The sequence below is a fragment of the Curtobacterium sp. MCPF17_018 genome (assembly GCF_003234135.1).
Lineage (GTDB): Bacteria > Actinomycetota > Actinomycetes > Actinomycetales > Microbacteriaceae > Curtobacterium > Curtobacterium flaccumfaciens.
Window position 1 is genome coordinate 1 of the sequence record NZ_QKSJ01000015.1, and the last position, 54,342, is coordinate 54,342.

The window sequence follows — 54,342 nt, forward strand, 5'->3', positions numbered from 1 at the left end:
AGACCGGCGACGCTCGGCCGACCCCCCTCCGGCCGAGCGTCGCCCCCCCCCGCAACACCACCCACCCCAGCAAGTCCAGCAAGACCAGCACGACCAGCCCCACCACCAGCCCCACCACCAGCCCCACCACGACCTCCCGGAGCAGAGCCCATGAGCCAGACCGCAGCGATCCCGCTCAGCGGGATGCTCGACCGCCCGGTCCTCCGCGGCCGTCAGGTCACCCGCTCTGAGACGGTCCTCGCCTGGTCGGTCGCCGCGGTCGCCGCACTGCTCCTCACCGCCGCCGTCCTGTTCCTCTCCGCGGGCGGCCGCTGGTTCGTCGTCGAGACCCCCTCGATGGGCGAAGCCGCCCCCGTCGGCACCCTCGTGCTCGACCTGCCGGTGGACGTCGCCACGCTCAGCGTCGGCGACATCGTCTCGTTCGAGACCTCCGCCAACCCGGACGTCGTCTACACGCACCGCATCGTCTCGATCGACGCGGACGGCGGGCTCCACACCCGCGGTGACGTCAACGGCGCGACCGACCCGTGGACGCTCACCCAGGCCGACGTCATCGGCACCCCCGCGCTCCTGGTCCCCCGCATCGGCTGGCTGCTCCGCGCCGCGCCGATCCTGCTCATCGGCACGCTGATCATCCTGACCCTGACCAGCGCGTTCACCGACCGGGTGACCCGTTCCTGTCTCCGGATCGCGGGCAGCGCCCTCACCGTCTCGTACGCGGCGTTCGTGTTCAAGCCGTTCGTCAACGTGACGACGATCACGAACACCTCGAGCCCGACGGGGGTCGAGGCCACCGTGATCTCGTCGGGGATCTTCCCGGTCCGCGTCGACGCCCACGGCGGGAACAGCGTCCACCTGGTCGACGGCGAGATGGGCCGGGTCGTCATCCACGAGCTGACGAAGAACGGGCACTACCAGCTCATGTCGAACATCGACCTCGATCCCCTGGGCTGGGTCGCGTTGATCGCCGTGTGCCTCGTGCCGCTCGTGGCGTGCCTGGCGGTCGGCCGCGTCGAGACGGTGCGTCCCTCGTGATCCTCCGCCGCCTGCGCGACGGCCGCGTCGTCGCCGTCCTCCTCGTGGTCGCCCTGGCCGTCGTCGTCCTGCTGAACCAGTTCGCCCCGACCCGCTCGGCGTACAGCGCACGCGTGACCAACAGCGCGAACACCGCGGCGACCGCGCCCTACTTCACGTGCACGGGCGCCGTCGGCGCCGACACCGCGAACGCCCTGTTCGCGTACCGCCTGACCGAGGCCTCGGGTTCGCGGACGGCCACCGACTGGTCCGGTCGTGCTGCGAACGGCACCTACCAGGGCACCATGACCGCGACCACGCCGAGCCCGAACGCCTGCCCGCGTGACAGCGGCAGCGCCTACGCGCTCAACGGGTCCACGAGCTACGTCTCCACCCCGCGCTCGTACGCCAACCCCACGACCTTCAGCGAGGAGGTCTGGTTCCGCACCACGGTCGCCGGTGGCATGCTCATCGGCTTCGGCAGCAGCCAGACCGGTGCGTCGGGCCAGCACGATCGGAAGCTCTACCTGACCACCAGCGGCCAGCTCGCGTTCGGCACGTACAGCGGCACCACGCAGGTACTCACCTCGCCGAAGGCCTACACCGACGGCGTCTGGCACCACACGGTGGCGACGATGTCGCCCACCAACGGCATGCGCCTGTACGTCGACGGCACGCTCGTGGCGTCGAACGCGGCCTTCAAGAGCCCCGAGAACTTCACCGGGTACTTCCGCGTCGGCTACGACGTCGTCAGCGGGTGGCCGGGTTCCACGAGCAACCCGTACTTCACCGGGTCGATGCGGTACGCCGCCGTCTACGGCACCGAACTGACGGCCAGCCAGGTGGCCGCGCACGCGGCCGCCGGTTCCTGACAGGGCTGCCTGCCGGACGGGAGGCCCGTGGCCGTGCCCGCCCCGGGCCTCCAGGCCGTCTCTGGTGGCGTCGACGACGTGGGCCGGGTTGGCGGACCGGGCCCACCAACCCGCGGATTCGGGGCGACGAATCCCGCTGATCAGGCCTTTTCGTCCCGTGGACCATGCCAGGATCGTCAGGTCCTGAGACGTCGGCGTCTCCGTCCGACCGTCTCGAAAGGCGCCGCCCCCATGTCGTTCTGGGCCCTCTTCCTCATCGCGCTCGGCGTCTCCGCAGACGCCTTCGCCGTCGCCCTCGGCAAGGGCCTGCACATGAAGCGCTTCGACGTGCGGCACGCGATCGTGATCGCGCTCACGTTCGGGGTGTTCCAGGCGGTGATGCCGTTGCTCGGCTGGCTGCTCGGGTCCGCGTTCGCGCAGGACATCGCGGCCTTCGACCACTGGATCGCGTTCGGGCTGCTCGCCCTGGTCGGCGGGAAGATGCTGTGGGAAGCGTTCTCGACGCACGAGGACACCGAGCAGGACACCGACCGGCTGCCCATCCGCCAGTTGCTCGTGCTGGCGGTCGCGACCAGCGTCGATGCCCTGGCGGTCGGGGTCACCCTGGCGTTCCTGCCCGTGTCGATCGGCGGCGCGGTGCTGCTCATCGGGATCACGACCGCGGTGCTGTCGTTCGTCGGGGTGGTCGTCGGTCGCCGGGTCGGCGCCCGGTTCGGCAAGCCGGCGGAGATCGCGGGTGGCGTCGTCCTGATCCTGATCGGCCTGAACATCGTGCTGGAGCACACCGGCGTCATCGGCTGAGGCCAGGACTCAGGAACCAGCCTCGAACACACCGGAGGCCCGTGGCGAGCTGCCACGGGCCTCCGGTGTGGTGCTGGTGGGCGTCAGTACCCGCCCGTGGTGCTGGTGGGGGCGTTCGCGAGGACCGCGACCACGAAGATGATCCAGATGATGCCGAACACGAGCGACAGGGCGCTGATGATGACGCCGGCGAGGGCGAGGCCGCGGCCACGCTCCCCGGTCTTCTTGATCTGCGAGAGCGCGATGATCGAGACCACGAGGCCGGCGATGTTCACCACGAACGCCAGGACGAACCCGACGATCGCCATGACGTTGAAGCGGTCGGACGACGGCTGCATCGGAGCGCCGTAGGGCTGCCCGCCGGCGGCGTAGGGGTTCGGGTTCTGCTGGTTGTACTGGGGCGTGCCGTCACTCATGGCGCCGCGTCCTCTCTGGTCAGGGGATGTCTACGCAGGAAACGTACAGGACCAGCGGGCCGCAATGTGCAGAGGTGTGACGGGGAGCCGTGAACAGCCGGGAGGCCCGTGGCGGGCCCGCACCGCGCCTCCCGTCCGCCCGTTGCCGGTCCACCTGCCGGACCCGCCGCAGCCGTCGGGCGCATGATGGGCGGATGGCACGCATCCTCGTCACCGGATCCACCGACGGCCTCGGGCGGGGAACCGCCGACTCGCTGCTCCGCAGCGGACACGACGTCGTCGTCCACGCTCGCAACCGGGCCCGCGCCGAGGCGGTCGCCGACCTGGTGGAGCGCGGCGCCGGACTCGTCGTCGCCGACCTGGCGGACCGCGACGCCGTGATCGCCACCGCTCGGGAACTCGACGCCGGCACCCCGCTCGACGCCGTCGTGCACAACGCCGGCGTGATCTCGGGCCGTTCCCTGGTGCCCGTCAACGTCGTGGCGCCCTACCTGTTCACCGCGTTGCTGCAGGCCCCGAAGCGGCACGTGTACCTGAGCAGCGGGATGCACCGGGGCGGCCGCCCGCGCCTGGACACCGTCGACTGGACCGGCGCTTCGGAGACGAACTCGTACTCCGACACGAAGCTGTTCGTGACGGCGCTCGCCGCCGAGGTGCCGCTCCGACGCCCGGGCGTGCTGAGCAACGCCGTCGACCCGGGCTGGGTGGCGACCAAGATGGGCGGGGCCGGCGCTCCGGACGACTTCGAGCTGGGACACCGCACGCAGGAGACGCTCGCGACCGACCCCGATCAAACCGTGACGGGCGGTTACTGGTTCCACGGGGAGCAGCAGGAACCGCACCCGGCGGTCGCCGACCAGCGGTTCCGCACCGAACTGCTCGACGCGCTCGCGACTGCCACCGGCGTCACGCTCTGAGTCGCGCGCACCGCCGTCAGGAGCGTCGGAGCGTCTCGCTCGGGTACTCGCCGTGCCGGTCGGCGTACGCGGCGGAGAACCGGCCGGCGTGGGCGAAGCCCCAGTAGCGGGCGACGTCGGCGACGTTCGTGGTGGCCGGGTCGGACGCCAGCAGTTCGGTCCGGATGCGGTCGAGCCGCACCGAGCGGATGTAGGCGTTCGGCGACATGCCGAGCAGCCGCTGGAAGGCGGCCTGCAGGGCGCGGAGGCTGAGGTGCGCCATCTCGGCCAGGTCGGTGCTGGTGATCGGCAGGTGCGCGTGCTCGTGGACGTACTCGACGACCTGCCGGATCCGACGGTGCTGCGGGAGCAGGAGTTCGTGCGGCAGGCCGGCGGTGGCGCGGGGGTACAGCTCGAGCAGGGACACCGCGGCCAGCCGGCCCATCTCGGCCTGCAGCAGCGGGGACGCCTGTCGGTCCAGGGTCGTCGCGGAGATGAGCTGGACCGTCTGCCGCCACTGCCGGATCGCCGCGTCGTCGATCTGGGCGGTGTGGTCGAAGCGGCGGAGCGACAGGCCACGCTCGGCTGCGACTCCCTCGACGGCGCTGCGGTTCACCTGGACGAGCCGCTGGTCGTAGTCCTCGAAGCGGAACGGGAACGCCTCGTTCGGCCACATCTGCGGGCGCCCCGGCACGAGGTGGATGGCGGAGCCGCCGTCGCCCAGGACGCCGAGCCCGCGGGTGATCCACTGGACGACGAAGTCGTCACCGGCGGGCATCTCACCCGTCAGGCGTCCACCGAAGCGCACGGCGCGGAGTGTCATCGTGCCGTCGCCGGCCGCCGTGTACCGGTAGTCGAACCCGTCGCCCGTGGTGTCGGCGTGCCACTCGATGCCGTCGTACGCGGTCGCGAGGGTCTGCTTCGCAGCTGCGAGGTCCGTGCCCTGCTCGTCGACCCGGATACGCGCGGGCTGCTCGGTGTCGTCGTTCATGTCGCTCGAGCAGTAGTTTCACACCCCGGTTCGGGCCCATCGCGCGATTGTCCAGATGCGGTCAGAACAGGGCGTCACCCTCGTGCACCGCGAGCAACATCGCCGCGGCGGTCCGGGCCGTGCGGACCGGTTGCACCGAGCGGTGGACGGTCGCCTCGACGTGCGCTCCGTGGAGCAGCAGGGTGAGCGCCTGGCCGAGGTGCACCGGCAACGCGGCCGCAGCGCAGCGTTCGGCGACGTGTGCCTCGACCTGCCGCAGCTGGTCGTGCAGCAGGTCGCTGAGGTCGGTTCCGTCGGCGGCGGCTCCAGCTCCGCCGTGGGCCGCGCCGGACCACGCGCGGTGCCCGTCGGCCACGAGACGGTGCTCCAGGTGGGTGAACACGGCGAGCAGCCGGTCCCGGGGGTCGTCGAGGGCGGCCTCGTGCGCCAGCAGTCCGCGCATCCACTCGTCGTGCCGGTGGCGGACGGTGTCGAGCGCTCCGAACCCGACCGGCGCTCCGGACGAGACGGTCGGTTAGGCCACGAGGGTGACGGCGCTCACGCTGCGACGAAGAAGTCCGCGTACGTCGGATCAGCCGGGACGCCCCGCACCACGCCGGACAGCCGCCGGGCGATGAGCGCCTCGAGTTCGATGGGGGGCATCAGGCCGCGGCGGCGCCACTCGAAGGGCTGTGCCCGGAGTTCGTCCATCGCGTCGTCGTCGGAGGGGTGGGCCACGGGGATCATGCGCCGAGGCCGATCACGACGACGGCCGCGGATGTCGTGGCGGTGACCGAGACGATCCCGGTCGCGGTCGCGGCGACCATGAGCGTCCGGAGCCGCGCCTGTTCGCGGATCTCGGTGAAGGGGCTGCGCTCGGAGACGCAGCGTGCACGGCGGGCCACGGCGGTGTGGGCGTGCTTCGGGGCGAGTGCGGTGTCGGTGGTGAAGGTGGTCGTGGTGGTCATCGCTCGGGTCCGTTCCTCTCTGCGTCCTCGCCGGCGGTCCTGTCGATCGGGGTGGGATCGACGGTAGGTCGTGCTCCCCGGTGGCCGTGGACGAACCGGGGCCGGACGGCGAAAGTCGGACAGCCGGGCTGCGAAAGGTGTCCGGAACGGGGTGGCGCACCAGCGCGATCCGGCCAGGACGGCCCTGCGAAGGCGTTCGTCGTGTCCGGACCAGGATGGCCTCGACACGACGAACGGAGGACCCGGTGACCCTCGGCCTGCTCAACGGATCGGGCGGGTGGCAGCGCGTGCGACGGCACGGCCTGCTCCTCGCGAACGTCGCCGTCTTCGTCGTGTGCTTCATCGGCATGGTGTTCGCCGGGTGGCGGGTGTCCGTGGCGGACGCGCTCCAGCACGGCGAGGTGGCCGAGTCGCTCTGGGGCTTCCTGACGAGCGGCGACTTCGCCGAGGCCACGTTCGAGAACTGGGAGAGCGAGTTCCTGCAGATGGGCGCGTACATCGTGTTCACGGTGTTCCTGTTCCAGAAGGGGTCGAGCGAGTCCGAGCCGCTGGACGAGGAGAGCCCGCAGGACGAGGACCCACGGGAGCACGCCGACGACCCGAAGGCTCCGTGGCCGGTGCGCCGGGGCGGGATCGTGCTCGTGCTGTACGAGAACTCCCTGCTCATCCTGTTCGCGGTGCTGTTCCTCGGCAGTGTGGTGGGGCACCTGATCGGTGGTGCGGCGGCCTACAACGAGGAGCAGCTCGAGCACGGCGGCGGTGTCGTCTCGGCGTGGGGCTACCTGGGCACGAGCCAGTTCTGGTTCGAGTCGATGCAGAACTGGCAGTCGGAGTTCCTGGTCATCTCGGTGATGGTGATCGCCACCGTGTCCCTGCGGCAACGAGGGTCGAGCCAGTCGAAGGCCGTGGCCGCACCGACGGAGCAGACCGGCGCCTGACCGGACCCGGCTGACGACGATCGCGGGGTTTCCCCACCGACCACGGGGGGGCAGCACCGGTGTGCGGGCGGACCTCCACGGCGAGGCTGGTGCCGGGCAATAAGCTCGTCACCGACACGAAGAGGTCCGCATGTACACCGCCGTCGCCACCCCGGGCGAACCCACCACCGTCCCCCGGTTCCGACCGTTCCGCGCCGTCGCCGACGGCAGTACGTGGCGGGCCTTCGCGTTCCACGCCGCGCACCTGCCGATCGCGATCGCCGCCCTGGCCTGGTTCGTCGTGGTGCTGGCCGTCGGCATCCCGGTGTCGCTGACCTGGGTCGGCCTGGTCGTCGCCGCGTTCCTGCTCGGTGGGTCGCACTGGTTCGCCGCGGTCACCCGCCGGATGTCCGCCGCGCTGCTCGGGCAGGCCGTCGTCGCCCCGGCACCGCCCCGAGCGGGCTCGACGCCGCTCGGCACCGCGTTCGCCCGGCTGTCGGACGGCCCCACGTGGCGGGCGTTCGCGTACCTGCTCGCGGGGTTCGTGCTGACCACCACCACGTTCGCCGTCTCGACCGCGGTGCTCGTCAGCGGCCTGGGCGCGATGACCCACGCGGCGTGGGGGCACTTCCTGCCGGCGCAGCGGGGCGCGGACGGCGAGCTCCACAGCGGTGCGCAGTTCCTCGGCGTGTACGTCGACACCCCGCCGATGCAGGCCGCGTTCGCGGTGTTCGGCCTGCTCATCGTGCTGTTCCTCTGGCCCGCGGTGAACCACGGGCTCGCGGCGCTGCAGCGTGTGGTCATCCGCGCCTTGCTCGGTGCCACCGCACGTGACCTGCGGCTCCGCCAGGTCACGGCCTCGCGCGACGCCGCCGTGCTCGACGCCGACACCACCCTGCGCCGCATCGAGCGGGAGCTGCACGACGGCACCCAGGCCCGGCTCGTCGGCCTGGCGATGACCCTCGGCGACGCCCGCGACCGCCTGCAGACCGGCGCCGACCCGGACGCGGTCACCGCGCTGGTCGACCGGGCGCACGCGTCGACGAAGGAGGCCCTGGTCGAGCTCCGCGCCCTGGCCCGCGGCATCCACCCGCCCGTCCTCGACGAGGGGCTCGAGGCCGCGCTGACCTCGGCGTGCTCCCGCACCCCGTTCCCCGTCGCGCTGTCGGTCGACCTGCCCGTCCGGCCGTCCCGCGTCGTCGAGGGCATCGCGTACTTCGGGGTGCTCGAGCTGCTGACGAACGTGTCGAAGCACGCCGGCGCCTCGACCACCGCCGTCCGGGTCGGCATGCTCGGCACCGACCTGCTCGTCGAGGTCGAGGACGACGGCCACGGTGGGGCACACGTCGCCCTCGGCACCCCCGACGGTCACGGCACCGGCCTGGCCGGCGTGCTGGAACGGCTGCGCGCCGTGGACGGTGACCTGCAGGTGGACAGCCCCGCCGGTGGCCCGACCCGTATCCGGCTGCACATGCCGAGCGGAGCCGAACGGTGAGGATCGTCGTCGCCGACGACAACACGATCGTGCGCGAGGGGCTGACGTCCCTGCTGCGCGGTCGCGGGCACGAGGTCGTGCCGGTGTCGGACGGCGACGCTGCGGTGGCCGCCGTCGCGCACGGTGCGGTCGACGTCGTGGTGATGGACATCCGGATGCCGCCGACCCACACCGACGAGGGCGTCCGTGCGGCCGTGCGGGTGAAGGACGTCCGGCCCGACGTCGGGGTGCTCCTGTTCTCGCAGTACGCCGAGGCGCAGTGGGCGCGGGCGCTGCTCGACGTCGCAACGGTCGGCGTCGGGTATCTGCTCAAGGACCAGGTCGCCGAGGTCGGTACCTTCATCGACTCACTGCACCAGGTCGCCGCGGGCAACGTCGTGCTCGACCCCGAGGTGGCGGCCGCACTGGTCCAGGCGCCGCGTACCACGAGCGGTCCGCTCGACTCGCTGACCGCCCGCGAGACCGACGTGCTGCGCCTGATGGCCGAGGGCCGGTCGAACGCCGCGATCGCGGACACGCTGTTCCTGTCCGGCGGGACCGTCGAGAAGCACGTCACCGCGGTCTTCACCAAGCTCGGGCTCGAGGCGACGCCGAACGAGAACCGGCGGGTGCTCGCGGTCCTGCGGTTCCTGGCGGACTGAGCGGGGCCCTGGACGGGCCGACCGAGCCTGAGCGGGAGGCCCGTGGCGGGCCCGCCACGGGCCTCCCGTCCGGTCCGCACCACGCTGGTGCGGTAGGTTCCTGCCGAACACAGTCCGCACGTGAGAGGGGGCGCCCGATGGCGCAGGGGCACCGCTCTCCGCCCACGATGAGCGACGTCGCCGCCGTGGCAGGTGTCTCGAAGAAGACCGTCTCGAACGTGCTGTCCGGCTACGAACACGTCTCCGTCCGCACGCGCGACCGTGTGATGGCCGCCGTCGACGAGCTCGGCTACGAACTCAACGTCTCGGCCCGGAACTTCCGCGCCGGACGCTCCAAGGTGCTGGGGCTCGCGGTGCCGGAACTGCGGCAGGCGTACTTCGCCGAACTCGCCGACGCCGTCATCCGCGCTGCCGGAGCCGTGGGCTACACGGTGCTCATCGAGCAGACCGCGAGCGGCGTGCGCGAGGCGGACGCGATCACCCGGATGCGCGAGCACTCGATCGACGGCATCATCTACAGCCCGCTGACCGTCCGGCCGAGCGACGCCGGCGCGCTCGAGGTGAAGTTCCCCCTGGTCGTGCTCGGTGAGCCGATCCCGGACGCCCCCGTTCCGTTCATCGCCATGTCGAACGCGGACGCGCTGCGGGACGCGACCGCGCACCTGCTCGACGCCGGTCGCCGGTCGATCGCGTTCATCGGGTCCGATCCGTCGGGCCCCGTGCGCACGGCGCAGGAGCGACTGCGGGGATACCGCGAGGCGCTCGACGGCCACGGCGTGCCGTTCGCGCCCGAGCGGGTGGTGCCGACCGCGCTGTGGCACCGGGCCGAGGGGGCGGCGGCTGCACGCCAACTCCTCGACGCCGGCGTGCCGGTCGACGGGATCGTCTGCTGCAACGACGCGCTGGCGCTCGGGGCGATGAGTGCCCTGCAGCTCGCGGGCCGGACCGTGCCGGACGACGTCGCGGTCGTCGGGTTCGACGACATCGAGGAGTCGGCGTACTCGACCCCGGCGCTGACCACGGTGTCGGCCGACCTGGACCGCGTCGCGGCGACGGCGGTCGGGGTGCTCGTCGCCCAGCTCGAGGAGGGTGCCCCGGCGACACCGGGGGTGCTGCGCTCGCCGCACGCGCTCGTCGTCCGGGCGTCGTCCGGACCGTTGCGCTCGGTCTCTGCCTGACCCGGTGACCACGGGTGCTCCCCGACCCCTTGACCGGGCGGTCGAGCACCGGCTACTGTCCACATTTACACCGGTGTAAATCCGGGATGGACGAGGTCCGCACACCGACGTGCCGGACGGATGGCAGGTTTTCGATGAAGAAGCACATCGCGGTCGTCGCGCTCGCAGCAGCGGCGTCGCTCTCCCTCGCCGGGTGCGCCGGCTCCCCCGGGTCGTCGGGTGACGGCGGTCACGTCGACCTGACGTTCTGGCACGGCTACACCGAGGCCGACGGCAAGGTCCTGGACGGCATCGTCAAGGACTTCAACGCCTCGCAGGACAAGGTCACCATCACGACCCAGACGAAGACCTGGGCCGTGATCGACGACACGATGCTCCCCGCCCTGTCCGCGAAGAAGGGCCCGGACCTCGTCGCGATGACCTCCGACCGGCTGCCGGTCTACGCCCAGAAGAAGGCGCTGGTCGACCTCAGCGACTTCTACGCCGACGACGCCAACAACACCGGGGACCTGAAGGAACAGGCCGTCGCGATGGAGCGGGTTAACGGCAAGGAGTACGGGGTGCCGAGCGGGTTCGTCCCGCTCTCCGTGATCTACAACAAGAAGCTGTTCGCAGCGGCCGGCATCGACTCCTTCCCGACCACCTGGGACGAGTGGGTCGCCGACGCGAAGAAGCTCACGAAGGACGAGAACGGCGACGGCACCCCCGAGCAGTACGGGCTCGTGCTGCCGGACCACCAGACCGTCGGCAACGGTATCTGGCCGAGCCTGTTCGCCGGCAACGGCGGATCGATCACGAACGAGGCGGGTACGAAGTCCACCATCGACTCCGCCGCGAACGCCGAGACGCTCGAGTACTGGGCGAAGGCGGTGCGCGACGACAAGATCTCGCCGACCGGTGTCGACGGCATCGCTGCGGACAAGCTCTTCACGGCCGGCAAGACCGCCATGGAGATCGGCGGTCCCTGGATGGCCGGCGTCGCCGAGGCCTCGGACATCGACTACGGCATCGCCGCGATCCCTGCGGGCCCCGAAGCACAGGTGGCCTCGGCCATCGGCATCTCGCTCGGTGTGACGGCCCAGACCGACGACGCGAAGCAGGCCGCAGCCGAGCGGTTCCTGCGCTACTTCAACGAGCAGTCCGTCGCGACGAAGTGGGCCCTCGGCTCGGGCTGGCCGCCGCTCCGCACCGACGTCACCGCCGCCGACGTCGACGAGAACCCGACGGTCGCGACGCTCACCGGGCTGCCGGGCACCACGATCCCGCTCCTGCCCGGTGTGGTCGACAGCGCTGACGTGCTCACCGCCGTGGACACCGCGACCCAGAAGGCGATGGCCGGCGGGAACCCCGAATCGCTCCTCGCCACCGCCGACGCCGACGTGCAGTCGGCCCTGAAGTAGCAGCAGCGGCCCTCGGAGGACCCTCGTGACCACGCAGCAACTCGGCCGACGCCGTCGGTACCGACCACCGGGCCAACTCGGCGGACGATCGCCCCTGAACGGCACGTTCCGCCGCCGCGCCACCATCGTCGGGTTCCTCGCACCCGCGATCGTCATCCTCGGGGCGTTCGTGCTCTGGCCGATGCTCTCGGCGCTCCAGCTGTCGTTCACCGACGCCAGCGGGTTCGGCGACCCGTCGTTCATCGGGTTCGCGAACTACGTCCGGGTCTTCACCGACCCCGACGTCCTGCGGTCCATCGGCAACACCGCGCTCTACTCGGTGCTCTTCACCCCCGTCGCGATCGTCGTCGCCCTGGTGCTCGCCCTCGTGCTGAACCACCCGGCCCTGCCGTTCCGCGGGTTCTTCCGGTCGGCGTTGTTCCTGCCGTTCATCGTGTCCTTGGCCGTCGCCGCGTTCGCGTGGTCGTACCTGCTCGACCCGCAGATCGGCCTGCTGAACCACTGGCTGCAGCTCGTCGGCATCCGGCTCGGCAACGTGCTGCAGGACCCGACGCTCGCGATGCCCACCGTGGTGCTCGTGGCCGTGTGGAAGAACTTCGGCTTCTACATGGTGATCTTCCTGGCCGGGCTGCAGGAGATCCCCACGAGCCTGTACGAGGCCGCGCAGCTGGACGGGGCGAACAGCCGCCAGCGGTTCGCGAACGTCACCTTCCCGATGCTGAGCAACACGATGGCGTTCGTCGTGATCGTCGCCCTCATCGCCGCGCTGCAGGCGTTCGACCAGATCTACGTCCTGACCGGCGGTGGCCCGTACCGGTCGACCGAGACGATCGTCATGCAGATCTACCAGTCCGGCTTCAAGGACCTCGACCTCGGGTTCGCGAGCGCCCTGGCGTACGTGCTCCTCATCGCGACCCTGCTGCTCAGCCTCGTGCAGTTCCTGTTCTTCGGGAAGCGCGGAGAGGACACCGCATCATGACCGCGCTCCCCCGTCCCGCGACCGTCGTCCGACGCAGCACGGTGGCTCGTCGACAGCCGTCGATGCGGTGGCTCGGCTTCGCCGCCGTGGTCGTCGTGACCCTGGCGGTGCTGCTCCCCGTCCTCGTGATCGTGTTCACCGCGTTCAAGCCGGCGAGCGAGGTCAACGCCTACCCGCCGACGCTGTTCCCGCACACCTGGACGCTCGACAACTTCCGGGCGATCTTCACGCAGCTGCCGTTCGGGCGGCTCATCCTGAACAGCTTCGCCTTCGCCGGCGGTGTGACGGTGTTCGCGCTGGCGTTCGACTCGCTCGCCGCCTACGCCCTGGCGCGGCTCGACTTCCGGGGCAGCAAGGTGCTGCTCATCGTGATCGTCGCCAGCCTGATGATCCCCTTCCAGGCGACGCTCATCCCGATCTACCAACTGGTGTCCGACCTCGGGTGGGTGAACACGTTCGCGGGGCTGATCGCGCCGCGGGCGGCCGACGCCTTCGGGATCTTCTTCCTGCGTCAGTTCTTCGTGTCGCTCCCCCGCGACCTGGACAACGCGGCGCGGATCGACGGGGCCTCGGAGTGGCGGATCTTCCGGAGCGTCGTCCTGCCGAACGCGGTCCCCGCCCTGCTCACCCTCGGCATCTTCACCTTCGTCAACAACTGGAACGACCTGCTCTGGCCGCTGGTGTTCACCACCGACCAGGACATGGGGACCATCACGTCCGGCCTCACCCTGCTGACCGGGCCCGGCGGGATCATCCCGCAGGGCGTGATGATGGCCGGCGCCCTGATCGCCGTGCTGCCCCTCGCCGTCATGTTCCTGCTCGTGCAACGCCGCTTCATCGAGAGCGTCGCCAGCACCGGGCTCAAGTGACGACGACACCGCACGAGCCCGGAGCGGCCGTGCCCACCACGAAACGAGACACCATGCACTGGTCCGACGACGGCAGGCTGCACTTCGCCCTGGGCATCGAGGACACCTTCGTCCCGCAGGCCCGACCGGGCGAACGGCCCATCGACGAGTACGAGCTGACCGACCACTACCGGCAGTACGCCGCCGACCTCGGGCTGGCGGTCGACGTCGGCGCCGAGCTCCTGCGCTGGGGTGTCCCCTGGTACCGGGTCGCCCCCGAGCCCGGCGTCTGGGACTGGTCGTGGGTGGACGGCGTCATGGCGCGGTTCCGCGAGACCGGCCTGCGGCCCGTGGTCGACCTGCTGCACTACGGCACACCGCTCTGGCTCGACGGGCAGTTCGCCCACCCCGACTACCCGGCGCACGTCACCGAGTACGCCGCCCGGTTCGCGGCGCGGTACGGCGACGTCGCCACCGACTACACGCCCGTCAACGAGCCGGTCATCCACGCCCTGTTCTCGGGTGAGTACGGGTACTGGCCCCCGTACCTGACCGGCGCCGAGGGGTCGGCCCGGATCGCGTCCGCCCTGGCGAAGGGGTTCGTCTCGACGCAGCACGCGATCACCCGCGAACTCGGAGACGCCGCCACCTTCGTGCACGTGGACGCCGGCATCCGGTACGTGGGCGACGTCGACGCCCCGGAACACCGCGACACGGTCGCCCGCCTGCGCGCCCAGACGTTCTTGGTCGAGGACCTGGTCACCGGGGGCGTCGACGACGCGCACCCCCTGGTCGGTCGGCTGCGTTCGGGGGGCGTCACCGACGCCGACCTCGACTGGTTCCGGCAGCACGCGGTCCGGCCCGACGTGATGGGCGTCAACTACTACCCGCTGCACTCCACCGAGGTGTTCGAGGCGGGGGTGCACCACGGCGGCGGGTTCGCCGACCCGCGGCCCTACGAGGACACCGGCGTCGAGGGGCTCCGCGACGTGCTCACCACCTACGCCGAGCGCTACGGTGCCCCGGTCATGCTCACGGAGACGTGCGTCACCGGTTCGGTCGAGGAGCGCATCGGCTGGCTGGACGCCTCGGTCACGGCCGTGCGGGAGCTCCGCGACGAGGGGGTGCCGGTCGTCGGCTACACCTGGTGGCCGCTGTTCGACATGTACGAGTGGACCTGGCGGCACACGGACGCCCCACGCCAGGAGCACCTGCTCACGATGGGCCTCTTCGACCTCGTCGAGGACGGCGCCGGCGGTCTCGACCGTCGCCGCAACCCGGTCGCCGACGCGTTCGCTGCGCACTCGCGACAGGAACAGGCCGTGGCAGCGGCCCTGTCCGCGACCACCTGAGTGACTGGAGGCGCGGGTCGGGTCGGTCCCGCGCCTCCAGTCCGTCCCGGTGCCGCGTCTCAGGCCGCGACCGGCTCAGCAGGCCGGTCACGCAGCGCCGGGCAGTGTTCGGCGGTGGGGTGCTCGGTGATCGCGATGACCTGGTCGAGCCGCCCCCGGACGGCCTCGAGCTCGGCCAGCTGCGCGGTGATCCGATTCCGCTCTCCGATGAGCAGCGCGAACGACTCCGGCGTCGACTCCCCACGGTCGACGCAGGGCAGCAGCTGCACGATCGTGCGGCTCGCGAGCCCGGCGGCGAACAGCTGCTGCACGAGCTGGACCCGCTCGACGGCTGCGTCCGTGTAGATCCGCTGCCCGCTCGCGGTACGCGACGCAGTGAGCAGTCCCTGCTCCTCGTAGTACCGCAGCGAGCGGACGCTGACGCTGGTCGCGGCGGCGAGGTCTCCGATGCGCATGTGTGCTCCGATCCGGGCTTGCCCCTGACATGGATGTGAGGTCTTAGCGTAGCCGAGCCGCTGCAGGAGACACCCGCGCGGCAGGAGGAGACACCATGGACATCGCTGGATCGGTCGCACTCGTCACCGGCTCGAACCGCGGCATCGGACGCCGCTTCGCCCTGGAGCTGCTGGAGCGCGGCGCGTCGAAGGTCTACGCGACCGCACGCCGCCCCGAACTCGTCGACGTCGAGGGCGTCGTCGCGCTGCCCCTCGACATCACCGACCAGGCCTCGGTCGACGCGGTGGCCGCCGCCGCGGGCGACGTGACGCTGCTCGTGAACAACGCCGGCATCTCCACGCAGGGATCCCTGGTGACCGACGACCTGACCATCGTCCGGAAGGCCATGGACACGCACTTCTGGGGCAGCCTGTCGATGATCCGCGCCTTCGCGCCGGTGATCGAGCACAACGGCGGCGGCGCGATCGTCAACGTGCTGTCGGCACTGTCGTGGTTCGCGGCACCCGGCGCCGGTGGCTACGCCGCGGCGAAGGCGGCCGAGTGGAACATGACGAACGCCGTCCGCCTGGAGCTGGCCGACCGGGGCATCAGCGTGCAGGGACTCCACCTCGGTGCGGCCGACACCGACATGATGGGCGATTACGACGGCCCGAAGACGGACCCGACGGACGTGGCCCGTGCGGCACTCGACGGTGTGGAGCGCGGCGTGGCAGAGGTGCTGGTCGACGACTGGAGCCGGATGGTGAAGGCGTCACTCGCCGATGCACCGGAGCGCTTCTACGCGCAGATGGCCTGAGTGCCGCGGCGACACGACGGGCAGCTCGGCTCACTCCTGACAGAGGGACGGGGCGCGGCGGGAGGACCGCCGCGACCCCGTTCGTCCGTGGGTCTTTCGGTCCTGGTCAGACCGCGTCGGCGCGCAGGAACTCCGCCACCGGGGTCGACCCCGTGTTGAACCGGAAGGTGTTGCCTGCCGTGCCGGGGTTCTCGACGACGTCGGCGACCACGTGCGCCACGTCACCGCGCGGCACCTGGGTCGGCGAACCGTCCCAGTCGACGGAGCCGGTCGGCTCGTCGTCGGTGAGGGTGCTCGGGGCGACGATCGTCCACTGCAGCCCCGAGTCGCGGAGCACGGCGTCGGCGATCATCTTCGACTGCGCGTACGCGAAGAAGTCCTGGTCCTGCGGGATCCCGTGGTCGAGCTGTGAGCCGGACCACGACACCATCACGTAGCGGTCGACGCCGGCCTGCTTCGCCCCCTGGATCGACAGCACCGCAGCGTCGCGGTCGATGGCCCAGGTCCGGTCGACGGAACCGCCACCGGCGCCGGCCGACCACACCACGGCGTCGTGCCCGCGGACCAGTTCGGCGAAGTCGTTCAGGGACTGCTGCTGGATGTCCGCGACGTGCGGTTCGCCGCCGTGCGCCCGGATCTCGTCGGACTGGTCGGCGTTCCGGATGACGGAGGTGACCGTGTGTCCGCGCTCGGACAGGATGCGGGTGGCGAGGAGTGCGACCTTGCCGTGGCCGCCGAGGACGATGACGTTGCTCATGCGCCGGACGCTACTCGGGGCGGCTCCGTGCCCGGGGAACGCCGGACGTCCGCCCGGCGATCGCTCGCGATGCTCGCGATGCTCGGAACACCCGAGGTCACCGTGCGTACCGTCGGGGGCAACACGACAGGAGTCACGATGAGCAAGCAGCACGAGCAGCACACCCTGGTCCGCACCCTGGTCCTCGGCATCATGAGCGGCGGCCGGAGCGCCACCCCGCTCGCCGTCCTCGCACTGAACCACGACCGGTCCTCGCTGAAGGGTTCGTGGCAGCAGTGGAAGGTCTTCAGCACCCCGGTCGGCCGCGGCCTGCTCGTCGCCTCCGCCGTCGGTGAGCTCATCGGCGACAAGCTGCCGAAGACCCCGAACCGCATCGCCCCCTCCGCGCTGCTCGGACGTGTCGCGTCCGGTGCCCTGGCCGGCGCCGCCCTCGGCACCACCGGCAAGCGTGACCTGCGCATCGAGGGCGCGATCCTCGGTGGCGTCGGTGCCCTGGTCGGCAGCTTCGTCGGCTGGGGTGCGCGCAAGGCCCTCGGGGGTGCGGGCCTGCCCGACCCCGTCGTCGCGCTCGCCGAGGACGCCGCGGCCATCGCCGGCTCCGTGAAGGTCATCACCGCCGACTGAGCGTGACCCGGCGTGCCGCGCTTGCTCGCCGCGGGCGTCGCGCTCGCCGCGCTCGCAGCGTGCGCGCTTCGTGAGCAGGAACGGTCGGGTCGCACCGCCGCACCCGACCGTTCCTGCTCACGATCCGCACGCCTCGGCCTACGGTGGCCCTCATGCACATCGTCGTCATCGGAGCCACCGGCCACATCGGGTCGTTCCTCGTCCCCCGCCTCGTCCGCTCGGGTCACCGCGTCGTCGCCGTCACGCGCGGCACGAGCACCCCGTACGCCGACGCCCCGGAGTGGCAGCAGGTCGAGCGGATCACCGCCGACCGCGAGCAGGAGGACCGCGACGGCACCTTCGGCAGCCGCATCGCCGTGCTCGGTGCCGACGCCGTCGTCGACCTCGTCTGCTTCACCGAGTCCTCGGCCGCAGCGCTGGTCGACGCGCTCCGTGGCACCGGCACGCACCTGGTGCACTGCGGCTCGATCTGGCGCGCCGGTGTCTCGCACGTGCTGCCGATCACCGAGCAGAACGCCACCCCACCGTTCGGCGACTACGGCGTCCAGAAGGACGCGATCGCCCGGATGCTCAAGGAAGAAACTGCCTCAGGCGGTTTGGTCACGACGTCGCTGCACCCCGGTCACATCAGCGGTCCGGGCTGGACCCCGATCGGTCCGCTCGGCAACCTCGACCCCTCGGTGCTGACGAAGCTGTCCGCCGGCGAACCGCTCGAGGTCCCCGGTCTCGGCGCCGAGACGATGGCCCACGTGCACGCCGACGACGTCGCGCAGGCGTTCCAGCTCGCGGTCGAGCACCGCGATGCGGCGGCGGGCGAGGACTTCTTCGTCACGGCTCCGACGGCGCTCACCGTGCGCGGGTACGCCCACCTGGCAGCGTCGTGGTTCGGCCAGGAGGCCCGGCTCGACTCCGTCACCTGGGACCGGTTCCGCGAGACCACGGCTCCGGAACACGCTGACGCCAGCTGGGAGCACCTGTCCCGCAGCCAGCTGTTCAGTACCGAGAAGGCGAGTCGTCTGCTCGGCTACGCACCGGCGTTCACCGCCGAGGAGACCGTGCTGGACGCCGTGCGCTGGCTCGTCGACCACGGCGAGCTCGAGGTCACGAACCCCCTGGTCCGCTGAGCCCCGCGGTCAGGTCCGGTCCGGCTCGACCACGAGGCCGCGGTTCCGGTGCACGACCCAGACCGTCGCGGCGAACCCCGCCGACACCGCGGCGCCGATCGTGACCGCCGTCCAGCCCCCGGCGTTCCACAGCACCGACGCCAGCGCCGAACCGAGCGCACCGCCGATGAAGTTCGAGGTGACGAACGCCGTGTTGAGCCGGCTCCGCGCGGCCGGGTCGACCGAGAAGAGCCGGGTCTGGTTGAGCACGTTCGCCGCCTGCACCGCGACGTCGAGCAGCAGCACGGCGAGCAGCACCACGACGATCGAGTGCGCACCGACCCCGGCGACGACCAGGGAGACGAGCAGGAGCACGATCGCTCCCCCGGTGACGGGTACCGACAGCCCCCGGTCGTGCAGTCGCCCGACCCGCTGCGCCGCCACGGCACCCGCGAGCCCCACCAGCCCGACCAACCCGATGCTGCTGGTGGAGAAGTCGTAGGGGTCGCTGCTCAGCAGGAACGTCAGCGCGGTCCAGAACATCGTGAACACGGCGAACACCGACGAGCTGATCACCAGCGTGACCTGCACGGTCCGGTGGGTCCGGACGGCACGGAACACCGACAGGATGAGCTGCGGGTACGGCACCTTGCCGCGGGCTTCGAGCTGCGGGATGGCTCGGCGCAGCAGCACCGCGAGGACGAGGGCGACGACGGCGGCGAACACGTAGATCGCGCGCCACCCGAACGCGTCCGCGACCAGGCCGCTGATCGTCCGCGACACCAGGATGCCGGTGAGCACACCGGACGCGATCGTGCCGACCACGCGTCCGCGCTGCGCGGGGTCGGCGAGGTCCCCGGCCAGCGGGATGAGGAGCTGCCCGGCGACCGTGGTGAGCCCGACCAGCGCGAGGGCGACCAGGAGCGTCGCGAAGCTCGGCGCGATCGCGGCGAGCAGCAGCGCGACGGCCGAGGCGACGAGCACCCAGGGGATGAGGCGTCGGCGGTCGAGGACGTCCCCGAGCGGCACCACGAGCAGGATGCCGAGGGCGTAGCCGACCTGGGTCAGCGTGACGAGCAGCCCGGCGAGCGACGCCGAGGTGCCGAGCGACGATGCGATGTCGTCGAGCAGCGGCTGCGACCAGTACAGGTTGCCCACCGCCGCTCCCCCGGCGACGGCGAACAGCAGGGTCCGGCCCGTCGACATCGAGTGGTCCGTGGTCATGCTGCGGGTGCTCCCTCGTTCAGGGCGGCCAGGGCGTTCAACGTGCGCGGGTAGCCGATGAGCGGGACGAGCACGGTCAGGACGTCCAGCATCTGCTGGCGGGTGTTCCCGACGTTCAGGTTGCCGGCCACGTGCCCCTGCACCTGTGCGTCGGCCCCGCCGAGCGCCGCGAGCAGCGCGAGGGTCAGGAGTTCACGGGTGGGCAGCGACGGCGCCCTGCACCTCGTCCGGTGACAGGTGCTGTCCTCCCCCCTCTCCGCTCATCGACGCCGGAACAACTCCCCCAGGTGCCAGGGGCCGGGCGCGAGCCGCACTGCCGCCTCGGCACGGACCCGTTCCTCGAGCTCGCGATCGCGGGTGAGCTCGTGGATCTCCTGCTCGGCGCGCAGCCGGAACCGCAGTCGGCCGAGGCCCCCGGCCGACGGCGCGGGGAGGACCGTCCGGACGGAGTCGGTGTCGTTCATGCTGGATGCGCCCTTCCTCGTCGTGGCTGTGGACACTTGGTGCGCTCGTGCGACGCGACCACGTCACGGCCGGGAGGCGCGGTGCCGGCTGGCACCGCGCCTCCCGGCTGTCAGTGGCCGCGACCACCGCATCAGGCGAGCTGACGGGCCCGCTCCGCGATGCCCTCGGTCGCCGCCCACGAGGCCAGCACCCGCAGGGCGTCGGCCGTCGGACTGCCCGGCGTCGCCGGGTAGATCGTCAACGCGAGCCCCGGGTCCTCGGCGAGTTCGAGGGTCTGGAAGTGCAGCTCGAGCGGTCCGACGACGCCGTGCCGGAACGACTTCACGCCGGCGTAGTGGCGTCGGACGTCGTGCGCTGCCCAGAGTTCGCGGAAGTCGTCGCTCCGCATCGACAGCTCGCCGATCAGCGCGGCGAGGTCCTTGTCGTTCGGCGTCCGGCCCGCTTCGCGCCGCAGGATCGCGACGTTCGTGTGCGCCGCCCGCTGCCAGTCCTGGTAGAAGTTCCGCGCCTGCGGGTCGAGGAAGATGAAGCGCGAGAAGTTCATCGGCCGCGCCGGTGCCGCGACCAGGTCCGAGTGCATCGCGAAGCCGAGCGCGTTGGCGGCGACGATGTCCTGGCGGTTGTTGACGATCATCGCCGGGGCGTCCGTGACGACGTCGAGCAGGTACTGCAGCTCGGGTCGGACGGCGGCGACGGGCACGACACGACCGGCGCGACGCGGGGTCTCGTTCTGGTGCTGCGCGAGGTCGCGCAGGTGCTCCTGCTCGGCGGGGTCGAGCTGCAGGGCGCGGCCGATGGCGTCGAGCACGCTCTCGGAGACGCCCTGCAGTTTCCCCCGCTCGAGTCGCGTGTAGTAGTCGATGCTGACGCCGGCGAGGCGGGCGACCTCTTCTCGGCGCAGCCCGGTCACGCGGCGCCGGGTGCCGAAGGTCTCGACGCCGGCTTGCTCGGGGGTGATGCGGGCGCGACGGCTGGAGAGGAAGTCGCGCGCTTCGTCGCGGTGGTTCATGCCGTCACGGTACTTCGCCCCGTCCGGCGCGAGCGAGGGGCTGCGGGAACCCCTTTCACGTGCGCGTGAACGGGACGGAGACGATCCGGTCGTCACCGCTCGACGGTGTCCCGCGGCCGTCGGTGTTGTTCGTGACGAACCAGAGGGTGTCCGACGGGCCCTCGACCACCGTTCGGATCCGGCCGAAGTCACCCGCGAAGTACTCGGTCGCGGTTCCGGGGTCGTCGGCCGGGATCGCGCGCAGCACCTCGCCCCGCAGGTTGCCGACGAAGACGGTGTCGTCGACGACGGCGAGGCCGCTCGGGGACGCCTCGTCCGTCGACCACTGCTGCACGGGATCGACGAAGCCCCGGTCCTCGCCGCCGGTGCCCTCGACCTCGGGCCAGCCGTAGTCCGCGCCGGGCTCGATGACGTTGAGCTCGTCGTGGGTGTTCTCGCCGAACTCCGACGCGAACATCGTGCCGTCCGACGACCAGCCCATGCCCTGCACGTTGCGGTGCCCGAGGCTCCACACCGGCGACCCGTCGATCGGGTTGTCGGCGGGGACGTCGCCGTCCGGGGTGAGCCGCAGGATCTTGCCCGCGAGCGAGTCCTCGTCCTGCGCGTCCGTGCTCGCACCGGCGTCCCCGACGCTCGCGTACAGCATGTCGTCCGGGCCGAACGCGATCCGCCCGCCGTCGTGGAACGTGTTCTTCGGCAGGCCGTCGATGACCGTCGTGGCGTCCCCGAGCCCCCACGACCCCGCGCTGCCGGTCAGCTCGTACCGCTGGATCCGGTTGCCGTCGTCGGTCGTGGAGTACACGAACAGGTCGTCGTCGTGCAGTGCGAGCCCGAGCAGGCCGCCCTCGCCGCCGTGGCTGACCCCGTCGACGGTGCCGACCTCGCGGGTGGTGCCGTCGGACCGCAGCTCGAGCACCCGGGCCGAGTCGCGCTCGCTGACCAGCGCGTCGCCGTCGTCACCCGTCAGGACCACCGACCAGGGGGCCTCCAGGCCGGTGACCACGTCGGTGGTGTCACCGTCGAGCGCCACCTGACCGGCGGACAGGCCAGCGGGTGCGGTGGCGCCCGCCGTCGGCGATCCGCCCCGGTCGGATCCGTCCTGGTCCGCTCCGTCGCCGCTCGTGCAGGCGGTCAGGGCCAGTGCGGCGACGGCGGCGATGCCGGCCGCCGACCAGAGGCGGCGGCTGCGGGGCGTTCCGGCGGGTGTGTCCACGATGATCCTCCCGGGGTCGTGGGTCGATCACACACGCTGCGTTCGGGAAACCCCTGAGGGGTTCCGGCGGCACCTCCCGCGCGCAGACGCACCGGCCTACCGTCGTCGGCATGCAGATCGAACCGAAGCAGCCGACCGTCAAGAACCCGCCCGAGCAGTTCACCGGCGACGTCTGGCTCGACGCCGTCGCCTCGCCGAAGGAGCCCGGTCAGACCATGACCGTCGCCAAGGTCCGGTTCCTGCCCGGCGCCCGTACCGCCTGGCACTCGCACGCCAAGGGACAGACCCTGCACGTCACCGAGGGCGTCGCACGGATGGGTACCCGGGACGGCCGCGTGATCGAGGTGCAGGCTGGACAGACCGTCTACACGCCGGCCGGCGAGGAACACTGGCACGGCGCGACCCCCACCGACTACATGGAACACCTCGCGATGCTCGAGGGCGCCGACGACCCGGCGACCACCACCACCTGGCTTGAGCACGTGAGCGACGAGGAGTACACCGCATGACCACCATCGCCATCGTCGGGGCCGGCAAGGGCCTCGGCCTCGCCGTCGCCGAGCGCTTCGCCCGTGAGGGCTTCGCCGTCGCCCTGATCTCCCGCAACCAGGACCGCCTGGACGGGCTCGCCGCGGAACTGCGCGAGCGCGGGCACACCGCCGCCGGGTTCGCCGCGAACGTCCGTGACGGGGACTCCCTGCGCACCGCCCTCGAGCGCGCCACCGAGCAGCTCGGCCCCATCGAGGTGCTGCAGTACAGCCCGCTCCCCGCCAAGGAGTACATGCGCCCGGTGCTCGAGACCACGGCGGACGACCTGGTCGGCCCGATCGAGTTCTCGGTCTACGGCTCGGTCAACGCCGTCCGCCAGGTGCTGCCCGGCATGCGCGCGATCGGCCACGGCACGATCCTGTTCGTCAACGGCGGCAGCGCGGTCCGCCCGGGAGCCCGTGTCACGGGCACCTCGGTCGCCTTCGCCGCCGAGAGCGCCTACGCGCAGCTGCTGCACGACGCCGTCCGCGACGAGGACGTCCACGTCGGCCAGCTCATCATCCCGTTCGGCATCGACGACGGGCAGCCCGAGCACTCCGGGGAGTCCATCGCCGACCGCCTGTGGGCGATCCACACGGAGCGCGGCGACTTCCGCACCTTCGCGGAGGCACTGCCCGAGCTCGCGTGAGCGCGGCGCTCACCACGTGACGGACGGGAGGCCCGTGGCGACGCCGCCACGGGCCTCCAGTCCGTCTGTTGCTCGCGGAGCGCGCGCGTCAGTGCGCCCGTCGCACCGTCACCCGCCGCCGACCCCGCGAGGTCAGCCAGGCCCCGGCCGTCACCACGAGGGGCAGGCCGACCGCGAGCAGGGCCAGCACCGGCCAGTCCGGCACGAACGGCATGTGGTTCACCCCGACCGGACTCTCGGTGAACCGCAGGGTCAGGGCGCGGATCGGCAGGAGTCCGAGGAGCGTCCCGATCACCGAGCCGACCGTGGCCAGGATCGCCGCCTGCCAGGTCGACACCCCTCGGCGCAGGCGTGGTGCGGCACCGATGGCGTCGAGCACCTCGTCGTCCCGCCGGCCGTCGGACCGTGCGAGTCCGATCGCCACCGCCGTCGCACCGATGGTGACCGCCGCCGCCAGTGCGAGCACGATCGCCCGGATGATCGCCTCGTTGTCGACCGGACCGGCTTCGTAGGTGAACGACGGGCCGCTCCACCGTGCACGGTCGTCGCCGCCGAAGCTCTGCCACGCCGAGCTCAGCTCGTCCCACTGGGCCGGCTGGATGTCGTGGGGCAGCGTCGTGACGAGCATGCCGTCGACCACCGGCACGCCGTACCGTTCGGCGGTGGCCTTCGTCATGAAGACGCCGACCTGGATCCGCGGGGTCTGCACGTCGAGCACGGCGGGGATCGAGACGCTGGCCGCCGGTCGGCTCCGCTCGGTGACGGGCTCGCTGTCCCAGGTGCGGTCGTGGAACGTGTCGATCCGGACCGCACCGTCGTGGGCGTACTCCGGCCAGAGCGACACCGCGCGACCGCCCTCGAGCGCGCTCCGGACGGCGGCGGACGGCCGGTGCCCGGTCAGCACGGCGTAGTCGTCGACGGTCCCCGTCCAGATGTGCGGGGTCGACGCGCTCGCCGTGTCCAGGTAGTACGAGCAGCTCGTCGTGTCGTTCGCGGGGCAGTCGTACGCGCTCCAGCGGTGCGGGATCGTGACGGTCGAGGGGGTGTCGCCCGGCTGCTCCTGCGCGACGCCGAGCACCCGGATGCGGTCCTGGTCGAAGACCCCGGACACGACCTTCGCCGCGTGCGCGGTCAGCGCTGCGTCGTGGCGACCGGTGCCCCCGCCGTCCTTCGTCTCGGTCTGCACCTCGGCCGTCGCGACCCCGACCGCGGTGGAGTACTCGTAGCCACGGACGTACTGGGCCTGGCTCGACGCACTCCACGTGATCACGACCGACGCCACGAACACGACGCTCATCACGCTGGCCAGCACCGGCACCGTGCGGACCGGGTTGCGACGAGCGTCGCGGGCGGCGAGCCGTGCGGACAGCCCCGCGCGGGCGGTGAGCCGGGTGACCAGGGCGAGCAGCCACGGTGAGCAGATGGCGATGCCGAGCTGCATCAGGCACGGCCCGATCGCGACGCCGGCACCGACGACGTAGGCCCACCGGTCCTGCTGCACCGGACGGTCGTTGAGCATGAGCACCCCGACACCGCAGGCCAACGTCATCACGGCGCCGAGGACCACGAGCAGCGGCCCCCAGAGGCGCCGACGACGGCGGGCCGGACGGCTGACCGGCACCGGACGGAGCGAGCCCCGCAGTGCCGCGAGCACGTTGATCCGGGTGGCCGACCGTGCGGCGACGAGCGCTGAGACGAGTCCCGCGAGCACCCCGGCTGCGGCGATCGACAGCAGCAGGAGCGGCGGCACGTGCAACCCGGGGAAGGACACCACGTTCCCGTTGTCGATCAGCCGGAACGCGAGCACGCCGATCCCGGTGCCGGCGGCGACCCCGAGGACCGCGCCGACGAGCCCGAGCACCAGGCCCGACCCGGCGACGATCGTGCGGACGAACCGCTTGTCGCCGCCGACGCTCGTGACGATGGCGTACGAGCGGGTGTCCGCACGGGTGCCGACCAGGAACGCGGCCCCGGCGAGCAGGGCGACCTCGAACATCGCGAAGACGCCGAGCAACCCCATCGCCCCGAGGTACCAGCCGAGTGTCGAGCTCATCTGCCCACCGGGGAGCCGGGCGTCCGGCGGGTCGAGCACGACCGGACGCGACTGCACGATGATGCCGTGCGCGTTGAGCTGCCGGATCTCCGACCACGTCGGGGCGTCCGACGGCAGGTACACGGTGACGTCGGTGAGCCCGACGTCGTCGGTGGTGTCGGTCGTCGAGAGCGTCGTGCCCCAGGGCAGGAACACCCCCTGCGACCCCGGGTCCGTCCCCAGGTCGGTCATGGTCCCGGTGATCGTGAAGCGCTTGGTGACCGGGTCGGTCAGGTCCACCGTGTCGCCGATCCGCGCCCCGAGGCGCTCGAGCGTGGCCGGCGTGACCATGAGGCCACTGCGCGTGGTCGGCGCGGAACCGTCGAGCACGTGCCAGTGGCCCTCGAGCGACGGGTCCCAGACACTGCCCTCCACGGCGGTCAGTCCGACGGGGCCGTGCGCACCCTGCACCACGACGGGCGTGCTGCCGACCGGGATCGACAGGGCGCCGTCGGGTACGTGGGCCAGGACGTTCGTGAACGGTGAGTCGTCGTCCGACTCCGTGACGGGGCTGTTCCGCTTCGAGTCGGTGAACTCCCACTGCACCGGGTCCTGCACCATGCCGGGCAGGTCCGGGCCGGAGACCCGCATCTGCGCCGATGCGTGGCCGAGGTCGTAGTCGAGCCGCTCGGCGGTAGTGGCCTGCGTCGACTGCACCACGACGGCGACGGCGGCGAACCCGGCGGTGGGGATCCCGATGAGCGCGATGATCAGTGCCGCGCGGCCCGCTTTCGCGAACGCCAGCCGACGCCCCAGACGGAGCGCCGGTCGGAGGGCGAACGGCGTCCGGCCGGTCCCGGCACGCCGACCCCCGCTCACGAGGCGGTCCGGTCCGACAGCGCCGCCTCGCCGCCCGAGTACACGGTCTCGTCGACCACCCGACCGTCGCGCAGGAACACGATCCGGTCCGCCCAGGCCGCGTGCCGGGCGTCGTGGGTCACCAGGAGGGCGCCGGCTCCGGCGTCGACGTGCCGACGGAGCATGCGGAGCACGACCTCGCCGGTCTGCGAGTCGAGGGCTCCGGTCGGCTCGTCGGCGAGCACGAGTCGACGCTCCCCGACCACGCCGCGGGCGATCGCGACGCGCTGCTGCTGGCCGCCGGACAGGTCGTCCGGGTAGGCGTCGGCGCGGTGCGACAGCTCGACGTTGTCCAGCGCGAGCTCCGCGGCGCGGCGGGCCTGCGAGGCCTTCCACCCGTCGAGCTCGAGCGGCAGTGCCACGTTCTCGACCGCGGTCAGCGAGGGGATCAGGTTGAAGTCCTGGAACACGAACCCGATGAGTCGGCGGCGCAGCGCTGCGAGCTCCTTGGCGGGACGGTCGGACACGAAGGAGCCGTCGATCAGGACCTCACCGCTCGTCGGCGGCAGCAGGGTGCCGGCGCAGGCGAGCAGCGTCGACTTGCCCGACCCCGAGGTGCCCATCACCGCCACCATCTCGCCGCGCTCGACCCGCAGGTCGATGCCGGCCAGGGCCGTGACGGCCTTCGCGCCGGAGCCGTAGTGCACGCTCACGGCGTCGAGCTGCAGGAGCGGTGCGGCGGTCACCGTGCGCTCCGCGCAGCAGCGGCGTCAGCGTCAGCAGCACCGTCGGCACTGGCAGGCGTCGCCGGGTGCTCGTCCGGCCGGTACCGGGCGACGCTCGACTCCACGTGGTCGAGCCACCGCACCTCGGCCTCGGCCTGGAACACCATCGACTCGAGCACGAGCGACCACGCCAGCTCCGCCGCCGGATCGGTCGTGCGCTTGAGCCGCGTCAGGTCCTGCAGGTTGCGGATCGCGGCACCGCGCTGCACCTGCACCAGGCGGGCGACGTCGACCCCGGGCACGGTCACCGCGAGGGCGAACTTGATCGCCAGCTCGTCGCGACCGCGCTTGGCCGGCACGGGCTCGCTGAACCAGCGCGCCACCTCTGCGCGACCCGCGTCGGTCGCCGTGTAGACGACGTGTCCGTCGCCGTCGGCGTCACCGCGGGCGACCAGGCCGTCGCGCTCCAGGCGGTCCAGGGTCGTGTAGACCTGGCCGATGTTCAGGGGCCAGCTGCCGCCGGTGCGGTGCTCGAACTCCCCCCGCAGCTGGTAGCCGTACCCGGGTCCCCCCACCAGCAGCGCGAGTACGCCCATCCGAACGCTCATGACACTTCCCCTGCCTCGGGCCACCGTGGCCATACTGAGTATGCACGTACGCGGTATGCCTGCGCAAGCGCGGATCTGGGCAGGGCGGAGAAACGGACGGGAGGCGCGGTGCCGGCTGGCACCGCGCCTCCCGTCCGCCCGGTCGTCGCGTTCGCGACCCGCGGTCGCTTCCCGGGGTCAGTGACCCAGCTTCGCCAGCTCCTCGAACTCGTCGTCGGTCAGATCGACGGTCGCACCCGCGAGGTTGTCCTCCAGGTGCGCGACGCTCGACGTGCCGGGGATCGGCAGCATCACCGGGGAGCGCTTGAGCAGCCAGGCGAGCGCGAGCTGCGCCGGGGTGGCACCCTTGCGCTCCGCGATCTCCGTGAGCGGCGAGTCCTCGCCGGTCAGGCCACCCGTCGCCAGGGGGAACCACGGGATGAAGCCGATGCCCTGCTGCTCGGACCAGTCGAGCAGCTCCTCGGCGTCGCGCTTCTGCAGGTTGTAGAGGTTCTGCACGGAGACGATCGTGGCGATCTCCTGCGCGGCCTTGACCTCGTCGACGGAGACCTCGGACAGGCCGATGTGGCGGATCTTGCCCTCGTCCTGCAGCTTCTTCAGCTCGCCGACCTGGTCCTCGAGCGGGACCTTCGGGTCGATGCGGTGCAGCTGGAACAGGTCGATGCGCTCGAGGCCCAGGCGGCGGAGGCTCATCTCGGCCTCCTGGCGCAGGTACTCCGGGCGGCCGACGGGCGGCCAGACGTTCGGGCCGGTGCGGGTGAGACCGGCCTTCGTGGCGATGACGACGTCTTCGCCGTAGGGGTGCAGGGCCTCCTTGAGGAGCTCCTCGGCGACGTAGGGGCCGTACGAGTCGGCGGTGTCGAAGAAGTTCACGCCGAGTTCGACGGCACGCTTGAGGACGCGGATCGCCTCGTCGTGGTCCTTCGGCGGTCCCCAGACGCCGGGGCCGGTGAGCTGCATGGTGCCGTAGCCGAGCCGGTTGACCTCGAGGTCGCCGCCGATGCGGAAGGTGCCGGAGGACGCAGCCGGACGGTTCGTGGTGTCAGTGCCTGTGGTCATGTCCCCGGTCTACGCCCGGTGCGTTGCCGGTCCCTGAGTCGGTGTCCCCCGACCGCTCTCCGCGTTCGCAGGGCTACGGACGAGTGGGCCGCGGGTACGGGGTCTCGCCGCGTTCGAGTCCGCCGACGAGCTTGGTGAGCCGGTTCGTCCGCACCGTGGCGTTCGGGGCGGTGGTGATGCGGTGCAGTACGGCGTACCGGTTCGTGGCGTCGAGCTCGGCGAACAGCGCGGCGGCTGCGGGGGCGGCATCGAGGGCGGCCTGCAGGTCCTCGGGCACCGTGGCCGTGGCCGATCCGGCGTAGGCGCGGTCCCACCGGCCGTCACCCTTCGCGCGCTCGATCTCGGCGTGCCCGCGCTCCCGCATCCGCCCGTCGGCGATGAGTGCGGCGACCAGGCCGAGGTTCCGCTGCGACCACAGCGAGGCCTTCCGGCGCGGGGTGAACCGCTGGCGGTACGTGGTGTCGTCGCGCCCGCGTCGCTGCCCGTCGATCCAACCGGAGCAGAGCGCCTCGTCGAGGGCCGTGTCGTAGGTCAGCGTCGTCGGCTCGGTGACGCCCTTCTTGGCGAGGACGAGCCACACCCCGTCGGGTTCGTGCTCGTGGTCGTCGAGCCAGGCGCGCCACGCGGCGACGTCCGGCAGCACCAGGTCGACGATGTCCATGCGGTCATCGTAGGGCGCTGCCGGCCGTGGGCCCGGTCGGGTTCCGCGCTGAGCGACAGTTCACGGGGTGCAGGACGCGTGCAGTGTCGCTGGGGCCGAAACCCGGACCGCGCGCACCGTCCCCGGGCCGTCGTCAGACCCAGTGCGGCTGTGCGAGCACGCCTGCGGGGTCGGCCTGCTCGGCGATGCGGTGCAGACGGGTGGTGTTGTCGCCGAAGTACGCGGACGGGTCGGTGATCGATGCATCGCAGTAGTTCGCGTACGCGGCGTCGCCCCACGCCGGTCGCATCGCCTTCCGGAACCCCCGCACGTACGCATCGAACGGCGCGGGATCCGCCCCGTCCGCGAACACCGCCGTGTACTGCACGGTCATCAGCGCCGACCGCCAGGGGAAGGCCGAGTCCCCCGCGCCGACGTCCGCCACGGCGCCGCCGAGCGCGTCGAGCGCCACCCCACCCTCGAGGTTGCCCGTCACATCACCCGCCGCGGCCGCCTGCCGGACGAGCACGTCGATCTGAGCGTCGCTGAGCTTCGCCGAGCCGATCGACGACGTCGCCGCCTCGGACACCCGCTGTGGTCTGCCGGCCAGGGCCGACATCGCTGCCCCGTACGCCAACTCGTCCGCCGTGTGGGCGAGTGGCTTCGCACCGGTCGACCGGACGAACCCGTCGACGGAGGCGTCCGCCCCGGTCTTCGACCCCGTCCACACACCGGTCACGGTGACGGTCGGCGCGGTGTGCCGACTGCCGTTCAGCAGCTTCAGGGACGACCACAGCTCCCGGTCGGCGGTCGGCGCCCAGTCCTGCCAGGCACGCACCACGGCAGCGGCGGCCGACCACGCGAACGTGATCGTGAAGAGCAGGACGGGAGGCGCGGCGTGCGTCCGGAACGTCAGTGCGGTCACGACGCCGACGGTTCCACCGCCCCCACCGCGGCAGGCCCAGAAGAGGTCGGGTTCGCGGGACGTCGACACCCGGTGCACGGCCCCGTCCGGGGTGACGAGGGTGGCCGCCGTGAGCTGGTCGCAGGTCAGACCGAAGGACCGGACGAGGACGCCGACTCCACCACCCAGGGTCAGTCCGCCGATGCCGACCGTCGGGCACGAACCGGCGCCGATCGCCCGTCCGGCCTTCGCGAGCTCGGCGTACACGTCGCCGAGCCGGGCACCCGGGCCGATCGTGACGGTCCCGTCGTCGTGCAGGTCGATGCCGTCCAGGTCCTGCGTGCTGATGACCAGCGATCGCGGCACGTCGGTGCCGGGCGCCCCGCCGGCCGACCACCCCGTGTACGAGTGCCCGCCGGCCCGGAGCGCCACCGGCGTCGAGGTGGTCCGGGCGAAGGCGAGGCCGGCCTGCACGTCCGCGGTGTCCGCCGCCCGCAGGATCCCTCGCGGGTCGGCGTCGTCGAAGCGCGGGTTCTCGAGCACACGGGCGTCGTCCCACCCCGCCGCACCGGACCGGAGCACGGTGCCGGACACCGCGGCGGTCAGCGCATCCCACGAGTCCGGGCCGCGGTCCGGGGAGTCACTCGGTGCAGGGCCCGGGGTCTGCGAGCGCGTCGCGGCGGCGCTCGGTGACCGGCTGGGCTCGGGTCCCGGCCTGCTGCAGGCGGCGAGGATGCCGGCGACACCGAGACCGACTCCGCCGGCGATGAGCGCGCGGCGTGAGGTGGAGGTCGTCCGGTGGGAGCCTGCTGGTTCGGTCACCGGACCTGTCTACGCCGCGCCGCTGCTGATCCGGGTCGCACTCGCCCAGTCGTGCACCCAGCCGGGCACGGTCAGGTCGCGGTCCGCGCCACCCGCCGCCTCGAGCAGGTCCGCGGTCGGCACCGTCCCGCCGGAACGCCGCAGGAACCGGGCCTGCACCACGGCGCGGGCCATCACGGCACCCTGTCGCACGAACGTCTGCTCCAGGTACACGGCACGGTCGTCGACCCCGAGCACGTGGGTCCGGAGCTCGAACCGCTGCCCGAGCGTCAGCGAACGCTTGTACGTGATCGTCTGCGCCGAGACGACGGGGTACCAGCCGTGCTCGGCCAGCGCGGCCCAGTAGCCGGAACGGAGCATCAGGTCGAGCCGACCGAGGTCGAGCATCGACAGGTACTTGCCGTTGTTGACGTGGCGCAGCGGGTCCAGGTCGGTCGGGACCACCCGGAACGGCGTCCGCACCTCGTCCCAGAGCGGCGCCCGGCGGCGTCCACCGACCCGAGCGCGCAGACGGGTGCGCAGCTGCAGCAGGAGCAGTCGGAAGTACAGGTTCACGGGACGATCACACCAGTGTGCGGAGCGCTCGTGCGAGCACCTTGGAGGAACCTCACGAAGCCCGAGGGCGTTCGTCGGACCAGAACGGCTGGTCCCGACAACGAGTCGAGACGGTTCGTCAGCCCGGGAACATGCCGCCCACACCGCTGCCGCCGGGGTGCGCTGCCTTCGACACGCCTTCGGCCGTCGAGCGCGCGGCGTCGGCGTCGGCCACGGCACGTGATCCCGCCGTAGGGTCGGAGAAGTCCTCGAGGTCCGAGAGCGCCCGCCGCCGACGGCGGTTCTGCACCTCGAGCACGACGAGCAGGGCGCCGAGCACGACGACCACGGCGACGACGATCCAGATGACGACCACGACACTCCCCCGAGCCCGGGGCGCCTGCCCCGTCCCTCGCAGCGTAGTGGTGCGGAGGCGGGTACCGACAGTGCCTCCCGCCGCCCCGGGGGACCGGGAGTAGACCTGCAGCATGCAGACACGCAAGCTCGCAGACCTCGAGGTCGGACCGATCGGCCTCGGAACCATGGGCATGAGCGCCTTCTACACGGGCGCCGGCACCGACGACGACGAGTCGATCCGCACCATCCACCGCGCGATCGACCTCGGCGTCACCCTGTTCGACACCGCCGAGGCGTACGGCCCCTACACGAACGAGGAACTCCTGCGCCGTGCGCTCGAGGGCCGTCGCGACGACGTCGTCATCGCGACCAAGTTCGGCCTGTACCACCACGAGGCCGGTGAGGAGACGCCGACGCAGCAGCGCGGGATCTCCAGCAAGCCCGAGTCGGTGCGCGAGGCCCTCGAAGGCTCCCTCCGTCGCCTCGGCACCGACCACATCGACCTCTACTACCAGCACCGCGTCGACCCGGCCGTCCCGATCGAGGACGTCATCGGCCAGCTCGCCGGCTTCGTGCAGGAGGGCAAGATCCGGCACATCGGCCTCTCCGAGGCGAGCGCCGCGACGATCCGGAAGGCCCACGCCGTCCACCCGATCACCGCGCTGCAGAGCGAGTACTCGCTGTGGACGCGGGACCCCGAGGGCGACGTGCTCGACACCCTGCGCGAGCTCGGCATCGGCCTGGTGCCGTACTCGCCGCTCGGCCGCGGGTTCCTGACGGGTGCCATCACGAAGCCGTCCGACCTGGACTCCGACGACTTCCGCCTGGCGAACCCGCGCTTCCAGCAGGAGGCGTTCGAGCAGAACATGCGCATCGTCGACGCGGTCAAGGAGATCGCGACCGAGGCCGGGGCCACCCCGGCGCAGGTGTCGCTCGCCTGGCTGCTGGCCCAGGGCGACGACATCGTCCCGATCCCCGGCACGAAGCGGGTCTCCCGCCTCGAGGAGAACGTCGGCGCAGCCGATCTGACCCTCACGGCGGACCAGCTGTCGCGCCTGTCGGCGCTGCCGGTCCCGACCGGTGACCGCTACCCCGACATGTCGACCATCGGTCGGTAGACGCGACCACCTGACGACCTGGAGGCCCGTGGCGGATCCGTCACGGGCCTCCAGTCCGTCGTCAGTCGCGTTTGCGGACGCGAGACGCCGGCGTCAGCGCGAGACGCCCCCGAATCCGGCGGCGTCTCGCTGACTCGGCGGCGTCTCCCGAGGACGCCGGCGTCTCAGACCTCGGCGGCGAAGGACGCGGCCCGGACCTGCAGGTCCTCGATGCGCCGGAGGCGCGCTGCCTCGACGTCGTAGCCCTCGTAGGCGGGCGGCGGCAGCTTCCGGACGTTCCGCGAGCACTGGAAGTCCTGGCACACCAGGGTGCCGACGGTGTTGCCGTTTCGTCCGGCCGGCCCGGACCGTTTCGCGCTGTAGAACACGACGTCGTTCGGCAGCTTGACGTCCTGGCACCACGAGCACTGGGCACGGGAGCGGGGCGAGGCCTCGGCCTGCCGGAACAGGATGCCGATCAGTTCACCGTCCAGGGTCGGCACGACGGCGTAGGCACGCCGCCCGATCTTCGGGTCGCGCCAGCCGAGGTAGTCGAGCGCGTCCCAGTCGAGCGTCTCGAAGTCGGCGGGCAGCGTGAGGTCGGACACCTCTTTCCGTGAGGCGTTGACGAAGGACGTGCGGAGGGTCTTCTCCACGATGGGGAGCATGGGTGTTCGCTTTCGTGCGGGCCCGGGGCGTGCGGACGCACACCGCACCGGGCGGAGGAGGTCAGGGTTCGACGAGGGCGGCCGCACCCGAGGGCACGACCGAGGGCCTCACGCCCTGATGCCGGCGAAACGGGCGCCGACCACCTCCTGGAAGCTCACCCCCACAGCCTACGACCGGGTGTCAAGCCCGGCCCGGCTCGGCCGGGACGGTTCGGTTCGGCGTCGCCGTGACCAGGACGACCGAGCCCTCGTAGGTCGGGCGGATCCGCAACGACCCGTGCCGCCGGTCCCACTCCCCCGACTCCAACGCGGTCCGGAGCGCCGCCACGGACCGCCGGACGGTGAACTCGTCGACCAGGCCCCACGCCGGGTCCGCCTGGCGCACGCCGGGGTCGAGCAGTCGCTCGGGGCGGGCGTAGTACGCCTCGGCGAACCCGTCGACGCACGTGAACGGGATCGGCAACGCGGTGCTCGTCACGGTGTCGTCCCGCAGTGCGTCGGCCATCCGCGGCAGTGCTGGATGGCGACGGGCCTCGGCCACCAGCACCTCGGGCGCGTACTCGGCGAGCCAGGAGCGCTCGATGCGGTCGGGGTCGAACGTCAGGACCACGATCGTGCCCCGGGTCACCCGACGCACCTCGGCGAGCCAGCGCTCGAGGTCGTCCCACTCGTGCAGCGAGAAGGTCGTCATCGCGGCGTCGAAGGTGTCGTCGGCGAAGGGCAGGTCCGCGGCGGGCTCCGCGGTGGTCACGTCGCGGTCGGTCGGCGCGTACGAACCGGCACCGGCACCGGCACCGATGTCGAGCACGGTCCGGGCGTCTCCGAGGGCCTTCGCGACCGCGCGGGCGAACGCGGGTTCGGGCCGGCGGTGCTGCCGGTGGTCCGCGTCCCCTGCTGAGCCGTCCGTCGTCCTCGTCACGTCCCCACCCTACGAACCCGCGGGCGCCGGGTCAGTCGACCGACTCGGACTCGGATTCCGACTCGCGCAGGGCCGCGTACTGCTCGGCCCGCTCCGTCGCGGCCCAGCTGCCGAGCAGCGCGAGCGACCGTTCGGACTCGCTGCCCGGTTCGGCCGAGTACGAGAACAGCGTCAGGCCGGGGTCGGCGACCAGGTCGAGCGCCTCGTAGGACAGCCGCAGCTCCCCCACGATCGGGTGGTCGATGCGCTTCTTGCCGGTGCGCTGCATCCGGACGTCGTGGGCGGCCCACCAGCCGCGGAACTCCTCGCTCCGGGTGGAGAGCTCGCCGACGAGCGTGATGAGCCCCGGCTCGCAGGGGTTCGACACCGCGGCGGTCCGGAGCACGGCCACGGCGTCCTTCGCGGTCTGCGCCCAGTCCGGGAAGAAGTCGCGGGCGGCCGGGTCGAGGAACGTGAAGCGTGCGGTGTTCACCGGGCGTCCGGGGCCGGCGAAGAGCGGTGCGTAGAGCGCACGGCCGAGCTCGTTCGTCGCGACGACGTCCCCGCGCTCGTTCCGCACCCAGGCCGGTGCGCCGGTGATGGCGTCGAGCAGCCGCTGCACGCCGGGGCGCACGCGGGTCGGCACGTTCCGGTGCATGACCTTCGCGCCGGAGTTCGCCAGGCGCGTGAGGTCCCACAGGTGCGCACGCTCGTCCTCGTCGAGCTGCAGGGCGCTCGCCAGGCCCTCGAGCACGCTGTCCGAGACGCCCTTGAGCGAGCCGCGCTCGAGTCGCGTGTAGTAGTCGACGCTGACGCCGGCGAGCATGGCGACCTCGTGCCGACGCAGCCCGGGAACCCGTCGGACCCCGCCGCCGAACGACGGCATGCCGACCTGCTCGGGGGTGAGCCGCGCCCGCCTGGAGGACAGGAAGTCGCGGATCTCGTTGCGCACGTCGATACCCATGCGACGAGCGTACGTGCCCGGGCCGTGCGTCCGGCAGGCACGGGCGGTACCCGTCAGTCGGTCAGGGCGCGGCGTCGGCTCCGATGCGCACCCGTGCGACGCGGTGACCGTCCATGGCAGTCACCTCGAGGCGGTGGCCGCCGGCCGTGACGACGTCACCGACCTCGGGCACGCGGTCCAGCTGCACCTGCACGAGCCCACCCACGGTCTCGTAGTCGCCGTCGGGCAGGACGGGGCCGCCGTCCGCCGCCAGGTCCTCGAGCACGGTTGCTCCGTCGACGCCGTCGTGCGCCAGCACGGACTCGTCGTACTCGGTGGAGTCCCACTCGTCGCGGATGCGGCCGACGAGGTCCTCGAGCAGCGCCTCGAGCGTGACCATTCCGGCGCTGCCGCCGTACTCGTCGACGACCAGGGCGATCTGGTGGCCGTCGGTGCGCATGTCCGCGATCGCACTCGACAGCGACTTCGTCTCGGGCAGGGCGAGCACCGGCCGGACGAGCGTGGCGACCGGGGCCGCGGGGTCGACCGGACGCAGCAGGTCACGGAGGTGCACGAAGCCCTGGACCTCGTCGCGCCCGCCGGAGCTCACGAGGTACCGGGTGTGCCCGGCTGCGATGGCCTGGTCGGTGGCCTCGGCGACGGAGAGGCCGGCGTCCAGCGTCGACACGTCGTACCAGGGGCGCATCGACTCGCGCAGGATGCGGTCACCGGCGTCCAGCGCGCTGCGGGCGATCCGGCGTCCCTGCTCGTCGACGCCGGTGTGCTCGTCGACCAGGCCGCGGAGCTCCTCGGTGCTCATCGACTCGCTGCGGGCGTTCGGGTCGCCGCCGAGCAGTCGCACGACGGTGTCGGTGGACTTCGAGAGCAGCCAGATCACCGGCCGCATCAGCACCGCGAAGCGCTCCAGGGTCGGGGCGACGGCCATCGAGAAGCCCTCGGCACGCTGCAGGGCGAGGCGCTTCGGCACGAGCTCGCCGAACACGAGCGACAGGTACGCGATGACGAGGGTCATGAGCACCAGCGCGACGGCTTCGGCCGTGCCCTGCTCGAGGCCGAGCCCCTGGAACAGCGGCGCGACGTCGGGTGCGATCGAGGACGCACCGTACGCGGCGGAGAAGAACCCGGCGACGGTCACGCCGATCTGCACGGCGGACAGGAACCGGTTCGGGTCACGGCCGAGCTCGGCGACGCGCATCCCGCGGGGGCCGCGGCGTTCGAGCTGCTGGAGCTGGGATTCGCGGAGGGAGACGAGTGCGATCTCGGCGGCCGCGAAGACCCCGCCGACGAGCACGAAGAGGATGACGAGCCCGAAGGCGATCCAGGTGTCGGCGCCCATCAGCGGGCAGCCGCCTCGGATCGACGACGGGCGGGCGGTCTGTGGGGATCGTCCATGCCTGTGAGTCTGCACAGGCAGACTGGGACATCACCGTACTGCCGCTCGACAGCAACTGTGGGTTCTGCGTCGATCCGGGACGGGGCCCTGCAGGAGTCGGTCGCTACAGGGTGAGCGAGCGACCGATGCGGGCTTCGAGCCACGCCTCCGGGTCGATCGGCGTGACGCCGTCCATCAGGACCTCGAGGTGCAGGTGCGCGCCGGTCGAGACGCCGGAGGACCCGACGAGCCCGATGAACTGCCCGGCAGCGACGGTGTCGCCGACGTTGAGCGGCGAGGAGCCGGGGATCATGTGGCCGTACAGCGTGGAGACCTGACGGCCGTCGACCACGTGGTCGATGATGACCGCGTTGCCGTACGAGAAGTAGGTGCCCGAGACCCGGACCTTGCCCGCGGCGACGGCACCGATCGGTGTGCCCATGCCCGGCGTGAAGTCGAGGCCCTGGTGCAGCGACGAGCACGCGCCGCACGGTGCGGAGCGGTACCCGAAGCCGGAGCTCATCTGCACGGGGCCGGGGAACGGCGAGCGGACGGCGCCGCCGAACGACACGGCGCCTCCGGCGGTCGCCGCGGTGCCGGCGGAACCAGCCGTCGTCGTGGTGACGGTCGAGCCACCGCCGACGGTGAACCCGTCACGGTCGAACCCGGCGGACGTGACCGCCTGGGTCACGGCGTAGTCCTGGGTGCGCACGATGGGCGCGATGGTCGAGGTGGCCATCGAGGTGCCGGCGCTCGCGTGGGCGGGCATCGCCGACGCGGCGAACATCGCGATCGCGGCGGCGGCGCTGGTGAGGGTGATGCGTCCGGCACGGGCCGACCGGGAGGCCCGGGGTGCGCTGGCGACACGGGTCGCCTTGGGTGCGGGGCGACGGACGACGCGCTGGATGCGGTCGTCGACGCGCTCGGTGGTGGCGCGTGCGGCTGCGGAGCGGCGGCCGGCCGGCTCGGTGGCCGAGGACGCGAGGACGACGGCCTTCACCGGCTTGGCGACCTTCGCGGCGTTCGGCGCCTTGGCCGGCTTCGCGGCCTTCGCCGGCTTGGCGACCTTCGCTGCCTTGGCCGGCTTCTCGGGCTTGGTGACCTTCGCGACCGGGGCCGTCTTGCTGCGACGCTGCGGTCCGCGTGCTGCTGCGCGCTCGGCCTCGAGGGCGGCGCGACGGGACAGGTGCACCACCGGGGTCTCCGGGTGCTGGTCGGGTTCGGGTGCAGTCGTCATGGCCGCCCACCATTCTGCACGACTCTGTCGCTTTGTACAGGCCCTTCCGTGATCTTTTCGTTACCGAGTGCGCTGGGAGGCGCCTGATCGCCACGGGCCGAAGCGTCCCCCGGGCCCTCCGCATCGGTACGGTCAGGGGAAAGCGACGGAAGGACCCGCACCATGGCCCGATCGCCGCGTGAGCGGTACGGAACGGTCGACCTGGCGTCGGCCGACGTCGTGCTGGCCGGTACCCAGGAACTCCTTCCCGTGCTCCGGGCCGCGGCCGTGCGCGCCGGGATCGACGCCGCGCGGATGCGGGTCATCGGGGTCGACGACCTGCCGGACCCCGGCGAGACCTGGGACGCGGCGCTGGCCGTCATCGCCATCCGCCGCCCCGGTGACGACCCCGCGTTCCACCGGGCGCAGGCGGCTGCCGAGCTCATCGCGCCGATGCTCGCGCCGCACGCCGTCCGCATCGTCGTCACGGTGTCCGGGGTGACCCGCCTCGCGCCGAAGCTCGAGCGCACGCTGACGTCCGAGGTCCTGCACCAGATCGATGCCGCATCGGCGTCGTCCGGGTTCCGTCGGCCCTTCCGGCCCCTGCGCATGCGGCTCGGGCTCGCCGGGCTCCGTGCCGCCGGCGTCCGCGTGTTCCGCGTCTCGATCGGCGACTGAGGCTCAGGCTCCGTCGGTTCCGGAGTCGTCCGGGGGCTGCCGTGTGGTGGTCATGCGCGCTCTCCCTCGCTCTGGTGTTGCGGAAGACCAGCCCACGCGCCGTTCCTATGTGTCGACAGTGCGCCTCCAGGGTGTCGGCCGAGCATCTGCCGCGCGCAGGCAGGGGCCATGTATCTTGATGTCGAGACATCCTGCGCCACGAGTACCGTGGACGTACCGACGGTCGAACAAGGGAGTACCCGCCAGCATGGCCAAGATCATCTACACCCTCACGGACGAGGCGCCGTTCCTCGCCACCCACTCCTTCCTCCCGGTCATCCAGGCCTTCGCCGGCACCGCGGGTGTCGACGTCGAGACCCGCGACATCTCGCTCGCAGGCCGGATCATCGCCCAGTTCCCGGAGCGGCTCACCGACGAGCAGCGCCTGGACGACGCCCTCGCCGAGCTCGGCGACCTGGCGAAGACCCCCGAGGCGAACATCATCAAGCTGCCGAACATCTCGGCGTCGATCCCACAGCTCAAGGTCGCGATCAAGGAACTGCAGGCGCAGGGCTACGACCTTCCCGACTACCCGGACGAGGCCACGACCGACGAGCAGCGCGACGTCCGCGCCCGGTACGGCCGCGTCCAGGGCAGCGCCGTGAACCCGGTGCTGCGCGAGGGCAACTCCGACCGCCGCGCACCCCTGTCCGTCAAGAACTACGCCCGCAAGCACCCGCACCGCATGGGCGCCTGGTCGCGTGACTCGAAGACGAACGTCAGCACCATGGGCGTCGACGACTTCCGGTCGAACGAGAAGTCCTGGATCGCCCCCGCCGACGACGTCCTGACGATCACCTTCGTGGCCGAGGACGGCAGCGAGCAGGTCCTCAAGCAGTCGATCCCCGTGCTGCAGGGCGAGGTCGTCGACGGCACCGTGCTGCACGTGGCCGCACTCGAGACGTTCCTGCGGGAGCAGATCGAGCGCGCCGCGGCCGAGGACGTCCTGTTCTCCGTGCACCTCAAGGCCACGATGATGAAGATCTCCGACCCGATCATCTTCGGGCACGTCATCAAGGCGTTCTTCCCGTCGGTGTTCGAGCGCTACGGCGCCGACCTCGCCGCCGCGGGCCTGACCCCGAACGACGGCCTCGGCTCGATCCTCGCCGGCCTCGGTGCGCTGCCGAACGGCGCCGAGATCGAGCGTGCCTTCAAGCAGGGCATCGCCGACGGCCCCGAGCTCGCCATGGTCGACTCGGACAAGGGCATCACGAACCTGCACGTGCCGAGCGACGTCATCGTCGACGCCTCGATGCCCGCGATGATCCGCACCTCGGGGCACATGTGGGGCCCGGACGGCGACGAGCACGACACCCTCGCCGTCATCCCCGACTCGAGCTACGCCGGCATCTACCAGGCCGTGATCGACGACTGCCGCGCCCACGGCGCCTTCGACCCGTCGACGATGGGCTCCGTGCCCAACGTCGGTCTGATGGCGCAGAAGGCCGAGGAGTACGGCTCGCACGACAAGACCTTCGAGCTCCCCGGCGCCGGTGTGGTCCGCGTCACGACCGCCTCGGGTGACGTCGTCATCGAGCACGACGTCGAGCCCGGAGACATCTGGCGCGCCTGCCAGACCAAGGACGTCGCCATCCGCGACTGGGTGAAGCTCGCCGTCACCCGCGCCCGTGCCTCCGCGACGCCCGCCGTGTTCTGGCTCGACGAGACCCGTGCCCACGACGCGAACCTCATCGGGCTCGTCCGCCGGTACCTCGGCGAGCACGACACCGAGGGCCTGCAGATCGAGATCCTCGCGCCCGAGGACGCCATGCGCTTCTCGCTCGAGCGGATCCGCCGCGGCGAGGACACCATCTCGGTCACCGGCAACGTCCTGCGCGACTACCTGACGGACCTGTTCCCGATCATGGAGCTCGGCACCTCGGCGAAGATGCTCTCCGTCGTCCCGCTGCTGGGCGGTGGCGGCCTGTTCGAGACCGGTGCCGGTGGTTCCGCGCCGAAGCACGTGCAGCAGCTCGTGCAGCAGAACTACCTGCGCTGGGACAGCCTGGGCGAGTTCCTCGCACTGGCGGTCAGCCTCGAGCACCTCGCCGGTGTGACGGGCAACGAGCGGGCGAAGATCCTGGGCGAGACCCTCGATCGTGCCACCGGGACGTTCCTCGAGCAGGACAAGTCCCCGGGCCGGAAGCTCGGCTCCATCGACAACCGCGGCAGCCACTTCTACCTGGCGAAGTACTGGGCCGAAGAGCTCGCCGCGCAGACCCAGGACACCGAGCTCGCGGCGTCGTTCGCGGACCTCGCGGCGAAGCTCGGTGATCAGGAGCACACGATCGTCGACGAGCTCGTCTCGGTGCAGGGCCACCCGGCCGACATCGGCGGCTACTACCGCCCGGACGACGCCAAGACGAGCGCGGTCATGCGCCCGTCCGCCACGTTGAACGCGGCGCTGGCAGCGCTCTAGCAGCGACCTGCTCGCGGACGGGAGGCCCGGTGCCAGCTGGCACCGGGCCTCCCGTCCGTCCGTGGTCGCGTCCGCACCACGAAACCCGACCGTTCGTGCTCACGAAGCGACACGGGGGACGCGCGGGGCGTCAGCCGCGGGACGGCACGGGCGGGCCGGCGGCCAGCAGCCCGGTGAAGACCAGGGCGACGGCCACGACCCCGATGCCCGCGGCCACGGCGGGCCGGCGCACCACGAAGAACAGCAGACGGTCCCAGAAGCCCGAGTGGGCGTCCGGCGAGCGGCGCCAGGAGCCCTCGAGCATGCCGCGGCGGGCGACCGCGACCTCGAACGGCACGGTGGCGTACGGCACGACGGCACTGGCCCAGCCGAGCACGAGCGCCCCGAACGACCACCGCTGGTTCACCGCGACGACCGTCGTGACCACCAGGTACGCCAGGAACACGAAGCCGTGCACCCCACCGCCGATGCGCACGCCCCAGTCGCCGGCGTCCAGGCCGTACTTGAGCACCATCCCGAGGATGAGCAGGGTCCAGGTCACGAGTTCGGCGACCGCGGCGGCGCGGAACAGGGAGCGCGGAGTCATGGCCTCCATGGTGGCGGACCCGGTTGACAGACAGCAGGACGCCCCGGGCCGATCGACCCGGGGCGTCCTCGACGTCGGGTCAGTGCCGCACGACCACCGTCTGGCCCAGGCGGTTCACGCCGGCGCGCGCGTCCCACGTGCCGGTGTTCGCGGTCTGGATCGCGAAGGCCGGGTTCGACGCCACCGAGCGTTCGGGTGCCGGCAGGGCGAGGGCGACGTCCCAGCGTCCCTTCGGCAGGTGTGCGAGCGACGCCCGGACGGTCACGGTCCGGCCCGGCTGCCACGACGACGCGTCGGCGCGCACCGGCACGGTGACCCGGCGGTGCCCGTCGGTCAGGACGAGCTGCACCGGGCGGCTGTTGTACGGCGCCGCCCAGCCGTCGTTCCGCACCGACACCGCGACCGACGGCGTGCGACCGGTGGTGACGGTGCTCGAGGTCATCGTGAAGCGGTAGCCGAGCTTCTTCGCGGCGTCGGTCATGCCGTCCGCGCCCCAGGTCGCCAGGACGTCCTTGTTGTAGTCGAGGTTGAGGTAGCTGTAGTGGTACTTCGCCATCTCGGCCGAGGCTGACGGGTACTCGGACCGCGGCGCGTTCACGGCGCAGGTCTCGCCACCGACGGGGACGTACCGCGACTCGGCGGCCAGGTAGTCCTGGTCGAGTGACAGCGGGTCGCTCAGGAACGTGCCGAAGTCGTCGGGCGAGGCGAGGAAGCAGTCGTTGTGGTGCCCGGTGCGCGACGCTGCCGACCCGTCGTGCGCCTGCTCCGGGGTGAGCGCCCCGGCCGTGCCGGACGGCGTGCGGAGTGCGTCCTGCTTCATCTGCATCGTGCGGACCTGGACCGAGCGGCTGGACGGCAGGGCCGCGAGTTCGGCCTGCAGGACCTGCCGTCGGGCGTCCTTGTCGGCCTCGGTCAGCACGCCCGGGTTCGACGGGTCGCTGGCGAAGTGGTCGGTGTAGTAGCCCTCGCCCCAGAGCCCGATGAACCCCTGCTGCAGGGTCGGGATGACGTCGGCGTTCCGGCGGAGCGTCGGGGTGAGCTGCTGGATGTGCGCGAGCACGGTCGACAGGTCGGCGTCGCCGTAGGGCGCCGAGTACGGGTACGCACCGCCCTGCACGTACGCGAACCGGGTGATCACGCCCACCCCTGCCGCACGTGCGGTGTCGTAGTCGCGCTGCACGAGCCGCAGCCAGGCCGGACTGAGGCGCTGCTGCTGCACGAACGCCTCCATGTAGAACACCCGGACGATCTGGGTGACCCCCTCGGCGCGGTAGCCGCGGAGCGTCGCGGCGTCGAGCGGTGTGTACCCGCTGCCGTCGGCGCGGTAGTGCGTCTCGGTGGTGTGGTCGAACCCGCGCGAGGGGTTCGGGATGACCGCGTCGCTCGCCGTGTAGGCCACGGTCGAGGTGGTCGCGGTCCGTGTCGTGTGGTGGCCGGTGGGCGACGACGCCCACGCGGTGGTCGGTACGGCGAGCGCGAGTGTCGCCGCGAGTGCGACGGTGGTGATGGTGCGGTGCTGCATCGGACGAGCCCCTGTCCTCGGCGCGGACGGTGATCGGCGCCCCCTGGCGCTGCCGTCCTGCGCGATTGTGATCTGAAGGTAGGCCGAACGATCAGAAAACGCCAGTGGATGCGCGAACCGAGCACGGGTAGCGTTGCCTGCATGTCGCCGTCGACCGAGAACCGTCCCCTGAACATCGTCGTCTGGAACGAGAACGTGCACGAGACCCGCGGTGACGCGACGGTCATCGGGCACTACCCCGACGGCATGCACACCGTGATCGCCGAGGCGCTCCGGCAGCTGCAGCCCGGGGCCGACGTCTCCACCGCCACCCTGCAGGAATCCGACCACGGCATCACCGCCGAACGGCTGGCCACCACGGACGTGCTGTTCTGGTGGGGGCACGCCGCCCACGACGAGGTGAGCGACGCCGTCGTCGACCTGGTCGTCGACGCCGTGCACGCCGGCATGGGCCTGGTGGTGTTGCACTCCGGCCACTACTCCAAGCCGTTCAAGCGCCTGATGGGCACGACGTGCTCGCTGAAGTGGCGGAACGACGGCGAGCGTGAACTCGTCTGGACCGTCGCGCCCGAGCACCCGATCGCCGCGGGGGTCCCGCACCCGATCGTCATCGACCGGCAGGAGATGTACGGCGAGTACTTCGACATCCCGCGCCCCGACGAAGAGGTGTTCCTGTCGACCTTCGCGGGCGGCGAGGTCTTCCGCTCCGGCGTCGCGTACCGCCGGGGGCTCGGCAAGGTCTTCTACTTCTCGCCCGGCGACCAGGAGTACCCCGTCTACCACCACCCGGACATCCAGCGCGTGCTGTCGAACGCCGCCGCCTGGGCCGCCCCGGTGTCCGAGCGCCGCGAGCTGACGGCCGACCCCCACCCGCGGGACTGGTTCCTGTCGGATGATGGGGGTAGACAGGTCGGGTGACCAACCATCTCGACGGTGCGCACAGGCGCACCGCGGTGATCGAGGCGCTCGCCATCTTGGGATCAGGACCCGAGGAGCGCTTCGATCGCATCACCCGCATGGCCCACGAGGCGTTCGACGTCCCGTTGACCTTCCTCAACCTCGTCCACCACGACCTCGTCACCACGCAGTCGACCTTCGGCTGGCACCAGGGATCGAGCGTCCCCGCCAGCGAGCAGTTCTGCGCGTCGACGGTGCTGACCCGCGAACCGATGGTGATCCCGGACGCGTCGCTCGACGCCCGGTTCGCGCACACGGCGGCGGTGGCGGAGCACGGCATCCGGTTCTACGCGGGCGCACCGTTGACCATGGTCGACGGCACCCGGGTGGGCACGCTGTGCCTGATGGACGCTGTTCCGCGCACGTTCTCACCGGACGACGTCGCCCTGTTGGGTGACCTGGCCCGGTGGGCGGAACGGGAGCTCGGCGTCGCCATCGACCGCGGACGGGTCCGTCGGGTGCTCGACGGCCTGGTGCCGGACCCGGTCGCGGTGCCGGGGTACGACCTCGACGTCCTGGTGGCCCAGCACGACGACGGCGGGGGTGACGTCGCCGACTGGCGCGTCGCACCGGACGGTGCCCTGCACGTCACCGTCGGCCGGGTGAGCGCGGCCGGCCCGGCGTCGGGCCTGCTCGCCGCGGCGGTCCGCGGTGCCGTGGCGGCACGGACCGGTTCGGCCATGTCGGACGCGATCGTCGGCCTGGAGGCGCAGGTCACCGCCGACCTGTCGGCTGCGGACGCCGTCGGCTCGCTCTTCCACCTGCGGCTCGACCCGACGTCGGGTCACGTCGACTTCGGCGACGCCGGCCACGGCCTCGCGGTGTTCGTCCCCGCCGACGGCCCGGCTCGCGTCCTGCACCCGCTCGACCTGCCGCTCGGGCTGCAGCCGGAGTCGATCCCCCGGTCGCCCGGCGCGCTCGACCTGGAACCCGGCGACCGGCTGGCGATCTGCACCCAGGGCGTCCTGACGCTGGACGGACTCCGGCACCTCGACGACCTCGCTGCGCTGGTGCGCTCCGCTCCGGACGGGGCCACGGCGGTCGAACGGGTGCGCACGGCGGTCCCCGCGGACGCCGCGGTCGACGTCACGCTGGTGGTGCTCACACGGCACTGAGCGGATGGGCCGCCTGGGCGTGGCGTGCTGCCCCGGGTGGGTCAGGAGCGGAAGCGGTCCTGCCGAGGGCGCGGGGTGCCGGTCAGCGCGACCACGAGCAGCGTCGCGAGCAGGGCGAACCCGGCGAGCTCGATGCCCAGGCCGGCGAGCTGCCAGTACGCGCTGCCGACGTGCTGCGGCTGCGTGATCGACTCCGGCCACCACGACTCGATGAGCGGGAACGAGCCCGGGAACGGGTCGAGGCCGAACACCACGAGGCCGCCGAGCAGCAGCACGACCCCGAGGGCGGCCATCGCCCCGCGGGACCGACGGAGCATGTGCACCACGAGGGCCGCTGCCATGCCGGCGAGGCCGACGACGGCGAGCAGGAACGCGAGCACCACGATGGTCTGCGGCGCGAGCGCCACCCAGTCCAGCACCGCGATCGGCAGCAGCAGCCACCGCCCCGTCCGTGCCCAGCGCGCAGGGTTCCGCCATCCGTCCATGGCGACCGACCGTAGGGCACCCGGCCGAACGCCTGCCGAATGCGGCCAGTGGACCCCGGCGGCACTCCGCCCTGACTACGATCGGACCCCATGGCGCAGGACCGACCGACCCGGCAGCAGCGGTCGCTCGCGACCCGCGCGGCGATCATCGAGGGCGCGGCCGCGGAGTTCGACGAACGCGGGTACGTCGGCGCCTCGATGGACGGCATCGCCGAACGCATCGGGATGACCAAGGGCGCGCTGTACTTCCACTTCACGTCGAAGGCCGACATGGCGGGTGCCGTGATCGCCGAGCAGCACGCGATCTCCCGACGGTACGGCGAGGCCGCGGTGGCGAAGGGGACGACGCCGCTCGAGTGGATCGTGTGGTTGGCGCAGGGGCTGGCCGTGCAGATGACGACCGAGGTGGTGGTCAGCGCCGGTGTCCGGCTGTCGACCGACGTGGCCGCGAGCGACGTCGACCGGCAGGACCCGTACACGGACTGGACCACGGTGGTCGCCGGGTTCGCACGGCAGGCCGTCGACGCGGGCGAGATCGACCCACGGTGGGACCCGGAGCTGGTCGGCCGGGTCGTCGTCCGTGCCTACACCGGCGTGCAGACCGTCTCGGACGTGATGACCCGTCGGGCCGACCTGTTCGCGGGCCTGCGGGAACTCTGGACGGTCCTGCTGGACGCGTTCGTCACCGAACGGCTGCGTCCGGAGATCCCGCGGCTCGTCGCGCTCATCGCTCCGGAGTGACGCGGGTCCCCCCAGGGAAACACCCACGTCACCTCGTCCCTGAGACTACCGAGGAGGATCTCGCGCCACCGGCCCCAGTTCGCGGGCGTGTGTCCGGCGGCCCACTAGCCTGACGCCGTGCCCACACCCGCTGCCGAGGTCGACGTCGACGTCCCGCTCGTCCGGGCCCTGCTGCGCGACCAGCACCCCGACCTGGCCGGGCTGCCGCTCGAGGTCGTCGCGAACGGCTGGGACAACGTGGTGCTGCGTCTGGGCGACGACCTGGCCGTCCGGGTCCCCCGTCGGGAGCTGGCCGCACGCCTCGTCGAACACGAACAGCGCTGGTTGCCGGACATCGCCGCCCGGGTCGGATCGGTCGTCCCGGTGCCGGCCCCGGTGCGCACGGGCCGCCCCGCCCTCGGCTACCCGTGGTCGTGGAGCGTCGTGCCGTGGCTGCCCGGTACTGCGATCGGTGAACGGGCGGCCGGGGTCCTCGTCGCCGAGGCGCTCGCCGCGTTCGTCGGGCTCCTGCACGTCCCTGCCCCGGACGACGCCCCGGCGAACCCGTTCCGCGGGGTGCCGCTCGCGGCGCGGAGCGACGCCGTGCTGACGCGACTCGACGGTCACGGCGTGCACCGGGCCGGAGAGCTGGCCGCGCTGTGGCGGACCGCAGCGGCCGTGCCCGCGCACGCCGGGCCTCCTGTCTGGGTGCACGGCGACCTGCACCCCTTCAACCTGCTCGTCGACCCGTCGGGCGGTGCCGACCGCCTGTCGGCCGTGATCGACTTCGGGGACGTCACCGCGGGGGACCCCGCCGTCGACCTCGCGACCGCCTGGCTGACGCTCGACCGGCCGGGGCGTCTGGCGTTCCGCGCGCGCGTCACGGCCCCGGAGGCCACCTGGCAGCGCGCACGTGGGTGGGCGGTCGCGCTCGCGTCCGCCCTGGCGACCGCTGACGAGCGCGCCTTCCGGAGCGTCGCGCAACGGAGCATCGACGCAGTGCTGGACGACTGAGTCCCCGCGGGGCTATCGTGACCGCACCATCCGTGCACAGCCGATCGGAGGGGCCGCCATGACCCTCGAGCTCCGCGTCCAGCACGACGTCGCCACCGACGCCTCCCCCGCCCCCGTCCGACCCGAGCGACACGGTCTCCGCGGCCTGCTCGACCGTCTGTCCGACCGCCGCGCCGCCGCCCGCGCGCGGCGGGTCGACGACCGTGTTCGCGAACTCGGCGAACTCGTCCACCTGCTCTCGGACGCCCGCGCCGTCGTCGAACGCGGGTGGGTCCAGCACGCCTGGTTCGCCTACCTCGACGAGCACGGCCGCGAGCGCAAGGCCTCCAGTGCCGCCGCGATGGACGTGCAGGGTCGGCCGCTCGTCGGCGCCTGCCTGGTCGGCGCGGTCGTGTCCGCCGCCGGCGGGCCGCACGCGGTCCACGCGCCCCGGGTGCAGCACGCGCTCGACGTCGTGTGGCACGCCCTGGCCCGCGACGAGGGCGAGCCCGTGCTGTGGTGCCCCGCGCCGGACATCCGGATGGGGCGGGTGCGTGACCTGACGAGCTGGAACGACGCCCCGGCACGCACCGGTGCCGAGGTCGCCGGCCTGTTGCTGACGGCCGAACGGGTCGCCGTGCAGGAGTCGACGCGCCTGCAGGAGCTCCGGGTGGCACGATCGGGGGCATGAGCGACGTCGAAGCGGTCCCCGAGGTGCACCCCGCGAGCACCAGCACGCTGGCCGCGAGCGGCAACGCCCTGCTGTCGGACGAGGGGTCTGCGCGGAACCCCGACCGCGCGGCTGCCGACGCCGCGGTGAAGCAGACGCTGCACCGGTACCTGCAGAAGCACCGTGCGGCCCTGCTGGCCAAGCTCGACGGGCTGGCGGAGCGGCAGGCCCGCTGGCCGGTGACGCCGACGGGCACGAACGTCCTCGGGCTCGTGAAGCACGTCGCCGGGGTGCAGGCCGGCTACTTCGGCGAGGTGTTCGGGCGGCCGCTGCCGGACCAGCCCGCCTGGCTCGAGTCTGAGGACGGCGAGGACATGTACGCCACGCTCGACGAGACCATGGCCGACATCGTGGCCTTCCACCACCGCAGTGCCGCCCACGCCGACGCCACGATCGATGCCCTCGACCTCACCGCGACCGGCACCGTGTCGTGGTGGCCGGAGGGGCACCGGGACGTCACGCTGCACCGGATCCTGGTGCACATGGCGTACGAGACCGCCCGGCACGCGGGCCACGCCGACATCGTGCGCGAGATGCTCGACGGCCTGGCTGGCGACGGCGACGGCAACCTGGCCGACAAGTCGCCGGAGGAATGGGTCCGGTGGCGTGAGCAGCTCGTCGACATCGCGGAGCGAGCCGGGTTGCGCGGCTTCGACGCATAGCCGAGCACGCACACCGATCGTTACCGTTCTCCCAGGGTTCACCCGGTGACCAGGCTCTGACCTGGGGTTATTCTCCAAGCAAATGTGAGGGAAATGGTCGTCCACCGCTGTGTGCGTTGTACAACAGGTCCAGCTGCTGCGTAGCTTTGGCCGAGCTCGTGCCCCGATCTGTGGGCAGTTCAGCCGACCGGAAGGGGAGCGCCCACCCGTGTTCCAGTACGTCGTGGAGCGATGGAGCCAGATCTGGTTCGCATCGTGGCAGCACTTCTCACTGGTCGTCCAGTGCGTCGTCCTCGCCACGGTCATCGCCGTGGTGCTCGCCACACTCGTCTACCGCAGCCCGCGCTTGACCTCCGTCGCGAACGGGGTGTCGGCCATCGGCCTCACCCTGCCGTCCTTCGCGGTCATCGGCCTGCTCATCGTCCCGCTCGGCTTCGGCGTCCTGCCGTCGGTCGTGACGGTCGTCTTCTTCGCCGCGCTGCCGATCCTGCGCAACGCGGTCGTCGGTCTCGCCGAGATCCCGCCCACCGTCGTGGAGTCGGCGCGCGGCATCGGCATGAGCCGGTTCCGCACCCTGCTGCAGGTCGAGCTGCCGATGGCGTGGCCGATCATCCTGAGCGGGGTCCGCGTGTCCGCGCAGATGGTGATGGGCATCGCCGCCATCGCCGCGTACGCGCTCGGCCCCGGGCTCGGCGGTTTCATCTTCTCCGGGTTGTCCCGCCTCGGTGGCGCCAACGCCCTGTTCTCCGTCGTGGTCGGGGTGGTCGGGGTCGTCCTGCTCGCCCTCGTCCTCGACCTGCTCCTCATCGGCCTCGGCCGCCTGACCATCTCGAGAGGTATCCGTGTCCAGCACTGACTCCGCCACCACCACCGCGCCCGACGGGGACGTCACCGGGCGCAGCATCCTGCTCGACGAGGTCACCAAGCGGTACCCCGGGCAGTCGAAGCCCGCCGTCGACGGCATCACGCTCGAGATCCCGGCCGGCAAGATCGTCATGCTCGTCGGCCCGTCCGGCTGCGGCAAGACGACGACCCTCAAGATGATCAACCGCCTGATCGAGCCCACCCAGGGCCGGATCGTCGTCGGCGACGACGACGTCACCGGCATCGACGGCGACGAGCTCCGCCGCCGCATGGGCTACGTGATCCAGGCCGGCGGTCTCTTCCCGCACATGACCGTCGCGGCGAACATCGCGATCGTGCCGAAGATGCTCGGCTGGTCGAAGGAGAAGATCGCGGCGCGCGTCGACGAGCTGCTCGACCTGGTCTCGCTCGACCCCGACACCTACCGCGACCGGTTCCCCCGCGAACTCTCCGGTGGGCAGCAGCAGCGCGTCGGCGTGGCCCGTGCGCTCGCGGCGGACCCGCCCGTCCTGCTCATGGACGAGCCGTTCGGCGCCGTCGACCCGATCACCCGCCAGCGCCTGCAGGACGAGCTCCTGCGCATCCAGGAGGAACTGCACAAGACGATCGTCATCGTCACGCACGACTTCGACGAGGCCGTGAAGCTCGGCGACTGGATCGTCATCTTCACCGAGGGCGCGCACATCGTGCAGTACGACACCCCGGAGCGGATCCTGGCCGAGCCGGCGAACGAGTTCGTCGAGAACTTCATCGGTTCCGGTGCCGGCCTGAAGCAGCTCACGCTGAACCGCGTGCGCGACGTCGAGGTCGAGTCAGCCGTGACGTGCTCCCCCGGCGAAGAGGTCAAGGCCGTGCTGCAGCGGATGAACGAGGCCGGCGGGCACCAGCACGCCGTCGTCGTCGACCACCGCCAGCGTCCGATCGGATGGCCGTCGCGCCGCCAGCTCGAGCGTCTGACGCGCATCCCCGACGGCGTCGAGCCCGGCCTGCCCGTCGTGGGCGAGGCAGCGACCCTCAACGACGCGCTCGACACCATGCTCGTCTCGAGCGCCGGCGCCGCGCTCGTCACCGGTCGTCGTGACGCGTTCCGCGGGGTCATCACCGTCGAGACCGTGATGGAGGCGATCACCCGCTCCCGCGCGACCGCCGCCGGAGACCAGGCCTACACGCCGGTCGGCACCAACACGAACCCGATCGAGACCATGCCGTCGTCGTCGGTGTCGGCCATGCCCACCGGAGAAGACCTGTGAGCGCAGTCGCCGTCGCCGGCCCCGCCACCGGTGCACGCACCTCGTGGAAGGGCCTGCTGTTCCAGCCGATCGCGATCCTGGTCGTCCTGGCCGGCTTCGCGGTGTGGCTCGCGACGTCGGACCTGACCCCGACGGAGCGCACGACGCTCAACCCGGCGGACATCCTGGCCCTGACCGGCCAGCACCTCGTGCTGACCCTGCAGTCGACGGTCCTGGTGCTCGTCATCGGCATCCCGCTGGGTGTCGTGCTCACCCGCGGGCCCCTGCGCCGGGCGAGCCCGTACGTGCTCGCCGTCGCGAACTTCGGTCAGGCGGCCCCGGCCGTCGGCCTGATCGTGCTGCTCGCCGCCTGGCTCGGCCTGAACAGCTCCTCCGCCGTCATCGCGCTCGTGCTCTACGCGATCCTGCCGGTGCTCCGGAACACCATGATCGGCGTGCAGAGCGTCGACGACCGCCTGGTGGAGGCCGGTCGCGGCATGGGCATGAGCGCCTTCAGCGTGCTGATGCGCGTCGAACTGCCGCTCGCGGTGCCGGTGATGCTCTCGGGCATCCGGACCGCCCTCGTGCTGCTCGTCGGCACGGCGAGCCTGGCCACCTTCGTCGGTGCTGGCGGACTCGGTCTGCTCATCACCACGGGTGTGACGCTGTTCCTGCCCAAGGTGCTCGTCGCCGGGGCCCTGCTCGTCGCCCTGCTCGCCCTCTCCATCGACTGGCTCGGCCGCGTGGTCGAGACGGTCGCACGACCGAAGGGACTCCGATGACCCGCCGCACCCGCAGCACCCGCCGCACCCGGGTCGGAGCCGCCGCGTTCGTCGCCGGTGCCACCGCCCTCGTCCTGACCGGGTGCGGCCTGCAGCCCGCCACGTCGTTCGTGCCCGAGGCCGGCGCCGGCTCCATCCAGCGCATCGACGACCTGCCGGCCGGCGCCCACATCACCGTGACGTCGAAGAACTTCACCGAGCAGCTCGTGCTCGGCAAGATCGCCGTGCTCGCGGCCAAGGCCGCAGGGTTCGACGTCACCGACGAGACGAACGTGCCCGGCAGCGTCGCGGTCCGTGAGCTGATGACCTCGCACGCGGCCGACTTCACGTACGAGTACACCGGAACCGCCTGGCTGACCTTCATGGGCCACGCGGAGGGGATCCCGGACAAGACCGAGCAGTGGACGGCGGTGAAGAAGGAGGACGCCGGCAACGGGCTGACCTGGCTCGAGCCGGCGCCGATGAACAACACCTACGCGTTCGCCGTCCGCAACGAGGCAGTCAAGGAACTGGGGGACGTCAAGACGCTCTCCGACGTCGCCAAGCTGCCGGTCGACCAGCGCACGTTCTGCGTGGAGTCGGAGTTCAACTCCCGTGCCGACGGCTTCAAGCCGATGCTCAAGAAGTACGGTCTGGAGCTCGGTGGGTCGGGATCGAACGGCGTGCCGAGCCGCAACGTGAGCATCCTCGACACCGGCACGGTCTACACCGCCACCGACCGCGGCAAGTGCAACTTCGGTGAGGTCTTCACCACCGACGGCCGCATCAAGTCGCTCGGTCTGGCGGTGCTCGACGACGACGAGGGGTTCTTCCCGGCGTACAACGTCGCCCCCGTCATCGACTCGGAGACGCTGAAGGAGTACCCGCAGCTCGAGGGGATCTACGACCAGATCTCGCCGAAGCTCACCGACGCCGTGCTGCAGGAGCTGAACCGTCAGGTCGACGTCGAGGGGCGCGAGCCAGCCGACGTCGCCTTCGACTGGATGGTGAAGGAGGGCTTCATCACGAAGCCCTGACCGTTCTGGACGCACCCATCTGACGGACGGGAGGCCCGTGGTGACCCCGCCACGGGCCTCCCGTCCGTCTGTGGTCGCGTCTCAGGCCGCGGCGATGCGCGCCGCCGTGTCGCGGATCGACGCGACCACCGCCGCCCGGACCTGCTCCGGGTCGGACCCCTCGTGCCGGGCCGAGCTCCGCAAGCCCGTCATGCACATGCCGAGCAGCATCTCGGCTGCCTGCGGGGTCGCGGCCTCCGGCCCCCAGGCCGGGTCGCGTTCGAGGATCGTGCGCACCGCGCCGGTCATCGCCTCGGCGACCGTGGTCATCCGCGTGACCTGCCGACGCATCAGCTGCGGGAACCGCACGATGACGGCCTTGCGTTCGAGCCGTTCGTGCTCGTCGCCGAACGACGACCCGAACACCAGGAACGCCAGGTCCACGACGGCCTGCGCCGCCGGCTCTCCCGCGACGGCCGCCAGGTGCGCCTCGAGGGTGGCGGGTTCGAGGTCGAGCTCGGTGTGCCCGAGGACCGCGTCCTCCTTGCTCTCGAAGTAGTTGAAGAACGTCCGCGGGGAGACGTCGGCCCGCGCGGCGATCTGCTCGATCGTGGTGCCGTCGACGCCCTGCTCGAGGGCCAGGGACCGAGCCGCCTCGGCGATGCGGTTGCGGGTCTCGATGCGCTTGCGGTCACGGAGACCGAGTTCTGACGGCGTCGGGGAGTCGGGCATGGCCCGACTGTAACCGGAAGGTCACATGATCTACAGCAAACGCAAACTTGCAGTCGTGCACCGGACACTACGGTGAACCCATGACCACTCCCGTGCTCGAGGCCCGTGACCTCGCCAGGACCTACGGCCGCGGCGCGACGCGGTTCGACGCGCTCAAGGGGGTGTCGCTGGCGGTGCACCAGGGCGAGAGCCTGGCGATCGTCGGCAAGTCCGGCTCCGGCAAGTCGACGCTGATGCACCTGCTCGCGCTGCTCGACAAGCCGTCGGCCGGTCAGGTGCTGCTCGACGGCACCGACGCGGCGACGCTCGGTGCGCGGCAGGTCAACCGCACCCGGAACAACACCTTCGGGTTCGTGTTCCAGCAGTTCTTCCTGACACCGAAGACCTCGGTGCTCGACAACGTCGTGCTCCCGCTCAAGATCGCCGGTGTCTCCGGAGCCGAGCGGAAGCGCCGGGGCATGGCGGCGCTCGATGCACTCGGGCTGGCCGACAAGGCGAAGAACGACGCC

The 54,342-nt window shown here is 71.8% G+C and carries 60 protein-coding genes (1 of these 60 only partly in view); 31 read left to right on the plus strand and 29 right to left on the minus strand.

Going from position 1 to position 54,342, the window contains the following annotated elements:
- Positions 1–150 precede the first annotated feature (150 nt).
- The 3 genes from DEJ27_RS15090 to DEJ27_RS15100 all read left to right on the plus strand — a co-directional run bounded on the left by DEJ27_RS15090 (position 151) and on the right by DEJ27_RS15100 (position 2,687).
- Positions 151–1,035, plus strand: coding sequence for a S26 family signal peptidase (locus DEJ27_RS15090; protein ID WP_111091321.1), 885 nt, complete (start codon positions 151–153; stop codon positions 1,033–1,035).
- Positions 1,032–1,886, plus strand: coding sequence for a LamG domain-containing protein (locus tag DEJ27_RS15095; RefSeq protein WP_110862914.1), 855 nt, complete (start codon positions 1,032–1,034; stop codon positions 1,884–1,886). The genes DEJ27_RS15090 and DEJ27_RS15095 overlap by 4 nt, the downstream gene beginning before the upstream one ends.
- A gap of 231 nt (positions 1,887–2,117) precedes the next feature.
- Positions 2,118–2,687, plus strand: coding sequence for a manganese efflux pump MntP family protein (locus DEJ27_RS15100; RefSeq protein ID WP_110862915.1), 570 nt, complete (start codon positions 2,118–2,120; stop codon positions 2,685–2,687).
- An 83-nt stretch (positions 2,688–2,770) separates the two neighbouring features.
- Here DEJ27_RS15100 and DEJ27_RS15105 read toward each other — a convergent pair whose 3' ends face one another.
- The gene (locus DEJ27_RS15105; protein ID WP_110862916.1) at positions 2,771–3,103 is read right to left on the minus strand and encodes a DUF4190 domain-containing protein; all 333 of its coding nucleotides are present in this window, start codon (positions 3,101–3,103) and stop codon (positions 2,771–2,773) included.
- A gap of 194 nt (positions 3,104–3,297) precedes the next feature.
- Between DEJ27_RS15105 and DEJ27_RS15110 the strand changes: the two genes are divergently transcribed.
- Positions 3,298–4,020, plus strand: coding sequence for an SDR family NAD(P)-dependent oxidoreductase (locus tag DEJ27_RS15110; protein WP_110862917.1), 723 nt, complete (start codon positions 3,298–3,300; stop codon positions 4,018–4,020).
- Between the two features lie 16 nt (positions 4,021–4,036).
- Here the strand turns inward: DEJ27_RS15110 and DEJ27_RS15115 are convergent, their stop codons facing one another.
- The 4 genes from DEJ27_RS15115 to DEJ27_RS15130 all read right to left on the minus strand — a co-directional run bounded on the left by DEJ27_RS15115 (position 4,037) and on the right by DEJ27_RS15130 (position 5,937).
- Positions 4,037–4,990, minus strand: coding sequence for an AraC family transcriptional regulator (locus tag DEJ27_RS15115; RefSeq protein WP_110862918.1), 954 nt, complete (start codon positions 4,988–4,990; stop codon positions 4,037–4,039).
- Between the two features lie 61 nt (positions 4,991–5,051).
- The gene (locus DEJ27_RS15120; protein WP_111091322.1) at positions 5,052–5,432 is read right to left on the minus strand and encodes a hypothetical protein; all 381 of its coding nucleotides are present in this window, start codon (positions 5,430–5,432) and stop codon (positions 5,052–5,054) included.
- A 95-nt stretch (positions 5,433–5,527) separates the two neighbouring features.
- Entirely contained in the window at positions 5,528–5,707 is a 180-nt protein-coding gene (locus DEJ27_RS15125; RefSeq protein WP_111191851.1) for a hypothetical protein, read from the minus strand.
- Positions 5,708–5,712: 5 nt separating this feature from the next.
- Positions 5,713–5,937, minus strand: coding sequence for a hypothetical protein (locus DEJ27_RS15130; RefSeq protein WP_111091324.1), 225 nt, complete (start codon positions 5,935–5,937; stop codon positions 5,713–5,715).
- A gap of 245 nt (positions 5,938–6,182) precedes the next feature.
- Here DEJ27_RS15130 and DEJ27_RS15135 point away from each other — a divergent pair, with 245 nt between their 5' ends.
- From DEJ27_RS15135 to DEJ27_RS15170, 8 genes are all read left to right on the plus strand, one after another.
- Positions 6,183–6,875: a DUF6766 family protein gene (locus DEJ27_RS15135; RefSeq protein ID WP_258370038.1), complete on the plus strand. Its 693-nt coding sequence runs from the start codon at positions 6,183–6,185 to the stop codon at positions 6,873–6,875.
- A gap of 130 nt (positions 6,876–7,005) precedes the next feature.
- Positions 7,006–8,349, plus strand: a complete 1,344-nt coding sequence (locus DEJ27_RS15140; protein WP_111091325.1) for a sensor histidine kinase — start codon at positions 7,006–7,008, stop codon at positions 8,347–8,349.
- A complete protein-coding gene (locus DEJ27_RS15145) occupies positions 8,346–8,990 on the plus strand; it encodes a response regulator transcription factor (RefSeq protein ID WP_110862923.1) in 645 nt (214 codons plus the stop codon). Before DEJ27_RS15140 ends, DEJ27_RS15145 begins: the two co-directional genes overlap by 4 nt.
- Before the next feature lie 167 nt (positions 8,991–9,157).
- Positions 9,158–10,168: a LacI family DNA-binding transcriptional regulator gene (locus DEJ27_RS15150; RefSeq protein ID WP_111091326.1), complete on the plus strand. Its 1,011-nt coding sequence runs from the start codon at positions 9,158–9,160 to the stop codon at positions 10,166–10,168.
- A 134-nt stretch (positions 10,169–10,302) separates the two neighbouring features.
- Positions 10,303–11,568 carry an ABC transporter substrate-binding protein gene (locus tag DEJ27_RS15155; protein ID WP_111091327.1) on the plus strand — a complete coding sequence of 422 codons (1,266 nt, stop codon included), beginning with the start codon at positions 10,303–10,305 and terminating at the stop codon, positions 11,566–11,568.
- Positions 11,569–11,593: 25 nt separating this feature from the next.
- Positions 11,594–12,547 carry a carbohydrate ABC transporter permease gene (locus DEJ27_RS15160; protein WP_110862926.1) on the plus strand — a complete coding sequence of 318 codons (954 nt, stop codon included), beginning with the start codon at positions 11,594–11,596 and terminating at the stop codon, positions 12,545–12,547.
- Entirely contained in the window at positions 12,544–13,416 is an 873-nt protein-coding gene (locus DEJ27_RS15165; protein ID WP_111091328.1) for a carbohydrate ABC transporter permease, read from the plus strand. The genes DEJ27_RS15160 and DEJ27_RS15165 overlap by 4 nt, the downstream gene beginning before the upstream one ends.
- 53 nt (positions 13,417–13,469) lie before the next feature.
- Entirely contained in the window at positions 13,470–14,747 is a 1,278-nt protein-coding gene (locus DEJ27_RS15170; protein ID WP_111091329.1) for a family 1 glycosylhydrolase, read from the plus strand.
- Positions 14,748–14,806: 59 nt separating this feature from the next.
- Here DEJ27_RS15170 and DEJ27_RS15175 read toward each other — a convergent pair whose 3' ends face one another.
- Positions 14,807–15,202 carry a MerR family transcriptional regulator gene (locus DEJ27_RS15175; RefSeq protein ID WP_110862941.1) on the minus strand — a complete coding sequence of 132 codons (396 nt, stop codon included), beginning with the start codon at positions 15,200–15,202 and terminating at the stop codon, positions 14,807–14,809.
- 95 nt (positions 15,203–15,297) lie between these two features.
- Between DEJ27_RS15175 and DEJ27_RS15180 the strand changes: the two genes are divergently transcribed.
- Entirely contained in the window at positions 15,298–15,999 is a 702-nt protein-coding gene (locus DEJ27_RS15180) for an SDR family oxidoreductase (RefSeq protein ID WP_111091330.1), read from the plus strand.
- Between the two features lie 106 nt (positions 16,000–16,105).
- Here the strand turns inward: DEJ27_RS15180 and DEJ27_RS15185 are convergent, their stop codons facing one another.
- Positions 16,106–16,756, minus strand: coding sequence for an NAD(P)H-binding protein (locus tag DEJ27_RS15185; protein WP_111091331.1), 651 nt, complete (start codon positions 16,754–16,756; stop codon positions 16,106–16,108).
- Between the two features lie 138 nt (positions 16,757–16,894).
- On the opposite strand from DEJ27_RS15185, the gene DEJ27_RS15190 reads away from it, so the two are divergent.
- Both DEJ27_RS15190 and DEJ27_RS15195 read left to right on the plus strand, forming a co-directional pair.
- Positions 16,895–17,380, plus strand: a complete 486-nt coding sequence (locus tag DEJ27_RS15190) for a DUF4126 family protein (RefSeq protein ID WP_181430173.1) — start codon at positions 16,895–16,897, stop codon at positions 17,378–17,380.
- Positions 17,381–17,532: 152 nt separating this feature from the next.
- Positions 17,533–18,504: an NAD(P)-dependent oxidoreductase gene (locus DEJ27_RS15195; protein WP_111091333.1), complete on the plus strand. Its 972-nt coding sequence runs from the start codon at positions 17,533–17,535 to the stop codon at positions 18,502–18,504.
- A gap of 9 nt (positions 18,505–18,513) precedes the next feature.
- On the opposite strand, the gene DEJ27_RS15200 is transcribed toward DEJ27_RS15195, so the two are convergent.
- The 5 genes from DEJ27_RS15200 to DEJ27_RS15220 form a co-directional block, all read right to left on the minus strand.
- A complete protein-coding gene (locus DEJ27_RS15200; RefSeq protein WP_111091334.1) occupies positions 18,514–19,707 on the minus strand; it encodes an MFS transporter in 1,194 nt (397 codons plus the stop codon).
- A complete protein-coding gene (locus DEJ27_RS15205; protein ID WP_111091335.1) occupies positions 19,704–19,913 on the minus strand; it encodes a carboxymuconolactone decarboxylase family protein in 210 nt (69 codons plus the stop codon). Before DEJ27_RS15205 ends, DEJ27_RS15200 begins: the two co-directional genes overlap by 4 nt.
- 54 nt (positions 19,914–19,967) lie before the next feature.
- The gene (locus DEJ27_RS15210) at positions 19,968–20,171 is read right to left on the minus strand and encodes a hypothetical protein (protein WP_110862935.1); all 204 of its coding nucleotides are present in this window, start codon (positions 20,169–20,171) and stop codon (positions 19,968–19,970) included.
- A gap of 131 nt (positions 20,172–20,302) precedes the next feature.
- A complete protein-coding gene (locus DEJ27_RS15215) occupies positions 20,303–21,181 on the minus strand; it encodes a helix-turn-helix transcriptional regulator (RefSeq protein WP_111091336.1) in 879 nt (292 codons plus the stop codon).
- 55 nt (positions 21,182–21,236) lie between these two features.
- Positions 21,237–22,394 carry a sorbosone dehydrogenase family protein gene (locus tag DEJ27_RS15220; protein WP_111091337.1) on the minus strand — a complete coding sequence of 386 codons (1,158 nt, stop codon included), beginning with the start codon at positions 22,392–22,394 and terminating at the stop codon, positions 21,237–21,239.
- 110 nt (positions 22,395–22,504) lie between these two features.
- On the opposite strand from DEJ27_RS15220, the gene DEJ27_RS15225 reads away from it, so the two are divergent.
- Together DEJ27_RS15225 and DEJ27_RS15230 are read left to right on the plus strand one after the other, a co-directional pair.
- Positions 22,505–22,903, plus strand: a complete 399-nt coding sequence (locus DEJ27_RS15225) for a cupin domain-containing protein (protein WP_111091338.1) — start codon at positions 22,505–22,507, stop codon at positions 22,901–22,903.
- Complete coding sequence (locus DEJ27_RS15230; protein ID WP_111091339.1) at positions 22,900–23,571, plus strand: SDR family oxidoreductase; 672 nt, start codon at positions 22,900–22,902, stop codon at positions 23,569–23,571. The genes DEJ27_RS15225 and DEJ27_RS15230 overlap by 4 nt, the downstream gene beginning before the upstream one ends.
- Positions 23,572–23,659: 88 nt before the next feature.
- Here DEJ27_RS15230 and DEJ27_RS15235 read toward each other — a convergent pair whose 3' ends face one another.
- From DEJ27_RS15235 to DEJ27_RS15270, 8 genes are all read right to left on the minus strand, one after another.
- Complete coding sequence (locus tag DEJ27_RS15235; protein ID WP_111091340.1) at positions 23,660–26,482, minus strand: ABC transporter permease; 2,823 nt, start codon at positions 26,480–26,482, stop codon at positions 23,660–23,662.
- The gene (locus DEJ27_RS15240; RefSeq protein WP_111091341.1) at positions 26,479–27,207 is read right to left on the minus strand and encodes an ABC transporter ATP-binding protein; all 729 of its coding nucleotides are present in this window, start codon (positions 27,205–27,207) and stop codon (positions 26,479–26,481) included. Before DEJ27_RS15240 ends, DEJ27_RS15235 begins: the two co-directional genes overlap by 4 nt.
- Positions 27,204–27,794, minus strand: a complete 591-nt coding sequence (locus tag DEJ27_RS15245) for a PadR family transcriptional regulator (protein ID WP_258370040.1) — start codon at positions 27,792–27,794, stop codon at positions 27,204–27,206. The genes DEJ27_RS15240 and DEJ27_RS15245 overlap by 4 nt, the downstream gene beginning before the upstream one ends.
- 177 nt (positions 27,795–27,971) lie before the next feature.
- Entirely contained in the window at positions 27,972–28,853 is an 882-nt protein-coding gene (locus tag DEJ27_RS15250) for an aldo/keto reductase (protein WP_111091342.1), read from the minus strand.
- 73 nt (positions 28,854–28,926) lie between these two features.
- Entirely contained in the window at positions 28,927–29,514 is a 588-nt protein-coding gene (locus tag DEJ27_RS15255) for a YdeI family protein (protein WP_110859383.1), read from the minus strand.
- 133 nt (positions 29,515–29,647) lie between these two features.
- Positions 29,648–31,219 carry an FAD-binding oxidoreductase gene (locus DEJ27_RS15260; protein ID WP_111091343.1) on the minus strand — a complete coding sequence of 524 codons (1,572 nt, stop codon included), beginning with the start codon at positions 31,217–31,219 and terminating at the stop codon, positions 29,648–29,650.
- Positions 31,220–31,228: 9 nt separating this feature from the next.
- Positions 31,229–31,774 (minus strand): acyl-CoA thioesterase, encoded by a 546-nt coding sequence (locus tag DEJ27_RS15265; protein ID WP_111091344.1) that lies wholly within the window; start codon positions 31,772–31,774, stop codon positions 31,229–31,231.
- Between the two features lie 118 nt (positions 31,775–31,892).
- Positions 31,893–32,129, minus strand: coding sequence for a hypothetical protein (locus tag DEJ27_RS15270; protein WP_110859386.1), 237 nt, complete (start codon positions 32,127–32,129; stop codon positions 31,893–31,895).
- A 112-nt stretch (positions 32,130–32,241) separates the two neighbouring features.
- Here DEJ27_RS15270 and DEJ27_RS15275 point away from each other — a divergent pair, with 112 nt between their 5' ends.
- The gene (locus tag DEJ27_RS15275) at positions 32,242–33,228 is read left to right on the plus strand and encodes an aldo/keto reductase (RefSeq protein ID WP_111091345.1); all 987 of its coding nucleotides are present in this window, start codon (positions 32,242–32,244) and stop codon (positions 33,226–33,228) included.
- Between the two features lie 164 nt (positions 33,229–33,392).
- Here DEJ27_RS15275 and DEJ27_RS15280 read toward each other — a convergent pair whose 3' ends face one another.
- The 5 genes from DEJ27_RS15280 to DEJ27_RS15300 all read right to left on the minus strand — a co-directional run bounded on the left by DEJ27_RS15280 (position 33,393) and on the right by DEJ27_RS15300 (position 38,346).
- Positions 33,393–33,875 carry an FBP domain-containing protein gene (locus tag DEJ27_RS15280; protein ID WP_111091346.1) on the minus strand — a complete coding sequence of 161 codons (483 nt, stop codon included), beginning with the start codon at positions 33,873–33,875 and terminating at the stop codon, positions 33,393–33,395.
- 181 nt (positions 33,876–34,056) lie between these two features.
- Positions 34,057–34,794 carry a methyltransferase domain-containing protein gene (locus DEJ27_RS15285; protein WP_111091347.1) on the minus strand — a complete coding sequence of 246 codons (738 nt, stop codon included), beginning with the start codon at positions 34,792–34,794 and terminating at the stop codon, positions 34,057–34,059.
- A 31-nt stretch (positions 34,795–34,825) separates the two neighbouring features.
- Entirely contained in the window at positions 34,826–35,737 is a 912-nt protein-coding gene (locus tag DEJ27_RS15290) for a helix-turn-helix transcriptional regulator (protein WP_071406260.1), read from the minus strand.
- Positions 35,738–35,798: 61 nt separating this feature from the next.
- Positions 35,799–37,073, minus strand: a complete 1,275-nt coding sequence (locus DEJ27_RS15295; protein ID WP_111091348.1) for a hemolysin family protein — start codon at positions 37,071–37,073, stop codon at positions 35,799–35,801.
- Between the two features lie 160 nt (positions 37,074–37,233).
- Positions 37,234–38,346, minus strand: coding sequence for a M23 family metallopeptidase (locus DEJ27_RS15300; protein ID WP_111091349.1), 1,113 nt, complete (start codon positions 38,344–38,346; stop codon positions 37,234–37,236).
- Positions 38,347–38,508: 162 nt separating this feature from the next.
- Here DEJ27_RS15300 and DEJ27_RS15305 point away from each other — a divergent pair, with 162 nt between their 5' ends.
- Positions 38,509–39,003 (plus strand): hypothetical protein, encoded by a 495-nt coding sequence (locus DEJ27_RS15305; RefSeq protein WP_110859392.1) that lies wholly within the window; start codon positions 38,509–38,511, stop codon positions 39,001–39,003.
- 247 nt (positions 39,004–39,250) lie between these two features.
- Complete coding sequence (locus tag DEJ27_RS15310) at positions 39,251–41,461, plus strand: NADP-dependent isocitrate dehydrogenase (protein WP_110859393.1); 2,211 nt, start codon at positions 39,251–39,253, stop codon at positions 41,459–41,461.
- 130 nt (positions 41,462–41,591) lie between these two features.
- Here the strand turns inward: DEJ27_RS15310 and DEJ27_RS15315 are convergent, their stop codons facing one another.
- Together DEJ27_RS15315 and DEJ27_RS15320 are read right to left on the minus strand one after the other, a co-directional pair.
- Entirely contained in the window at positions 41,592–42,047 is a 456-nt protein-coding gene (locus tag DEJ27_RS15315; protein ID WP_035809287.1) for a DUF3817 domain-containing protein, read from the minus strand.
- A 79-nt stretch (positions 42,048–42,126) separates the two neighbouring features.
- A complete protein-coding gene (locus DEJ27_RS15320) occupies positions 42,127–43,569 on the minus strand; it encodes a DUF4832 domain-containing protein (protein ID WP_111091350.1) in 1,443 nt (480 codons plus the stop codon).
- Between the two features lie 141 nt (positions 43,570–43,710).
- Between DEJ27_RS15320 and DEJ27_RS15325 the strand changes: the two genes are divergently transcribed.
- Both DEJ27_RS15325 and DEJ27_RS15330 read left to right on the plus strand, forming a co-directional pair.
- A complete protein-coding gene (locus DEJ27_RS15325; RefSeq protein ID WP_258370373.1) occupies positions 43,711–44,487 on the plus strand; it encodes a ThuA domain-containing protein in 777 nt (258 codons plus the stop codon).
- Positions 44,484–45,641 carry a PP2C family protein-serine/threonine phosphatase gene (locus tag DEJ27_RS15330; protein WP_111091351.1) on the plus strand — a complete coding sequence of 386 codons (1,158 nt, stop codon included), beginning with the start codon at positions 44,484–44,486 and terminating at the stop codon, positions 45,639–45,641. The genes DEJ27_RS15325 and DEJ27_RS15330 overlap by 4 nt, the downstream gene beginning before the upstream one ends.
- A 41-nt stretch (positions 45,642–45,682) precedes the next feature.
- Here the strand turns inward: DEJ27_RS15330 and DEJ27_RS15335 are convergent, their stop codons facing one another.
- Complete coding sequence (locus DEJ27_RS15335; protein ID WP_111091352.1) at positions 45,683–46,126, minus strand: disulfide bond formation protein B; 444 nt, start codon at positions 46,124–46,126, stop codon at positions 45,683–45,685.
- 90 nt (positions 46,127–46,216) lie between these two features.
- On the opposite strand from DEJ27_RS15335, the gene DEJ27_RS15340 reads away from it, so the two are divergent.
- From DEJ27_RS15340 to DEJ27_RS15375, 8 genes are all read left to right on the plus strand, one after another.
- Positions 46,217–46,867, plus strand: coding sequence for a ScbR family autoregulator-binding transcription factor (locus DEJ27_RS15340; RefSeq protein ID WP_111091353.1), 651 nt, complete (start codon positions 46,217–46,219; stop codon positions 46,865–46,867).
- A 117-nt stretch (positions 46,868–46,984) separates the two neighbouring features.
- On the plus strand, positions 46,985–47,860 hold the full coding sequence (locus DEJ27_RS15345) for an aminoglycoside phosphotransferase family protein (RefSeq protein ID WP_111091354.1): 876 nt from the start codon (positions 46,985–46,987) through the stop codon (positions 47,858–47,860).
- Positions 47,861–47,918: 58 nt separating this feature from the next.
- Entirely contained in the window at positions 47,919–48,530 is a 612-nt protein-coding gene (locus DEJ27_RS15350) for a hypothetical protein (RefSeq protein WP_111091355.1), read from the plus strand.
- A complete protein-coding gene (locus DEJ27_RS15355; protein ID WP_110859401.1) occupies positions 48,527–49,231 on the plus strand; it encodes a DinB family protein in 705 nt (234 codons plus the stop codon). The genes DEJ27_RS15350 and DEJ27_RS15355 overlap by 4 nt, the downstream gene beginning before the upstream one ends.
- Positions 49,232–49,439: 208 nt before the next feature.
- Complete coding sequence (locus DEJ27_RS15360) at positions 49,440–50,087, plus strand: ABC transporter permease (RefSeq protein WP_110859402.1); 648 nt, start codon at positions 49,440–49,442, stop codon at positions 50,085–50,087.
- Positions 50,074–51,345, plus strand: a complete 1,272-nt coding sequence (locus DEJ27_RS15365) for an ABC transporter ATP-binding protein (RefSeq protein WP_110859403.1) — start codon at positions 50,074–50,076, stop codon at positions 51,343–51,345. The genes DEJ27_RS15360 and DEJ27_RS15365 overlap by 14 nt, the downstream gene beginning before the upstream one ends.
- Positions 51,342–52,106: an ABC transporter permease gene (locus tag DEJ27_RS15370; protein ID WP_111091356.1), complete on the plus strand. Its 765-nt coding sequence runs from the start codon at positions 51,342–51,344 to the stop codon at positions 52,104–52,106. The genes DEJ27_RS15365 and DEJ27_RS15370 overlap by 4 nt, the downstream gene beginning before the upstream one ends.
- Positions 52,103–53,122 (plus strand): glycine betaine ABC transporter substrate-binding protein, encoded by a 1,020-nt coding sequence (locus DEJ27_RS15375; protein WP_111091357.1) that lies wholly within the window; start codon positions 52,103–52,105, stop codon positions 53,120–53,122. The genes DEJ27_RS15370 and DEJ27_RS15375 overlap by 4 nt, the downstream gene beginning before the upstream one ends.
- 81 nt (positions 53,123–53,203) lie before the next feature.
- Here DEJ27_RS15375 and DEJ27_RS17945 read toward each other — a convergent pair whose 3' ends face one another.
- Positions 53,204–53,833, minus strand: coding sequence for a TetR/AcrR family transcriptional regulator (locus DEJ27_RS17945; protein ID WP_111091358.1), 630 nt, complete (start codon positions 53,831–53,833; stop codon positions 53,204–53,206).
- An 80-nt stretch (positions 53,834–53,913) separates the two neighbouring features.
- Here DEJ27_RS17945 and DEJ27_RS15385 point away from each other — a divergent pair, with 80 nt between their 5' ends.
- On the plus strand, positions 53,914–54,342 hold the 5' portion of the coding sequence (locus tag DEJ27_RS15385; RefSeq protein WP_111091359.1) for an ABC transporter ATP-binding protein. It continues 300 nt past the right edge of the window; only the first 429 of its 729 coding nucleotides appear in the window; its start codon is at positions 53,914–53,916; its stop codon lies off the right edge, out of view.

What these genes read in the sequence shown, in the direction of transcription:
- DEJ27_RS15090 (WP_111091321.1), top strand. Translation starts at nt 151, where the DNA reads ATGAGCCAGACCGCAGCGATCCCGCTCAGCGGGATGCTCGACCGCCCG.
- DEJ27_RS15100 (WP_110862915.1), top strand. Translation starts at nt 2,118, where the DNA reads ATGTCGTTCTGGGCCCTCTTCCTCATCGCGCTCGGCGTCTCCGCAGAC.
- DEJ27_RS15105 (WP_110862916.1), bottom strand. Translation starts at nt 3,103, where the DNA reads ATGAGTGACGGCACGCCCCAGTACAACCAGCAGAACCCGAACCCCTAC.
- DEJ27_RS15110 (WP_110862917.1), top strand. Translation starts at nt 3,298, where the DNA reads ATGGCACGCATCCTCGTCACCGGATCCACCGACGGCCTCGGGCGGGGA.
- DEJ27_RS15115 (WP_110862918.1), bottom strand. Translation starts at nt 4,990, where the DNA reads ATGAACGACGACACCGAGCAGCCCGCGCGTATCCGGGTCGACGAGCAG.
- DEJ27_RS15120 (WP_111091322.1), bottom strand. Translation starts at nt 5,432, where the DNA reads ATGCGCGGACTGCTGGCGCACGAGGCCGCCCTCGACGACCCCCGGGAC.
- DEJ27_RS15130 (WP_111091324.1), bottom strand. Translation starts at nt 5,937, where the DNA reads ATGACCACCACGACCACCTTCACCACCGACACCGCACTCGCCCCGAAG.
- DEJ27_RS15140 (WP_111091325.1), top strand. Translation starts at nt 7,006, where the DNA reads ATGTACACCGCCGTCGCCACCCCGGGCGAACCCACCACCGTCCCCCGG.
- DEJ27_RS15150 (WP_111091326.1), top strand. Translation starts at nt 9,158, where the DNA reads ATGAGCGACGTCGCCGCCGTGGCAGGTGTCTCGAAGAAGACCGTCTCG.
- DEJ27_RS15155 (WP_111091327.1), top strand. Translation starts at nt 10,303, where the DNA reads ATGAAGAAGCACATCGCGGTCGTCGCGCTCGCAGCAGCGGCGTCGCTC.
- DEJ27_RS15165 (WP_111091328.1), top strand. Translation starts at nt 12,544, where the DNA reads ATGACCGCGCTCCCCCGTCCCGCGACCGTCGTCCGACGCAGCACGGTG.
- DEJ27_RS15170 (WP_111091329.1), top strand. Translation starts at nt 13,470, where the DNA reads ATGCACTGGTCCGACGACGGCAGGCTGCACTTCGCCCTGGGCATCGAG.
- DEJ27_RS15175 (WP_110862941.1), bottom strand. Translation starts at nt 15,202, where the DNA reads ATGCGCATCGGAGACCTCGCCGCCGCGACCAGCGTCAGCGTCCGCTCG.
- DEJ27_RS15180 (WP_111091330.1), top strand. Translation starts at nt 15,298, where the DNA reads ATGGACATCGCTGGATCGGTCGCACTCGTCACCGGCTCGAACCGCGGC.
- DEJ27_RS15185 (WP_111091331.1), bottom strand. Translation starts at nt 16,756, where the DNA reads ATGAGCAACGTCATCGTCCTCGGCGGCCACGGCAAGGTCGCACTCCTC.
- DEJ27_RS15190 (WP_181430173.1), top strand. Translation starts at nt 16,895, where the DNA reads ATGAGCAAGCAGCACGAGCAGCACACCCTGGTCCGCACCCTGGTCCTC.
- DEJ27_RS15195 (WP_111091333.1), top strand. Translation starts at nt 17,533, where the DNA reads ATGCACATCGTCGTCATCGGAGCCACCGGCCACATCGGGTCGTTCCTC.
- DEJ27_RS15200 (WP_111091334.1), bottom strand. Translation starts at nt 19,707, where the DNA reads ATGACCACGGACCACTCGATGTCGACGGGCCGGACCCTGCTGTTCGCC.
- DEJ27_RS15210 (WP_110862935.1), bottom strand. Translation starts at nt 20,171, where the DNA reads ATGAACGACACCGACTCCGTCCGGACGGTCCTCCCCGCGCCGTCGGCC.
- DEJ27_RS15215 (WP_111091336.1), bottom strand. Translation starts at nt 21,181, where the DNA reads ATGAACCACCGCGACGAAGCGCGCGACTTCCTCTCCAGCCGTCGCGCC.
- DEJ27_RS15225 (WP_111091338.1), top strand. Translation starts at nt 22,505, where the DNA reads ATGCAGATCGAACCGAAGCAGCCGACCGTCAAGAACCCGCCCGAGCAG.
- DEJ27_RS15230 (WP_111091339.1), top strand. Translation starts at nt 22,900, where the DNA reads ATGACCACCATCGCCATCGTCGGGGCCGGCAAGGGCCTCGGCCTCGCC.
- DEJ27_RS15245 (WP_258370040.1), bottom strand. Translation starts at nt 27,794, where the DNA reads ATGAGCGTTCGGATGGGCGTACTCGCGCTGCTGGTGGGGGGACCCGGG.
- DEJ27_RS15250 (WP_111091342.1), bottom strand. Translation starts at nt 28,853, where the DNA reads ATGACCACAGGCACTGACACCACGAACCGTCCGGCTGCGTCCTCCGGC.
- DEJ27_RS15255 (WP_110859383.1), bottom strand. Translation starts at nt 29,514, where the DNA reads ATGGACATCGTCGACCTGGTGCTGCCGGACGTCGCCGCGTGGCGCGCC.
- DEJ27_RS15275 (WP_111091345.1), top strand. Translation starts at nt 32,242, where the DNA reads ATGCAGACACGCAAGCTCGCAGACCTCGAGGTCGGACCGATCGGCCTC.
- DEJ27_RS15280 (WP_111091346.1), bottom strand. Translation starts at nt 33,875, where the DNA reads ATGCTCCCCATCGTGGAGAAGACCCTCCGCACGTCCTTCGTCAACGCC.
- DEJ27_RS15290 (WP_071406260.1), bottom strand. Translation starts at nt 35,737, where the DNA reads ATGGGTATCGACGTGCGCAACGAGATCCGCGACTTCCTGTCCTCCAGG.
- DEJ27_RS15295 (WP_111091348.1), bottom strand. Translation starts at nt 37,073, where the DNA reads ATGGGCGCCGACACCTGGATCGCCTTCGGGCTCGTCATCCTCTTCGTG.
- DEJ27_RS15300 (WP_111091349.1), bottom strand. Translation starts at nt 38,346, where the DNA reads ATGACGACTGCACCCGAACCCGACCAGCACCCGGAGACCCCGGTGGTG.
- DEJ27_RS15305 (WP_110859392.1), top strand. Translation starts at nt 38,509, where the DNA reads ATGGCCCGATCGCCGCGTGAGCGGTACGGAACGGTCGACCTGGCGTCG.
- DEJ27_RS15310 (WP_110859393.1), top strand. Translation starts at nt 39,251, where the DNA reads ATGGCCAAGATCATCTACACCCTCACGGACGAGGCGCCGTTCCTCGCC.
- DEJ27_RS15315 (WP_035809287.1), bottom strand. Translation starts at nt 42,047, where the DNA reads ATGACTCCGCGCTCCCTGTTCCGCGCCGCCGCGGTCGCCGAACTCGTG.
- DEJ27_RS15320 (WP_111091350.1), bottom strand. Translation starts at nt 43,569, where the DNA reads ATGCAGCACCGCACCATCACCACCGTCGCACTCGCGGCGACACTCGCG.
- DEJ27_RS15325 (WP_258370373.1), top strand. Translation starts at nt 43,711, where the DNA reads ATGTCGCCGTCGACCGAGAACCGTCCCCTGAACATCGTCGTCTGGAAC.
- DEJ27_RS15335 (WP_111091352.1), bottom strand. Translation starts at nt 46,126, where the DNA reads ATGGACGGATGGCGGAACCCTGCGCGCTGGGCACGGACGGGGCGGTGG.
- DEJ27_RS15340 (WP_111091353.1), top strand. Translation starts at nt 46,217, where the DNA reads ATGGCGCAGGACCGACCGACCCGGCAGCAGCGGTCGCTCGCGACCCGC.
- DEJ27_RS15350 (WP_111091355.1), top strand. Translation starts at nt 47,919, where the DNA reads ATGACCCTCGAGCTCCGCGTCCAGCACGACGTCGCCACCGACGCCTCC.
- DEJ27_RS15355 (WP_110859401.1), top strand. Translation starts at nt 48,527, where the DNA reads ATGAGCGACGTCGAAGCGGTCCCCGAGGTGCACCCCGCGAGCACCAGC.
- DEJ27_RS15375 (WP_111091357.1), top strand. Translation starts at nt 52,103, where the DNA reads ATGACCCGCCGCACCCGCAGCACCCGCCGCACCCGGGTCGGAGCCGCC.
- DEJ27_RS17945 (WP_111091358.1), bottom strand. Translation starts at nt 53,833, where the DNA reads ATGCCCGACTCCCCGACGCCGTCAGAACTCGGTCTCCGTGACCGCAAG.